General features: G+C 56.9%; 45 protein-coding genes and 1 pseudogene (1 of these 46 running past the window's edge). 25 read left to right on the top strand and 21 right to left on the bottom strand.

Annotated features, from left to right (window positions below):
* Positions 1-52 precede the first annotated feature (52 nt).
* The 10 genes and pseudogenes from GS620_RS20705 to GS620_RS20660 all read left to right on the top strand — a co-directional run bounded on the left by GS620_RS20705 (position 53) and on the right by GS620_RS20660 (position 10,681).
* A complete protein-coding gene (locus GS620_RS20705; protein ID WP_371807921.1) occupies positions 53-1,471 on the top strand; it encodes a mannose-1-phosphate guanylyltransferase/mannose-6-phosphate isomerase in 1,419 nt (472 codons plus the stop codon).
* A 52-nt stretch (positions 1,472-1,523) separates the two neighbouring features.
* Positions 1,524-2,831, top strand: coding sequence for a glycosyltransferase family 1 protein (locus tag GS620_RS20700; RefSeq protein WP_171617599.1), 1,308 nt, complete (start codon positions 1,524-1,526; stop codon positions 2,829-2,831).
* Positions 2,819-2,941, top strand: a pseudogene (locus GS620_RS20695) (transposase); the annotation flags it as partial. The gene GS620_RS20700 and the pseudogene GS620_RS20695, both read left to right, overlap by 13 nt.
* 163 nt (positions 2,942-3,104) lie before the next feature.
* Complete coding sequence (locus GS620_RS20690) at positions 3,105-3,929, top strand: glycosyltransferase (protein ID WP_171617598.1); 825 nt, start codon at positions 3,105-3,107, stop codon at positions 3,927-3,929.
* A 257-nt stretch (positions 3,930-4,186) separates the two neighbouring features.
* Complete coding sequence (gene gmd / locus GS620_RS20685; protein WP_367397138.1) at positions 4,187-5,224, top strand: GDP-mannose 4,6-dehydratase; 1,038 nt, start codon at positions 4,187-4,189, stop codon at positions 5,222-5,224.
* Complete coding sequence (locus GS620_RS20680) at positions 5,224-6,117, top strand: NAD-dependent epimerase/dehydratase family protein (RefSeq protein ID WP_171120436.1); 894 nt, start codon at positions 5,224-5,226, stop codon at positions 6,115-6,117. Before gmd ends, GS620_RS20680 begins: the two co-directional genes overlap by 1 nt.
* A 184-nt stretch (positions 6,118-6,301) precedes the next feature.
* On the top strand, positions 6,302-7,363 hold the full coding sequence (locus GS620_RS20675; RefSeq protein ID WP_171617597.1) for an FkbM family methyltransferase: 1,062 nt from the start codon (positions 6,302-6,304) through the stop codon (positions 7,361-7,363).
* 190 nt (positions 7,364-7,553) lie between these two features.
* Complete coding sequence (locus GS620_RS20670) at positions 7,554-7,745, top strand: hypothetical protein (RefSeq protein WP_171120440.1); 192 nt, start codon at positions 7,554-7,556, stop codon at positions 7,743-7,745.
* A 70-nt stretch (positions 7,746-7,815) separates the two neighbouring features.
* Positions 7,816-9,003, top strand: coding sequence for a glycosyltransferase family 4 protein (locus GS620_RS20665; protein ID WP_171617596.1), 1,188 nt, complete (start codon positions 7,816-7,818; stop codon positions 9,001-9,003).
* A gap of 214 nt (positions 9,004-9,217) precedes the next feature.
* On the top strand, positions 9,218-10,681 hold the full coding sequence (locus GS620_RS20660; protein WP_171617595.1) for a glycosyltransferase family 39 protein: 1,464 nt from the start codon (positions 9,218-9,220) through the stop codon (positions 10,679-10,681).
* A gap of 10 nt (positions 10,682-10,691) precedes the next feature.
* Here GS620_RS20660 and GS620_RS20655 read toward each other — a convergent pair whose 3' ends face one another.
* The 6 genes from GS620_RS20655 to GS620_RS20630 form a co-directional block, all read right to left on the bottom strand.
* Positions 10,692-11,690, bottom strand: coding sequence for a glycosyltransferase family 2 protein (locus GS620_RS20655; RefSeq protein ID WP_171617594.1), 999 nt, complete (start codon positions 11,688-11,690; stop codon positions 10,692-10,694).
* Positions 11,691-11,742: 52 nt separating this feature from the next.
* Positions 11,743-13,362, bottom strand: coding sequence for a glycosyltransferase family 39 protein (locus tag GS620_RS20650; RefSeq protein WP_171617593.1), 1,620 nt, complete (start codon positions 13,360-13,362; stop codon positions 11,743-11,745).
* A gap of 244 nt (positions 13,363-13,606) precedes the next feature.
* Entirely contained in the window at positions 13,607-15,457 is a 1,851-nt protein-coding gene (locus tag GS620_RS20645) for a glucosyltransferase domain-containing protein (RefSeq protein WP_171617592.1), read from the bottom strand.
* Positions 15,458-15,505: 48 nt separating this feature from the next.
* Positions 15,506-16,333: a class I SAM-dependent methyltransferase gene (locus tag GS620_RS20640; RefSeq protein ID WP_216597978.1), complete on the bottom strand. Its 828-nt coding sequence runs from the start codon at positions 16,331-16,333 to the stop codon at positions 15,506-15,508.
* A gap of 167 nt (positions 16,334-16,500) precedes the next feature.
* A complete protein-coding gene (locus GS620_RS20635; RefSeq protein WP_171120457.1) occupies positions 16,501-17,214 on the bottom strand; it encodes a bifunctional 2-polyprenyl-6-hydroxyphenol methylase/3-demethylubiquinol 3-O-methyltransferase UbiG in 714 nt (237 codons plus the stop codon).
* A 269-nt stretch (positions 17,215-17,483) separates the two neighbouring features.
* Positions 17,484-19,538: a right-handed parallel beta-helix repeat-containing protein gene (locus GS620_RS20630; protein ID WP_171617591.1), complete on the bottom strand. Its 2,055-nt coding sequence runs from the start codon at positions 19,536-19,538 to the stop codon at positions 17,484-17,486.
* Between the two features lie 506 nt (positions 19,539-20,044).
* Here GS620_RS20630 and GS620_RS20625 point away from each other — a divergent pair.
* Both GS620_RS20625 and GS620_RS20620 read left to right on the top strand, forming a co-directional pair.
* Positions 20,045-21,274, top strand: a complete 1,230-nt coding sequence (locus GS620_RS20625; RefSeq protein WP_216597977.1) for a right-handed parallel beta-helix repeat-containing protein — start codon at positions 20,045-20,047, stop codon at positions 21,272-21,274.
* Positions 21,275-21,389: 115 nt separating this feature from the next.
* Positions 21,390-22,748 (top strand): O-antigen ligase, encoded by a 1,359-nt coding sequence (locus GS620_RS20620; RefSeq protein ID WP_171617589.1) that lies wholly within the window; start codon positions 21,390-21,392, stop codon positions 22,746-22,748.
* Here the strand turns inward: GS620_RS20620 and GS620_RS20615 are convergent.
* Genes GS620_RS20615 through GS620_RS20600 form a run of 4 tightly spaced genes read right to left on the bottom strand, consistent with a single transcriptional unit; the run spans position 22,745 to position 26,631 of the window.
* Positions 22,745-23,425, bottom strand: coding sequence for a polysaccharide deacetylase family protein (locus GS620_RS20615; RefSeq protein ID WP_171617588.1), 681 nt, complete (start codon positions 23,423-23,425; stop codon positions 22,745-22,747). The genes GS620_RS20620 and GS620_RS20615 overlap by 4 nt on opposite strands.
* A complete protein-coding gene (locus tag GS620_RS20610; protein ID WP_171172425.1) occupies positions 23,422-24,465 on the bottom strand; it encodes a GNAT family N-acetyltransferase in 1,044 nt (347 codons plus the stop codon). Before GS620_RS20610 ends, GS620_RS20615 begins: the two co-directional genes overlap by 4 nt.
* Before the next feature lie 7 nt (positions 24,466-24,472).
* Positions 24,473-25,675: a GNAT family N-acetyltransferase gene (locus GS620_RS22345; protein ID WP_171617587.1), complete on the bottom strand. Its 1,203-nt coding sequence runs from the start codon at positions 25,673-25,675 to the stop codon at positions 24,473-24,475.
* Positions 25,672-26,631, bottom strand: coding sequence for a glycosyltransferase family 2 protein (locus GS620_RS20600; RefSeq protein ID WP_171617586.1), 960 nt, complete (start codon positions 26,629-26,631; stop codon positions 25,672-25,674). Before GS620_RS20600 ends, GS620_RS22345 begins: the two co-directional genes overlap by 4 nt.
* Positions 26,632-26,787: 156 nt before the next feature.
* On the opposite strand from GS620_RS20600, the gene GS620_RS20595 reads away from it, so the two are divergent.
* Genes GS620_RS20595 through GS620_RS20585 form a run of 3 tightly spaced genes read left to right on the top strand, consistent with a single transcriptional unit; the run spans position 26,788 to position 29,723 of the window.
* Complete coding sequence (locus GS620_RS20595; RefSeq protein ID WP_371809833.1) at positions 26,788-27,885, top strand: lipid II:glycine glycyltransferase FemX; 1,098 nt, start codon at positions 26,788-26,790, stop codon at positions 27,883-27,885.
* Between the two features lie 27 nt (positions 27,886-27,912).
* Complete coding sequence (locus tag GS620_RS20590) at positions 27,913-28,545, top strand: GNAT family N-acetyltransferase (protein WP_171172432.1); 633 nt, start codon at positions 27,913-27,915, stop codon at positions 28,543-28,545.
* 14 nt (positions 28,546-28,559) lie between these two features.
* A complete protein-coding gene (locus GS620_RS20585) occupies positions 28,560-29,723 on the top strand; it encodes a DegT/DnrJ/EryC1/StrS family aminotransferase (RefSeq protein WP_171120480.1) in 1,164 nt (387 codons plus the stop codon).
* 7 nt (positions 29,724-29,730) lie between these two features.
* On the opposite strand, the gene GS620_RS20580 is transcribed toward GS620_RS20585, so the two are convergent.
* Positions 29,731-31,278, bottom strand: a complete 1,548-nt coding sequence (locus GS620_RS20580; RefSeq protein WP_171120482.1) for an oligosaccharide flippase family protein — start codon at positions 31,276-31,278, stop codon at positions 29,731-29,733.
* A 375-nt stretch (positions 31,279-31,653) separates the two neighbouring features.
* On the opposite strand from GS620_RS20580, the gene GS620_RS20575 reads away from it, so the two are divergent.
* On the top strand, positions 31,654-32,916 hold the full coding sequence (locus tag GS620_RS20575; protein WP_171120493.1) for a nucleotide sugar dehydrogenase: 1,263 nt from the start codon (positions 31,654-31,656) through the stop codon (positions 32,914-32,916).
* Positions 32,903-34,159: a glycosyltransferase family 4 protein gene (locus tag GS620_RS20570; RefSeq protein WP_253284008.1), complete on the top strand. Its 1,257-nt coding sequence runs from the start codon at positions 32,903-32,905 to the stop codon at positions 34,157-34,159. The genes GS620_RS20575 and GS620_RS20570 overlap by 14 nt, the downstream gene beginning before the upstream one ends.
* A gap of 6 nt (positions 34,160-34,165) precedes the next feature.
* Here GS620_RS20570 and GS620_RS20565 read toward each other — a convergent pair whose 3' ends face one another.
* From GS620_RS20565 to GS620_RS20535, 7 genes are all read right to left on the bottom strand, one after another.
* Positions 34,166-35,266, bottom strand: a complete 1,101-nt coding sequence (locus tag GS620_RS20565; RefSeq protein WP_171617584.1) for an acyltransferase — start codon at positions 35,264-35,266, stop codon at positions 34,166-34,168.
* A gap of 44 nt (positions 35,267-35,310) precedes the next feature.
* A complete protein-coding gene (locus GS620_RS20560) occupies positions 35,311-36,858 on the bottom strand; it encodes a hypothetical protein (protein ID WP_171617583.1) in 1,548 nt (515 codons plus the stop codon).
* A 178-nt stretch (positions 36,859-37,036) separates the two neighbouring features.
* The gene (gene xrtD / locus GS620_RS20555; RefSeq protein ID WP_253284007.1) at positions 37,037-38,587 is read right to left on the bottom strand and encodes a VPLPA-CTERM-specific exosortase XrtD; all 1,551 of its coding nucleotides are present in this window, start codon (positions 38,585-38,587) and stop codon (positions 37,037-37,039) included.
* Between the two features lie 201 nt (positions 38,588-38,788).
* Positions 38,789-40,222 carry a hypothetical protein gene (locus GS620_RS20550; protein WP_171233832.1) on the bottom strand — a complete coding sequence of 478 codons (1,434 nt, stop codon included), beginning with the start codon at positions 40,220-40,222 and terminating at the stop codon, positions 38,789-38,791.
* A gap of 156 nt (positions 40,223-40,378) precedes the next feature.
* Complete coding sequence (locus GS620_RS20545) at positions 40,379-40,990, bottom strand: polysaccharide biosynthesis/export family protein (RefSeq protein WP_170346999.1); 612 nt, start codon at positions 40,988-40,990, stop codon at positions 40,379-40,381.
* 122 nt (positions 40,991-41,112) lie between these two features.
* Positions 41,113-43,566 (bottom strand): tetratricopeptide repeat protein, encoded by a 2,454-nt coding sequence (locus tag GS620_RS20540; protein WP_171617581.1) that lies wholly within the window; start codon positions 43,564-43,566, stop codon positions 41,113-41,115.
* 69 nt (positions 43,567-43,635) lie between these two features.
* Positions 43,636-44,304 carry a sugar transferase gene (locus tag GS620_RS20535; RefSeq protein ID WP_371809832.1) on the bottom strand — a complete coding sequence of 223 codons (669 nt, stop codon included), beginning with the start codon at positions 44,302-44,304 and terminating at the stop codon, positions 43,636-43,638.
* A gap of 676 nt (positions 44,305-44,980) precedes the next feature.
* Here GS620_RS20535 and GS620_RS20530 point away from each other — a divergent pair.
* The 4 genes from GS620_RS20530 to GS620_RS20515 are packed head-to-tail and all read left to right on the top strand — an operon-like array spanning position 44,981 to position 49,105.
* A complete protein-coding gene (locus GS620_RS20530) occupies positions 44,981-45,838 on the top strand; it encodes an ExeA family protein (RefSeq protein WP_171331830.1) in 858 nt (285 codons plus the stop codon).
* A gap of 1 nt (position 45,839) precedes the next feature.
* Positions 45,840-47,381 carry a lipopolysaccharide biosynthesis gene (locus GS620_RS20525; RefSeq protein ID WP_171120508.1) on the top strand — a complete coding sequence of 514 codons (1,542 nt, stop codon included), beginning with the start codon at positions 45,840-45,842 and terminating at the stop codon, positions 47,379-47,381.
* A 31-nt stretch (positions 47,382-47,412) separates the two neighbouring features.
* Entirely contained in the window at positions 47,413-48,240 is an 828-nt protein-coding gene (locus GS620_RS20520; RefSeq protein ID WP_171233829.1) for a CpsD/CapB family tyrosine-protein kinase, read from the top strand.
* Positions 48,221-49,105 carry a glycosyltransferase family 2 protein gene (locus GS620_RS20515; protein WP_171120513.1) on the top strand — a complete coding sequence of 295 codons (885 nt, stop codon included), beginning with the start codon at positions 48,221-48,223 and terminating at the stop codon, positions 49,103-49,105. The genes GS620_RS20520 and GS620_RS20515 overlap by 20 nt, the downstream gene beginning before the upstream one ends.
* A gap of 59 nt (positions 49,106-49,164) precedes the next feature.
* Here GS620_RS20515 and GS620_RS20510 read toward each other — a convergent pair whose 3' ends face one another.
* A complete protein-coding gene (locus GS620_RS20510; protein WP_171617580.1) occupies positions 49,165-49,731 on the bottom strand; it encodes a VPLPA-CTERM sorting domain-containing protein in 567 nt (188 codons plus the stop codon).
* A 632-nt stretch (positions 49,732-50,363) separates the two neighbouring features.
* On the opposite strand from GS620_RS20510, the gene GS620_RS20505 reads away from it, so the two are divergent.
* The 3 genes from GS620_RS20505 to GS620_RS20495 all read left to right on the top strand — a co-directional run bounded on the left by GS620_RS20505 (position 50,364) and on the right by GS620_RS20495 (position 53,784).
* Positions 50,364-51,074: a methyltransferase domain-containing protein gene (locus GS620_RS20505; protein ID WP_171233828.1), complete on the top strand. Its 711-nt coding sequence runs from the start codon at positions 50,364-50,366 to the stop codon at positions 51,072-51,074.
* Between the two features lie 200 nt (positions 51,075-51,274).
* Positions 51,275-52,762 carry a hypothetical protein gene (locus GS620_RS22340; RefSeq protein ID WP_171617579.1) on the top strand — a complete coding sequence of 496 codons (1,488 nt, stop codon included), beginning with the start codon at positions 51,275-51,277 and terminating at the stop codon, positions 52,760-52,762.
* Entirely contained in the window at positions 52,759-53,784 is a 1,026-nt protein-coding gene (locus GS620_RS20495) for a glycosyltransferase (protein ID WP_171617578.1), read from the top strand. The genes GS620_RS22340 and GS620_RS20495 overlap by 4 nt, the downstream gene beginning before the upstream one ends.
* A gap of 38 nt (positions 53,785-53,822) precedes the next feature.
* On the opposite strand, the gene GS620_RS20490 is transcribed toward GS620_RS20495, so the two are convergent.
* Both GS620_RS20490 and GS620_RS20485 read right to left on the bottom strand, forming a co-directional pair.
* Positions 53,823-55,208, bottom strand: coding sequence for a sensor histidine kinase (locus GS620_RS20490; protein WP_171617577.1), 1,386 nt, complete (start codon positions 55,206-55,208; stop codon positions 53,823-53,825).
* A complete protein-coding gene (locus GS620_RS20485; RefSeq protein WP_171617576.1) occupies positions 55,198-55,863 on the bottom strand; it encodes a response regulator transcription factor in 666 nt (221 codons plus the stop codon). The genes GS620_RS20490 and GS620_RS20485 overlap by 11 nt, the downstream gene beginning before the upstream one ends.
* Before the next feature lie 157 nt (positions 55,864-56,020).
* Here GS620_RS20485 and asnB point away from each other — a divergent pair, with 157 nt between their 5' ends.
* Positions 56,021-56,320: the beginning of an asparagine synthase (glutamine-hydrolyzing) gene (gene asnB / locus GS620_RS20480; RefSeq protein WP_171120412.1), read on the top strand. The gene runs 1,647 nt beyond the window's last position; 300 of the gene's 1,947 nt are visible here — the first part of the coding sequence; it begins with the start codon at positions 56,021-56,023; its stop codon lies off the right edge, out of view.

The raw sequence follows: 56,320 nt of genomic DNA, 5'->3' as shown, positions 1-56,320 counted from the left end.
GGTGTTAAGTTGAGAGTAGAAACCTCTATTTACTGGCAAAGGTTGTTTGATCGTGTCCATCACTCCTGTTCTTCTCTGCGGCGGTTCCGGCACCCGCCTTTGGCCGCTGTCCCGGAAATCCTACCCAAAGCAGTTTGCCGCCATTACCGGGGAAGAGACCCTGTTTCAGGCCTCGGCCCGGCGCCTGTCCGGAGAGGGGTATGGCGTGCCCTTGGTGGTGACCGCGTCTGATTTCCGGTTCATCGTGACTGAACAGTTGCTGGCAGCGGGTATTGATCCAGGTGCCATTCTGATCGAGCCGGAAGGGCGCAATACCGCGCCTGCGGTTCTGGCTGCGGCCCTGCATGTGGCGGCATCCGACCCCGAGGCCCTGTTGCTGGTCGCACCATCCGATCATGTCGTGCCTGATGCAGATGCGTTCCGCGCCGCTGTGGCCGCAGGCGTGCCCGCGGCCCAGGCCGGGCAATTGGTGACCTTTGGAATCATGCCGGACCGCCCTGAGACCGGATATGGGTATCTCAAGCTGGCGGGGGCGCCTGACGGCACCGCGCCCGTCAAGCTCGACAGTTTTGTCGAGAAACCGGATGTGGATACGGCAACGGCGATGTTGGCCGATGGCAAACATCTGTGGAATGGCGGTATCTTTCTGTTCCGGGCCAATGATGTCATCGCCGCCTTTGAAACCCACGCGCCGGCGCTGATGGCCCCGGTCAAGGCAGCTTGCGAGGCAGCCACGACGGATCTTGGTTTCCTGCGGCTGGACCCTGAGGCCTGGGGGCAGGTCGAGGATATCTCGATCGACTATGCCGTGATGGAGAAAGCCGACAACCTGAGCGTCGTGCCGTTTTCCGCTGGCTGGTCTGATTTGGGTGATTGGGACTCGGTCTGGCGTGAAGCGGGCCCCGATGAAAACGGGGTTGTGGCGGCGGGCAGCGTTACGGCTATTGACTGCAGCGACACGCTTTTGCGTTCAGAGGCGGGCAATCTGGAAGTGGTGGGTATCGGCCTGAAGGACGTCATCACCGTGGCAATGCCTGACGCGGTTCTGGTGGCGGATAAATCCCGCGCGCAGGACGTGAAGAAAGCCGTCGAAGCGCTTAAGGCCAAGGGCGCAAACCAGGCCACTATATTTCCCAAGGATTTCCGTCCGTGGGGCTGGTATGAAAGTCTGGTTATTGGTGGACGCTTCCAGGTCAAACGCATCCATGTCCACCCCGGCGCGGCCCTGTCCCTGCAAAGCCATCACCACCGTTCCGAACACTGGATCGTGGTCGAGGGCACTGCGAAGGTCACGGTCGACGGCGACGTCAAACTGGTCACCGAAAATCAGTCTGTATACATCCCGCTTGGCGCTGTGCACCGCATGGAAAACCCCGGCAAAGTGCCAATGGTTCTGATCGAGGTACAAACTGGAAGTTATCTGGGCGAAGATGACATCATCCGCTATGAGGATGTTTATTCCCGGGTCTAGGGCGCTCCGGGAAGACTGCCTCAACTGAACGGATGATCAAACGGAAACGGGAATGGTGAAAGAGCTTAATGCAGCCGAAAAGCAGCAGGTTGTCTATGACCTGACTGAGGTTCTTTTGGCCTCAACCGGTAAGCTGCGCTACTACGGGATTGCCAGGGTCGTTGCCGAGATCGGCGCTGAACTGAAAAAGCAGGGCACGGCCGTCAGGTTCGCCGTTTTTTCACAAGGCCATGATGAGCTGTTTGAAATCTTCCCAAGTCTGCGGGCAGATGGCGGGGTGGACTTGAACGTTCCCAGCGGAATCCGGCAAGTGCGTGTGCGCAGTCACCACTATACCAAATCCGTGTTGCGGGATCTGGCGCTTGCAGCTGTCCGGCCGCTGGTCATGCGCAGAAACCGCAAGGCCTGGGAAGCGATCGCACCGGGCATGACGCCCATAGACATGTCCGGCAAAACCCTGGTGAGCTGCGGGCGACCCAAGCTGATCGTCGAGATTCTGTGCGCACTGGATCGCAAGGGCGTGTCTTGCGACATCATTCCCATGCTGCATGACATGATCCCCTTGCACGATTTTGAACACCGGCTGGCAAGCTTTCCGCGCAACTTCATCGGGGACAACCAACTGCTGGTTTCGCGGTCCAAAGCCTTGTTGGCCAATTCCGAGTTCACGCGGCAGGAGATTCTGGATTTTTCCCAAAAAGATATCCTGCCTGAAGCGCCAGAAACCTTTGCTGTGCCTCTTGTGCATGAATGTCCGGAAGGAACCGAACAGGCTGAGCAGGACGCCCCTGAGCAGCCCTATATTCTGACCGTTGGATCAATGCTGGGCCGCAAGAACCTGGATGTGGTCTTCGAGGCGATGCGCTTTCTGAAACGGGATGGAAAAGACGTTCCCACGCTGGTTGTGGCCGGGGCGTTGCGCCACAAGACCACGGCCTATCTGCAATCGGATGAATGCAGCACAATCCGCGATCATGTGGTTTTTCGCGAAAACCCCAACCAGACGGATTTGGTAAATCTATATAAAAATGCACTGGCGCTTATCATGCCCAGCCGAATGGAAGGTTGGGGTTTGCCCGCAGGCGAAGCTTTGTGGTTCGGCACGCCAGCGCTCTGCTCTACCGCGGCCGCTCTGAAAGAAGTGTGCGGAGACCTTGGCGTTTATTTCGACCCGGATCGGGCCGATCAGCTTGCAGATCACATCACAAGGTTGCTGACGGATCCGGATTTCACCGAACAACTGCGCACGCGCATTACCGCACATAAACCGCAGCTTCGCACCTGGACGGACGTTGCCGTGGACTTGCGCGGGGTGTTGCAAAAACTGGGTTACTGGAACCGCCCGGGGCGGAGTGCCTGAACGCCCACTGGTTCATGAGCCTTGCGGATGCTCGGGAAAAGTTGGAGGATTGGCGTAGGCACTACAACGAGGACAGACCCCACAGCGCTATTGGATACAACGTCCCGATTGCCTGCATTATCCCGATGGCGTTACCAGCCCGTCATCATGAGACAGCCGGAAAATTCCAGCTCCCGGCGGTCCAAGGTTGGGGAGCAGAGCAACCAAACCCAAGGGCTCTCCGCCAGGTGGAGGAAACTTGGGGCTCAGGTCACGCAGCTTACAGCTGGAAGCATGCCTTACATATTCTATGACTGGCTTTTGACCTCTCGGGAATATACGAGCCGCTATATGACTATTTCCGAAGCCACCCGGCGCGATCTTTTACGCTTTTTTCAGGCGCATGACATCCGGCACAACGCAACAGCTATTCCTTTGGCGCAGGCGGGACTGTCCAAAACCGAACCCGCAGAGATCGAGGTGCAACAGCAAGGCCCCGTGTCTTCCCGGATTTCGTTTGACGCATACCCTCAGCTTGAAGATGCTCGCCACCTCAATGCCCATTTGCGGAAAATTGTTGGTGAACCCTACGCCCTTTGTGTTGGCACGGTGGAACTGCGCAAGAATATCTGGCGCACGGCGATGGCATGGAAATATCTGGTTGATCAGGGTCATACGGACCTGCCAAAGCTGATATTTGCCGGTCGCAGGGGCTGGGTGACGACAGAGTTTGATCTTCTGATGAAGGGGACGGGCGATGTGTACGGTTATGTCAGCGAAGTTAAGGGCCCAACGGACGAAGAGCTTCACGTTCTCTACAAGAATTGCCAGTTTGTATTGATGCCCAGTGTCTACGAAGGTTGGGGCCTGCCTGTGGGCGAGGCGTTGGCTTACGGAAAGTCCGCAGTTGTCGCCGAGAACAGCTCGCTTGTCGAAGTTGGAATGGATCTGGTTGAATATTGTGATGCAATGAGTGTCAAAAGCATTGCCGAAGCTGTCCTGAGACTCAATGATCCCTCTCACCGGGCAACCCTGGAAGACAAAATCAAAGTCGCGGATCTGCGCAGCTGGTCTGATGTGGCTCAGGATATGGGGCAGGCTATGTACGCACCCAGATAATTCAACGCATATTGGAGAGTTTCAGGCGTTTGAGCCGGTCAGCCCTTGATCGAAAAGTTCGCCCCCCGGTTCAAAGTCCGGCTCAGAACGGTTTCCCTCCGATGCAAAATTTTGAAGGTCGCTTGTTCCGCAACGGGAGTTAAGCGAAATCACACCGCAGCGGCCATGTAGACATGGCGAAGTTGACAAAAAAGAGTATTGCTCATGTCGAGGTGTCTCATCCGATGGGCAATCGACAAAACAGAAAGGGATTAGGAGTGACAAAAACTGCGATCGTTACAGGTATCACCGGGCAGGATGGTGCCTATCTCGCACAGCTGTTGCTGGACAAAGGATACAAGGTCGTTGGCACCTTTCGCCGGGTTGTTTCCACGAATTTTTGGCGCATTGAAGATCTGGGAATTCGCAATCACCCCAATTTGGTTCTGTCCGAGCTTGATCTGACGGACATGGGGACGATGATCCGGCTTATTCAGCAGGTAGAGCCGGACGAAATCTATAACTTGGCCGCTCAAAGTTTTGTGGGCGTTTCGTTCGAACAACCGCACACGACGGCGCAGATTACCGGCATCGGTGCCCTGCATCTGCTCGAAGCCATCAGGATTGTGAACCCCAAGATCCGGTTCTATCAGGCGTCCACTTCCGAAATGTTCGGCAAGGTTCAGGAAGTGCCACAGCGCGAGACGACCCCGTTCTGGCCGCGCAGCCCGTATGGTGTTGCCAAGCTTTATGCGCACTGGATGACGATAAACTACCGCGAAAGCTATGGTATCTTTGGCAGCTCGGGCATTCTCTTCAACCACGAGAGCCCTCTGCGGGGGTTGGAATTTGTGACCCGCAAGATCACCGACGCAGTCGCCAAAATCAAATTGGGCCAGCTTGACTGCCTTGAGCTGGGCAATCTCGACGCGAAACGCGACTGGGGTTTTGCCCGGGATTACGTGGACGGCATGTGGCGTATGCTGCAAGCCGATGAACCCGACACGTTTGTGCTGGCAACCGGTCGTACCGAGACCGTACGGGATTTTGTCTCCATGGCATTCAAGAGTGCGGGAATCGAGCTGCGTTTCGAAGGCGAGGGCGAGAAGGAAGTGGCCGTCGACGCCGAAAGCAACCGTGTTCTCGTGCAGATCAGCCCCAAATTCTACCGGCCTGCCGAAGTGGATTTGTTGATTGGTGACGCAAGCAAGGCAAAACAAGAGCTTGGCTGGGAAGCCTCGACGTCCCTGGAGGACCTTTGCCAGATGATGGTTGAGGCAGATTTGGCGCGTAACGAGAAGGGCGTGTCCTTCTGATGTCTGCGCTCCGAGTTTTGATTACCGGACGCCACGGGTTTACCGGACGCTACGCCGCGAAAGAGCTTGCAAGGGCGGGATGGGATGTTTGGGGGACTGGGGCTCATCCGGCCCCTGAACCCGATCCCAATTACCTGGAAGCGGATTTAACCGATGCTCGCAGCCTTGAGCGGGTTATCACCAATGTTGCGCCGGACGCAGTGCTGCATTTGGCGGGGGTCGCTTTTGTGGCGCATGGGACAGCAGAGAGCTTCTATCAGGTCAACCTGATGGGGACGCGGTGCTTGCTTGAAACGCTGGCCAACACCGGGCACGGAAGCAAGGCCGTTGTTCTGGCCAGCAGCGCAAATATCTATGGCAACGCCACAGAGGCGTCCATCCGGGAAATCACTCGTCCGGCGCCGGTTAATGATTACGCGGTTTCAAAACTTGCCATGGAGCACATGGCCCGGCTGTTTGACGACCGCCTTCCTATCGTGATCGCGCGGCCATTCAATTATACGGGCAACGGGCAGGACCCCAAATTCCTCGTACCGAAGATCGTTTCACATTTTCGTCAAAAGAAGCCGCAGCTGGAGCTGGGTAATCTGGACGTCGCGCGGGATTTTTCGGATGTGCGCGACGTGGCGCGGATATACAGGTTGCTGCTTGAAACCGCGCCTCGGGGTGAAACCGTGAATGTCTGCTCGGGCAAGGCGACGGCGCTGGGAGAGATCTTGGATATGTGCCGGACCATCACCGGCCATGAGATCGAAGTGGTGTCCAACCCTGCTTTTGCGCGTGCTCAGGAAATAAAAATTCTGATGGGCGATCCAACACATCTGGAAAGTCTGATCCCGGTGGGCGTTCGCCACAAGCTGGAAGAGACGCTGCAATGGATGCTGAATACGTGATCCGTGATACCACCCTGAGTCAAATGAGGCCGGGCGCGGATATTCACCGGGCGTTGGCCATCCAAGACAAGGCTGTCGTTGCAGTGGGCAAAAGGGCTGGATGAAGATGTGCCGCTGAGTGCGAAAGTATCAGCGGTGCGCGGCAAAACCGATGAACTGCAAAAAAGAACTGAAGGCACTGTGAATGCAATCTGAGCGCAACATTCTGGAACGCCTGCTGTTCCGACCCTCAAACGGACGTCCAATACGTGCTTTGCGGAGGGTACTGTTTCACACCAATGGGAAACCGCGTGGGGTGTTTCGAAACTGGATTCTTGAGAGCGACGGATCCCCGAAGCACCCGTTCCGGCAGTGGATGAACAGCCCGGATTATCTGATGTTGCCCTGGCCTGCGAGCCAACATCCCGGCGCGTCGCCTGAACCGGCAACAGTGGCCAGCAACGAGACATCCTCTCTTTCGGAAGGCACAGACATCTCTGCACCATTCGAGCCCTTCGTGCAGAGCTCGGATCTTGTCATATCCCGTGGCGCGGCGGGAGGGTATTGGATCACGCACCGCAGTGATGCCGTAATTGGCTGGTCTATGCGTCAGGAAGGCCGTTTCCAGGAACAGGCCATCGACGATGTGATTCAAATGCTCAGGGAAAACGGACATGATGTTGCAACATCATGTTTCGTGGATATCGGCGCGAATATCGGATCCCATTCGATGCATGCGGCGCGACGCGGCTTTGACCGGGTTATTGCCTTCGAACCTGATCCGCAAAATTTTCGCCTTTTGCGCGCGAACGCGCTGCTGCATGACGTAGAGCATAAAGTAACCTGCCATCAGATGGCTGTGTCGAACCGGAACGGAACGATGCAGATGGAACTTTCTCCGTCCAATTTCGGAGATCACCGTCTGCGCGTTTCCGACGACACAGCCGCAAACCTGCATGACGAAGGTGACTGGAACCTTCAGGATGTGCCGGTTCGTACCTTTGACAGCCTGGTACAAGACGGCCTGCTGCCCGAAAACGGGCCAGACCTGATCTGGGTCGACACGCAGGGGCATGAAGGTCACGTGCTGAGCTGTGCACAGAGCCTGACCAGAATGCGTTGTCCGGTTGTGCTGGAGTTTTGGCCCTATGGTCTTGAGCGTTCAGGTGGCTACAAAATGCTGCGGGACGCTCGCGTTACGCGACGACGTGCAGATCATCGACCTTGGTGCCTCCGGCCCGGGACGCTTGGCTCATCGTTCTCTTGAAGCGCTTGATCAGATGTATGACGATTTGCGGCAAAGTGAATCCAAATCCGGATCTCCACATACTGACCTTCTGCTCATGCCAATCCACTCAAGCTCCTGATTGATCTTGCTGCTGTTTTCAGTCCAGCGAATACGAGTTCATTGAGTGGCTCGTCTCGCAGGGCAGGGCACTTGAAGTGGTCTGGCTTATATGACGGCACCTAAACCCCCTGAAAGGCGGGAAATCCGGGCGCTGCTGCATTCATTCCCCTTTATCGACGTCCCCAATGCCGACGATACCTTTGACGTATTGCGCACCTGCCATATGATGGCTGTGTTTCAACATGGCTCGGCCTCGTACCATATCAGATCAACGGTGCTGAACCTGCAATCGATTTGGTAAAACCTTTCCGGGTGGCGGGTTTGTATGACGTCCGCATGTGCCCCGGACAAGGGGGTAAGGGGTTTCGTCCATGGCCTATGTTTCAGGGCAACCAGAGCAGGATCTGGATATTGCAACCGGACGTTCCACCCGGCCGCTACGCGTTCTGCAATTGGGGCCAGCATTCGAACGAGGTGGAATTCAGCGCCATATTCTCGACCTGACAGATCATCTGCGGGATCGGGGGCATCATGTCGAACTGGGCGGATCGCCGGGCCCATGGGGCCGGGAAGGGCGTGATGTCGGGTTTCATGCGTTGGACCTGAAACGTGTATCGGAAGATGAGCGTCTCAGCATGACGAGACGGCTTGGAGCCGCCATGGGGTGCGCGCAAAAACTGCGAAAGATCGTAGCCCGCGGCCGTTTCGACCTTGTTCATTCCCACGAAACCGCCCCTGCACTTGTCGCCCGGCTGGCGCTTGCCGGTCAGCCGACCCGTCGCCTTTTCACCTTCCATGGTTCGACGCCCGAACGGTATGGCGGGGTGGCGCGCAGTGCTCAGTTCGCGGCGCATGTCACCGCCTGTCCCAGCCGTAAAACCCTTGATGAACTGATTGCGCGTGGTCTGCCACGGGCGCGCACCGCCCAGCTTGGGCTTGGTGTGCCGCCGCCACCGGATCAGGATCCCGCCGCAGTTCTGGCGCTGAGACAGGAGCTTTTGCGCGATGGGGAAGGCGTGCTGATTTTCAGTCCGGCCCGGTTGGATCCGCAAAAAGGTATCGACGTGATGATCGATGTTTTGGCCCGGCTGGTGAAGGTCCGGCGCGATATCGTGATCGCATTGGCTGGCCACGGTCCTCTGGCGGACGTGCTTTCGGACTGGATTGCTTCGGCCGGGGTTGGTGACAACATCCGGGTTCTGGGGCCGATCGATACCGTCCCCCTGCATATGGCCGCCGCGGATTTCATGCTGCTCACGTCCCGGTGGGAGGCTCTGCCGATTTCAATCGTCGAGGCCTTTCACGCCGGTTTGCCCGTGATAGCGACCGATTGCGGCGGTGTGAGTGAGCTTGTGTCGGACCGGGTTGGGCGGCTTTGCCCTGTCGGTGATGTCGAAGGGCTGACCGCTGCCGTTCTGGAACTGGCAGGGGACGAGGGGCTGCGTAAAACCTTGGGGGCCAACGCCCGCGCATTGGCACGTGAGGACCGTTTCGACCCAACCCATGTGCATGAACGGATCGAACAGATTTATCGGCAGATGCTGGATGGGGTGGCCTGACAGAGCGCAGGAAGTGGAAACAATAAGGGGATGTTTTGTATATTATCGAGTATTTGGGTTGCTTTGAGGTGAAACCGCCTGCATCCGAGCCTTGTATCAGTATGCGCCCCGGATACGGTGGGATGCGAAAGAAGGACCGGCACCTGCATGCGCCGTGTCCAGGCCGACGATTTTGCCGGGTGCCTGACCTGAACCGAGTGGACTGGAGAAGCCCATGAAACAGCCTTCCCCCGCGCTTGACCGCAACGATCTGGCAATACTCCTGTTCATTCTTCTTCTTGCCGCAGTCCTCAGAAGCGCCGGGCTGAACGCGCCCTTGTGGTATGACGAAATCCGGACCGTCGATACGCATGTCAGCCTTCCGTGGAATGAGATGATGCGCGAATATTCGATGAACCATCATTACTTTTTCAGCATGAAGGCAAAGCTGGTTTCCCAGATCTTCGGAGATCAGGCCTGGGCATACCGGTTTCCGGCCGTCCTGTTTGGCGTCGGTCTAGTCGGGGTAATCTGGTGGCTGGCAAAAGAGGTTGCAGACAGTACGATTGCGCATGTTTCTGCCTTGCTGGTGGCCTTGTCCTATCATCAGGTCTGGTTCTCTCAGAACGCGCGCGGATATACCGAGCTTGCATTCTGGAGCACGCTTGGCTTCATTTTCTTTCTGCGGGGGATGCGCCAGCCAGCGACCGGCACCTGGGTTGCATTCGGCTTTACCGCCGCGGCCGCTGTTTTCACCCATCTGACCGGTGCATTTTTCTTTGTTGCACTGGGTCTCATCTGGCTGCTTTCCCTTGTGACCGGGTTCGGCCGGGGCACTTTGACCCGCGAATGGGTGCTGCATCCGCTGGCGGGTGTTGCGGTTGCGCTGGTTCTGGTCCTGTTCGCGTATCTGCCGATCTTGCCAAGCATAGCGGGCACGGTGAGCGAGGTTTCGGCGACATCCGCCGTGGACCCCATGCAGGAATACCAGAACCCGCTCTGGACAATTGTCGAAGGTTTGCGGACCGCGGTTGGGGATACCGGCCCGCTGATGTTGTTCATCGCGATCGGTGGGCTGGCCGTCATCGTCTTCGGTGCCGTGGGGGCGCATGCGACGCAGCCGTTGTTTTTCCCGTCCATCGCCATGCATATCGCCGTGACGCTGCTGCTTCTGCTGTCGCTTGAGATGCGGATCTGGCCGAGGTTCTTTTTCGTCGATATCGGGCTGATCATTATTCTGGCCGTTGTGGGGTGTCGATACGGTGCTGATGCGGTGGCACGGTGGGCTCAACAGCCCCGGTTTGGATCGCCGCTCTTTGCGTTGGGCGTTCTGGCGATGATCGTGGTGTCCGTGTTCTTGGTGCAGCGGAACTATTCTGCTCCGAAACAGGATCTGGCGGGGGCTTTTGCGCTTGTTGAAGAAACCCGCAGCCCGTCAGAACGGGTATATGCGATCAACCCGGGCGGCCCCCTTTTCGAAGACCACTTCGACGCCGACTGGGGAACCATCGGGGATGCGCAGGACTATTCCGAGGCCATGGCCCAACCTGGCCCTGTGGCGCTGGTTGTTCTGTTCCCAGACCGGATGTTCCGTGCCATTCCTGATCTGCAACGTGATGCGGAAGGGCGGCTGGAACGCGTGCATGAGTTTGCCGGGACACTGGGGGACGGGCAGGTTCTTGTCTACCGGCGCAGATGAGGCCGAGCGATCAGGATGAATGACCGTCCAGTGGCTCAAACCCCAGGCTGCTTTCGACAATGTAAAGCGGGCGTTTCTGAGCCTCTGCATAAAGTCGCCCCAGATATTCCCCGATGACGCCCAGCACGACAAGTTGCAGGCCACCGATCAACAGCACTGCAACCATCAATGAGGCATAGCCGGGTACATCCACCCCGTAGACAAGGGTGCGTGAGATCAGGAAAACACCATAGATGATCGCGGCCAACGCAGTCAGCATGCCGACATAGCCCGCAATCCTGAGAGGCACGGTGCTGAACCCGGTAATACCGTCCAGCGCAAAGTTCCAAAGGCGCCAGTAGTTGAATTTGGTCTGCCCCGCCGCACGCTCGGGGCGGTCATACGCCACCTCGGTGTGCCGAAACCCGACCCAGGCAAAAAGGCCCTTCATAAAGCGGTTGTGCTCGCGCAGCTGCCCTACAGCCTGAACCACGCGCCGGTCCATAAGGCGGAAATCGCCGGTATTGGCGGGTATCGGTACCCCCGAAAGCCGGTTGATGACCTGATAGAACTTCCGCGCTGTCCAGCGTTTCATCGCGGTATCGCTGTCGCGGTGGCGCCGGACGGCATAGACGACATCGAACCCTTCGCGCCATTTTTCCAGAAATGTCTTGATCAGTTCGGGCGGATCCTGCAAATCCGCGTCTATCGGAACAACGGCTTCACCCGTAGCTGCATCCAGCCCCGCCGTCAATGCGATTTCCTTGCCGAAATTACGTGAAAAGTTCAGCACCTTGATACGATCATCGCGCTCATGCGCCGCAGCCAGAATCCTGGCGGTTGCGTCTGTGCTGCCGTCGTTCACGCAGATGATCTCGTAGCTTTCCCCAAGCTGATCGAGGAATTGCCCCAAACGTTCGAACAGGGCCGGCAGAACCTCTTCTTCATTGAACATGGGCACGATGATGCTGAGCGTCGGAGCGCTTTGGTCCAAGGCTTTTTCCCGGGATGGAGTTGTGGGGGTACTCATGTTCAACGTCACCATGACGCGGGCCTTTTTCCGTTCATTTGGGCACAGGTGATCATGGTTTTCCCTCAGGCTCAAAAAGTTCCGCCCGGGCGCGCAACTTTTCAATTTCCAGTGTCTTATCATAGTCACTCAATGCCTCACGCCGTGCATCGGTGATGACAAAAGCTTCTTCATGGGGCCAGGTGATCAGCCAGACGCGGGATGTGGGGTTGGCTTGCAAAGATGCATCATATTCCGAGACGACGAAATTCGCGTCATTGATGTAATAGAACAGCGGTGTATCGACCCAATCCCGGTTCCTCAGAAAAACAAGATCGCCGGATTGCATTTCAGATAACACGGCTTGCGCAATGCCCTGATAATCGTTCGGCGCGCCGGGCTTTCGGCTGGCGTAGAGTATGCTGGCAGCAAAGACGAGCAGGCACAGCCCTGTCGTTGCCAGCCTGAGGCGAATGTTCTGAAACAGCCAGACTGCCCCTGCTGCGCAGAGGATCAGCAGGTAAGGTACAAAAACCAGAAAAGCCTGCGGGGCAAGGACGGATACGAAATGAGATGCCGCAAAAAGGATCAACGGTGCGGCAACCGCCAGAAGCCACAAAAGCAGCGCCCGTTCCTGAGGGTGATGCAGGGTGTGCGATGGCAGACGGGGGACAAACCTGCCCCAGACCGCGCCCAGTGCAGAGATGAGCAATGCCAGAAACGGCAAGATGGACATTGCCATCAAGGCTTCGTTCCGGCGATGTGCGATTGAGGCGAGCCAGAATATGAAACCGGCTGAGCAGACAGCCAGCAGGCGCGGAATCCAGACGGAAATCCGAGGGGTCGTGGCGAAAATCGGTGCTTCACGCTTCGGGGCTTTCAGGCTGGCCGTCAGCAGCAGCAGGGCAAAGGCCAGCAGCAACCAGACCCAGACCTGCCCGATCTGTAGCTGCGGAATTGTGAATTCGTCTTTGGCGAACAGAAATCCGAAAGAGAAGTATTCGATCAGAAAGTCCGGGGATGGATCAAGCGCTGCGCCCTTGCGCGCGCGATAGACTGCATGCACCAGCGCAGGGGCGGCTAGGATGAAGGCAAGGGATTGTATCTGAAACAGCCGGGCCCCCTGCCACAGGCCGATCCTATGTGAAGAGCGGTTCGATACCGGTTCGGGCCGAGGCAGAACCAATGCTGTCCACAGCAGATGGATCATGATCAGGGGCCAGAAAAACTCGACTGTCAGCACTCCGGCCACAACTGAGGCGACATAAGCAAACTCAAGCCAGGGCCGTGGTCTGGGTGTTCTCATCAGGCAGAGCAAAAGCCAGGTCGCCAGCAGAGAGAGGAAGGCACCGGCGACATACATACGTGCCGTTTGGCTCCAGAAGATGTGGAAGCCATGAAGCGACAGCAGCAATGCGGACAGACAGCCGATGGACGATCCGAATATGCTGCGTGCAATCAGAAAAATCAGCGGGATCGACCCCATGGCAAACAGGATGCCCGGAAACCGCAACGCGAAATGCGAAGTCCCGAATGTCTTGGTCCAGCCCAGCATGGCCGTATACCACCCCACGGGGTGCGGTTCGTCGTGAAAATGCCACCAGAGAGTTTCGGTAAGATCATGGCGGGGCGGTGGCTCGGAAATACCCGGGACCAGCTCGATACCAGGGACATAGATTTCCGGATGAGACATGCTGCGTTGCTCAATCCCCCAGAGCCGCAGCAGGACAACACATGCAAGAGCAACACCAAGGGCGCACAGGACAGCATATGTGCGATATTCACGCCTGATTGAAAAAACGCTTTTCTCATCTGATGATGCCATTGCAAAATAGCCACTCTGAAACACAATTACTCGGAACGGTAATCCGGGAATGATACTACAGGATGTGGCTCAGGTCACTCTGGCGCGCCGTGTGGCCTGGCGCAGGCACGCCTTATTCTGCGCTGTCGAATGGATATCGTGCCGCGCCGAGCGTCAGCTTTTCGGACCAGGTGACTGCACCATCCCCGCCAACCATCGACACGTCGATCACATCGGGCACCTCACCATTCCAGCCTGCGGTATAGAAGCACCCGCCATGTATGGTGTGGCCACGGCTCTGAACGTCGTAAAAAGCGCTGCGGATGGTTGGCGTCGCGGTGTGTATTACGTCAATTCTGTCCCCCCGAACGGGGGGCGCACAGATTTCCGAGAACCGCAGAACCGCTGTTTGTGTGACGCAGACACGGCCGATTTCGGGCCTGTCACTGTCGGCGCACATGAGGCTGCCGGAAAAGCCGGGGCTTTGCGACAGACAGACATAGGCGGCACCTTGATACAAATAGACGGAATTCTCGGCCGGGAAGGCCTCGCAGGCCAGCGGTCCTTCATACAGCCCGCCCTCGGCGTACCAATCTAGATCGAACATGTCCTTGAAGATGCCCGGGCGGGAGTTGCCAGCGTGAAATACGGTCCAGCCAATCATGTCCCCCCAAGCCAGATCGGGGTAATCTGTATGGCCGACGATGCGGAATGGCGCGCCGTCATACCCTTCCAGTTCCGCGAGCCGTATCATGATTTTCTCGGCAAGCGCCTCATCACGGTCTCCCATTTCGGACTGATCGCTCCAGACGAAAGGCGCCATGAAGGCGTATGTGAGCGCAACGATCAGGGGCAGGCCCAGAATGACCGGTGCCGTGAACCCTCTTGCCCGTATTTCGGCATCAACAGCCAGATAGAACACCGCAGCCAGCAAGCCGACATATGCGACGGCCCGAGACGGCAGCCATGGTCCGTCATAGGCGAACCAGATCAGAAGAGGTAACAGGAGAATCCCGATCATGCCCACCAGGATACGCAGGACGTTCATCCAGTTGCGCGGAGGGCGCGCAAGGACATAAATACTCAACCCGACGCTCAGCAAAACCCCTATTCCGATATAGGCTGAGTTCAGAGTCTTGACCGCAAAGGGTATTCTCTGAAGCGATCCCCGCCAGATCTGGCCAAGCAATCTCACGCTGTTTTCAAGCTTGTCCTGCAACTCGTGCGCCGAGGCCATGGCGACACGGTTGGTTGTGGGGACATGGTCATGCAGCTGGGCAGCCAGATGGGCCTGCGCAACATAGGCCAGAAGGCCAAGACATGATCCAATTGCCGACAGCAGGATGAATGTGCCCACATCTGTGGTCTTGTATCGGTCGGTTCGGATCATCGAGACAAACAGGATCACGGCACCAAACGGGACAAAAGGCTGATAGAGTGCTGCACAAAGCGCGATGCATTGCGCGCCGATCAAAAGCCAGATCACCCGAGAGCCAAACGCATGAAGGATGCCGCGTTCAAAACACTTGAAACCGGCAACGGAAAGCAGCAACGCCAGCGGGAACGCGAAAACGTGGCTCGAAAAGGTAAGGGCGTTGATCATGTAGATGTGATGAACGCCAAGCGTGAAAATCAAAAAGGTCGCGAAGGGCTGGGTGTCACGATCGCTGGACTGCCGCGCCAGAACCCATGACAGCAGAAGAAAGGCGCCTGCCGCCAGACCAGTCTGCAAAACGGGCAGAAAACGTTCCTGGAGAACATGGACATACAGCACCTCCATCGCCCAGCGACCTTCCTCGGTCGTCCAGTTGAGAGGGAGCCCGCCTTCGGGCGCGCCGTGGACCTGACGCCAGTCATCCGGGTTTCTGCCATCCCTGATCAGGCCCGGTGCGGTTGTGAGTGCATAAATGAGCAGGCTGGCGGAAATCGCATGCGGCCAGCGGAACCTGGTCGAGAGGATATGTGCGGGTCGTGCAATGCTCATGCTATACATGTCCCACAAGAAACGTGCACACAGCTGTCTCTGACCCGGTCAAAAATACTCTTTCAACCTGCGGGCGCGCTTCATGTTGGATGGCAGCGACACGATGTTTCGTACCAGCCTGGCTGCGGCACGCATCCCCGGAATGGCCTTGAGCGCCGAGAGCCCTTTGGATGTTTTCAGAAGAGCTTCGTAGGTCTGATTGTCCGCATGCCTGAAGTCTTTGGCATGCAGGTCCTCGCCAGCGTTTTCTGTGGGCGCCGATGCGACCGAGGTCGCCTTGCGGTTCACGTCAAAGACGACAAAAGACTCAAAGAAGCTAATCCCCCAGGCACGCTTTTCCGAGGTGTCAGGCGTCAGCCGCGAGAACCGATGGTTGATACGGTCCACCATGTTCATGGCATATTTGATGAAGGAACGGTGCCTGAGGCCGAACCCTTCCATGTAAGAGGTATGCGTGTCTTCGACCACAAGCATCCCGCCATCCTTGATGTGTGGCAACAGGCATTCCGTCGTAATGATCTGTTGTTCATAGGTGTGGCCGCCATCATCCAGAACGATGTCGATGTCACCGACTTCCCTTACGATTTTTTCAAGGAAATCCGGGTCGCTCTGGCTGCCGATGAAAATCTCGAACCCTTCCTGTTCCCAGCGCTTTGCATCGGGGTTCAGTTCAACGCCGATGATGCGGGCCTGAGGGCCAAAGAACTCCCGCCACATGAAAAGAGATCCACCACCCAGAACGCCGATCTCAACAAACGTGATATCCTTTCCGATGTAAGGAGAAAAAAGTTTGTCATACACATCGAAGTAAGTGGAATGCTTACTGCTTTTGTATGGGCTGTTCATATAGGCCTGATAACTTTTCGACTCTAACATCTCTACGTCCTCGGATCTCAACTTGTCATGCGCTCCACCTGTCGAAGCGGGTATTCATAAACTGGGGCGTCAATTCCATTACTTTGGCTGTTTTGTGGCTCCGCTCTTTCCACAGCCTCCGGTCTTGCTGGTTTCCTGTCAAACGCCGTGGGCCCGGTCTGGGGCACTTACTTGCGCGTTATGATGATGGCATAGGAAGAATAAACCGCCCATTCGTGCCGGGCGCACAGGCGCGCCAGCCCGTTATCCAGCTGCCGCAGGCCGAAAATCTTATCATAGTAATGGTGCCCGTAATATTCGTGTACTTCGATGCTCGAAAACCCGACATCCGCCAGCGCCTTTCGCATGTACGGGGTCGAGCCGCGACACAGTGAGTAATAGGCGGGGAATTTGCCGGTATTCTGGCCATCAAAGCGCCGGGGCTGCAACAGTTGAACCGCCTTGCGTGTCAGTTGTTCGGGAAACAGCCAGTTGATCAGGAACGGCGAGGCGAAAATGGTCGGCACCAAGTGAACAGCAACGCCACCATCCGCCAGAAGGTGATGCATGTTTTTGTGGAACTGCTTGCCGTCGGGCATATGCTCGCCACAAAACTTGGACATGATCAGATCGAACCTCTGATCCACATGGCTGACATCGCCGCAGGCGTTGATCTGAAGGGTGTCGAACTCATCGGAAACATGGGAAAGTTCTTCGGCACTTATGTCACTGATCGTGAAGGATGTGACATGATCGGGCAGTGTCTTGTCGCCGGTCGATCGGCTGGTCGTGCCACCGATTTCCATGATCCGGGCCGGTTTTTCATCTGTTATGATGTTCCAGACCGTATCCAGATAATCCTGTCTGCAATCCGTGTGCCAGCGTATTTCTGACTGTACCATTTACTCTCCCAAAAAACCCGTAACCTTGCGCGGCATTTGAAACGGGGCCAATCGCGATAAAAAGACTTTTTGCAATACGCCTATTAAGGCAGTGACATGGCTGTTTGACCAATCTTTAGATGAATGCTGGCAGCATTCAAAGAACGTATGCACCCAAGTTTACATGACTGGCAATGCCAGGGGGCGGAATAGATATGGGCGGGTCCGAATTTTCGGTACCCGCCCATGCAGTGGTAATCAATAGGCTGTATTTTCAGCGATCTTTGCCGTTACGCGAACAAATCAGAATACGGCTCGACAAACGGGGCTTCTTCGCCGATCGCAAAGGTGTCAACGCTGTCACCAACGTACCAGTCTCTTTCCTGTCCGCCGGCGAAATCGAAATCCGTATTGGTTTCGTCCAGGACAACGGCACCATCGACCATAATCTGAAGGCGGTCGGTGTCCTGATCAACCATCAGGGTGACCTGATGTGTTTCACCGTCGTTCAGGTCGACATCCTTGATCTTGAAGCCTTTACGGAACCCGTCATCATTGTTGTCGACTTTTGCGACCAGATGCCCTTTCTTATTCAGCTTCAGGCCGAAATTCGAGTGGTTCCATACAAGCCGTTCAGCACCCGTTTCACCTTCGTCACGGGTTATGTCGACCGAGAAGCTAACCTGCGACGCGTCAGAAATTCCGTCCAGGGTTCCGATGTTCCCCCGGCTATTCTGATTGGATATGTCGATCATCGACAACTCGCTTTGCCAGCCGCCACCATGGGCAGGTTCAGAGCCGGTGTCAGGCTGCTCGGCGCTTGTATCGCCTTCGGCCTGCGTCTCATCGGCCGGAACATGGGTTTTACCAACGTAAGAAACCTCGTCCAGGCGTCCGATAGTCTCCGGGCTGTCCTGATGGGTTATGTCGATCATCAGTTCGCCCTGCGGGTCGGCACCAAGAACAGGCTCGGACTCGGCGTCGGGCTGCTCGGACCCGGTATCGGTCTGCTCGGACCCAGTGTCGGGCTGCTCGGACCCGGTATCGGGCTGCTCGGACCCGGTATCGGGCTGCTCGGACCCGGTATCGGGTTGCCCGGACCCGGTATCGGGTTGCCCGGACCCGCTGTCCGGTGGTGTGGGGTTGGTGTTGGGTTGTGATCCCCCGGGGGTAACCTGCTGCGGGGGGGTGGATCCCGTGGCACCGTGCGAGACGGCAGAGCCGGCGTTCAGTGTGTCAGCCAGGCTGCCCGGGACGACGACATATTGGTTGTAGCCATTCCCCTGTGCCGTTGCCTGATAGGTGAAGTTCTGATCGTACTCACTGGGCTGAATCAGGGCGTTGTTGGCTACGTTCCAGTCAGCCTGCCCGTTATACCCCACGATCTGAGACGTAATGTTCTGATCGATGGTGACGTTTTTGGAACCGGCGGAAACGTTGATCGCCGGGATCTCGATCCCGCCTGTCAGCGTCTTTTCGTCTACGTGCAGGACCGAATTTTTGGTGATCGTCAGCCCATCCACACCATAAAGAGAGATCCCGTGGAAGTGACCGTTGTAGATCGTGTTCCCTTCGATCAACACGTTGTGGTGGATCACGCTGGGATCGTCGATGTTCTTGCCGTCACCGCCAGCCCAGATGGTCTGAGTGAAATCCCCGTTGGCCATGTCAAAGAGGTTGTTGCGGATGGTGATGTTGTCGCTGCCGCTGCCATAGGCGCGCTGAATCTGGATCATGTCACGGTGATCGCCCGAACCAGCCGCGCCGCCGAAATCGTGCAGGTGGTTGTTCTCAACCAGGATGTTGTCGACATTGTCAAAAACCAGACCATCGGAGCGGATCGTGTGGATGTCGTTGCCGGTGACATTGATCCCGTCGGAATTCACCGCAATGACAGCTTTCCACCATTGTGAGAATTCGGTGTTGTTGATGTTGATATTGGTCGAGCCTGCGATGTTCAGACCTGTGCCATAGCCGGTACCGTCCGCCGATGTTCCGGTGCCGCTGGCAACATCGCCGTCGAAGATCGAGTTGTTGAACGTAATGTTCTGGCTGTCGTAGACGCCGAACTTGCTTTGAAAGTGGTGGTCGCCACCACTGAAGCTGTAGTCAAACTTGATGTTGTCGAACGTGATGTTCGACGATTGCTTGAGGTGCACATCCGAGAAGCTGGCTTTCGCATTCGGATCCGCGGACTGGATCGTCACGTTCGATGCGAAATTGGTATTGTGGAGGTTCAGTGACCCGTAGTCACCTGCAGTAAGGAGGATCGTCTCACCACCGCTGGCCTGTGACAGAGCCTGGTTCAGCTCTGCGGCGGAAGTTACAATGATAGTCGTCGACATCTTTCACCTGTGTTTCCAAATGCGCTTATCCCAAAGCGCTGAAGATCCCGCTCACCCAAGGGGTATGGAACAGTCGCACAAGGGCGACAGATTGGCCGGAATATGGCTATGTTTGGAAACTGTTGCCTGTATGAGGACAATTTTGCCCTTTTGCAGTCATTTCCGAGTGAACTCGATACTCGATACCGGGAATTGTTCCACTTCCCTTAGCGGTTGCCTAGGGTTTGGCGAATTGATTCCTCCAGGGCAACAATAGCCACAAAATAGCCATCATTCAGGCGTGTCCTTGCGTATGGGCGATAGGCATCGGCAATGAATTGCCCGGTGCCGTAAGGGAAACCTGGGCGTTGCAAGGGCCATTCGGACGTGCCATGGCGCCAGACGGGCAAGCAGGCGCGATAGACAGTGGAACCCGCCTTGCCTACACTTTCCTGCAAGTGTGGTTATCAGAAAGGTGCGTTATGGCCGGGTCCCGGATTCTCGTCTTGGCAGGGGCGCTACTGCTCATGTTGGGTTTTGATGTGGCGGCCCAGACCCCCTGTCAGGGGCGAGACGTGCGAACGCACCTTCCCGCAACTCAGACCAAGGGGCAGCCGGTCGCAAATGCCGCCGATCTTGGCGCAGCCCTGCAAAATGCCCAGGGCGGGGAAATCTTTCTTCTGGCGCCGGGGAATTATGGAACCCTTAGGATGAACACAGCATACCGGTCACCCGTGGTGATCCGGTCCGCCGATCCTGCTGCGCCGGCCTGTTTTACCCGTCTGGTTCTGGAAGGAGCCAGGAATGTGCATCTGGATGGTGTCTATTTCGATTACACCTACAATGCGGGCGACCCGCATTTCATTGCCTATTTCGTCATCCTGAACAGTACGGACATTGTGATATCGAATTCCGTGTTCGACGGTGGGACTGCAAGGGGAACAGGGTCCGAGGCGGACGGGTACAGTATCGGGATCGGCCTGAAAATCGAGCGGGGCGGGAACCTGACCCTTTCAGGCAACGAGTTTCGCAGATGGTGGACAGCAGTTCTGTCCGTGCAATCGCGGCAGTTTGTCTTTACGGGCAACAACATTCACACGATCCGGTCCGATGGGGTTGATGTGGATGCTGCGGATGGCCTGAGAATCGAGCGGAACCGATTTCACGATTTCGGCGGTGCGGCTGGATCCCAGGATCACCGCGACATGATCCAGATTATGCGGGTATCGCCCCGGGGATCTTCGGACATCGTCATCCGTGACAATATATTCGACATGGCCGGTGGTGATTTCACCCAGACCATCTGGGCTGGCGGAGACGGCAAGGACCTCGGCAACCCAGTCATGCGACACCGCAATGTGCTGGTTGAAAACAACATGATCTACAATGGTCATATTCACGGCATTTCGATCCATGGCTCGGACAATATCTCGATCAGAAAGAACTCGGTGATCCATGTGCCCGGCGGTCATTCGGTTCCGGTCATCAACATTTCTCCGGATTCGACCTCGGTGGTCATTGAGCAGAATGCGGTGGCCAATATCATCGGGCACGAGAACCAGCGCGATTGGGTTGTGCTCAACAATGCGTTGATTCAGGATCAGACCCCCTCTCAGGGTGGGTATTATGACAGCCAGTTCATCTATTACGCGCAAGGCAGGAAAGACGGATACAACGAATACGGCGTACGCCCCGGCAGCCAGCTTGATCGCCTGAATGCGGGGTCCAGCCTGTCGCAATCCTACCCCTCGCGATGAGGACATTGCAGGCAATGTTGTGGAAAAGTGATTGGCTTCGGGCGCACGGCCAGAATACTGACAATATGTTAGTGCAATCTGTAATGTGTTATCCGTTTGAAGGCAGGAATTTTAGATGACAGCCGTTTTGTCAGCGAAAGCCAGCGCCCCGGCGACAAAGCCGATCGTTCTTGCCTTGCTCATTTTCTCCTTTGCGATGCCGTTCTATTTCCACCTGGGGGGGCTCAAGCTCAGCGGGTATCGGGTGATCCTGCTGCTGTTCATGTTTCCTGCGATTATCGGATGGCTGAGCGGCAAGGCTGGAAAGATCAGGCCGATTGATATTTTGGTGATATCATTCAGCTTCTGGTCGGCCCTGTCTTTTTCCGTCAATCACGGTTTGGCGTCGATGTGGCAGTTCATCGGGATGTTCATGATCGAAACCCTGGCGCCCTATTTCATTGCCCGCACCTATATCCGCAACCTGGAATCGTTTCGGTATTTCGTGAAATGCCTGTTCCTGCTCATCCTTATTCTGCTGCCCTTTGCCCTGTTCGAATCCTTTACGGGCAAGACCCCGCTGTTGAACCTGTTCAGCAAGGTTCTAAGCGTCTATCAGAAATGGATTTTCGAACCTCGGCTTGGATTGCTGCGGGCGCAGACAACGATGCCGCATCCCATCCTGTTCGGCGTGTTCTGTGCGCCGGCCTTCGCGCTGACCTGGTATGTGCTGGGATGGCATAAATCGTTCTTCAAGAAGGTTGGCCTGACCTCGGTAGTAGGGGGAGCGGTGTTCTTTTCCCTTTCATCGGGTGCGTTTCTGAATGTCGTCATTCAGTTGGCGCTCATGGGATGGAATTGGGTTTTTCAGTTCCTCAAAAGCAAATGGAAAGTTCTGCTGAGCATATTTGGCATCCTGTATTTCATTGCCGAGATCGGTTCGAACCGGAGTATGTTCCAGATCTTTGCAACCCATTTCACGCTGACCCCCGGCACGGCATGGGCGCGAATCCACACATTCAACTTTGCGTCTGACGATATTTTACGGAACCCGATATTCGGGATCGGCCTGCATGACTGGACCCGCCCCCACTGGATGGTGCTGCTGAGCAGCGTCGACAATTTCTGGCTCGTGGTCACGTTGCGGCACGGCTTTCCAGCCTTGTTTCTGCTGGTGGGGGCCGTCATCGTCACGTTCTTTCAACTGGGCAGCAGAAATTTGACCGGGGCAACGGCAGATGCGCGCCTTGGATACCTGATTTCGCTGCTGGGCCTTTGCGTGTCGGCCGTCACCGTCCACCTTTGGGATGCCACGTTCTGTTTTTTGATGTTTCTGCTGGGGGCAGGGGTTTGGTTTCTGGATGCAGATGACGGGTCCGGTCAGGATGGGGACCAGGCCCAGGCCGAGGAAGGAGGGCGAAAGATGCGGTATACCCGGTTTCCCAGGGCCCTGCCCGGAGAACTGTCTATCGGGCGCGTTGCACGCACCCGCTAGCCGGTCGTCGTCCAGCGCCGTCTGGCCATTCCCAATGCACGCCGAAGGCGGCGTAAGGGCGCGACCCTGCCAGACAGGACCGCTTGTATCTGGTGATCAGTCATATCCTCGCGCAAGGATGTTCGGGGGCGCAGGAAAGCGTTCTTTTGCCAGGTTCCGCCATCGCTTGACCAGGCGGCCGTGTATCCGGCCATGCGCAGGGCGCGCAGTACACGAGCATCATACCGTCCAAAGGGTATGCCTGCCTCGGTTACCGGGAGTGCGCATATCATTTCCAACTGCGCGCGGGATTCGCTGAGTTCCCGGACCAGTGCGGCGTCATCCAGTGTCGGCCAGGCAAGATGGTCAATCCCATGGCTGCCGATTGTCATATCCGCATCCTGCAAGCGATGCAGATGGTCTGCATCCAGTGATCCGGCCTGTCCGATCCGCCCGGTCAGGACAAAGAACCGTGCCCGAAGCCCCCGGGCCGACAGCGCTGGCAGGGCGATGTCATGATCCGAAAGATTGCTGTCATCGAAGGTGATGGTGAACCGGTTCGGATCAGGGTCTGCGGCGATCCGGTCCAGAACCCGTTCGAATTGCTCAACCGAAAGCCAATAGGGGGCCTCGCCCGGTTCCAGAGGGCGTTTTGGTGTTCCGATGCCGTGAAAGTTGATACCGATGGGCTTTGTCATGAGCGCAGTTTCTTCAGGCGGGCGTGAATGGTTTCGGCGATGCTGATCAGGGCAGAGCTTGCGCCGGCAGGGCGGAACTCGTACGGGCCCGCTGCGCGCAGCTCTGTGCCGCCCGTGCGCAGCTTGTAACGTGTGACGGAAGGGTTGGCTTCAGGATCTATCCCGCCCAGGTCGAAATACTTCAGGCCCAGGTCGCGACAGCGCAGCATGGAATGCCACATCAGATAATGCCCGGCATTCAGGCGCCGCCCGGTGTCCAGAGTGGCCCCGAACAGATAGACGGCATTGGACCCAGCCCGTCCCAGCGTCATCGCGGCAATGTCGGTCCCGTCCTTGCGGGCAAACAGAACCTCATGGGCAAAATCAGCCCCCTCAAGGGCATAGTAGAATTCTGGCGGGATATCCGGCCGAAAGCCTTTGGCTGCCTGAACCTCGGTGTACATTGGATGAAACCGGTCGGCTGCCTGTGCAATCGGCACGATATCCAGATCAAGACCGGCTTTCAGCGCATTACGCAGGGGGTTGCGCCATTTTCCGTGCAGAGCACGCATCAGCGTGTCTTCGTCCTGGGTACAATCCACGACCACGGTTCGATAGGTCGGGGATCGATCGGTGGGCAAAAACGCTTCGCTACGGGCCAGCTGATCCAGCAATGCAACATCATGCCAGGGTGTGGCCGGAAACCGCAGGCGCAGGATATGCCCGCTCTCCTGAGCATACGTACGCAGTGCGGCCAGCACGGCACGCAGTGTTGCAGCGTCGGGATCAGGCCGATCGACATGCTGCACCAGCGGTCCGGCGGCAAGCCATGCAATGCCACGCCGCAGGCCGGGAACATGTTTGATGCGCAGACATGCGGCGGCAACAGGCTGCCCGTCCGGGGTGGTGAGCATCAGGAACTGTACGTCTGCCCCGATCCGGCGGGCCGCCGCGCGGGCATAGGTCAGGCTGTGTTCAAGGGTCAGGTCGCGGAACGACGCGCTGAGGGCGGGCCACTTTTCTTCAGGCAGAACCCGTGCGGAGAGCTGATATGCGATCATATCCGCCTCATATTCTTGTTTTGATCCAGCTGGACCACAGCGATTTGTTTTTCAGCGGGATCACGGCCCTCAGCCGGGGTGCAACCCGCCCGAACCAGAGCCTGTAATAGACCAGGTGCAACACACGCGCCCAACCAAGGCAGAGCTTCAGCAAGACAGGGGATATTCCTGATCGCCTTGAGACGATCAGGCGATGAGTGGGCACCGATTCACCGCCATAGACCAGCTTGTAACCATATGCGCCAACCCCGGCTTCGATCCGCGTCACGCCTGCGGCGATCAGCTGTTCGATCATCTGAACCAGGCCGATTTTCCCAAGGCTGAGGCGTTCCAGTTCCGGGTCGGTCGATCTGGCGGGCAACCGCCAATGGCAGGTCTGCCCCTTGACCAGGCAGAATTGGGTGGCAAGGGGGCCGTCCTGGCCCTGCTGTTCGACAAACCAGGTTTCCTGCCCCTGCTGGGTGGCGTCTGCCAGATCGCAGTAGAAGGCGGCGCTGCCAGGCCAGTCCACGAAATGGCCTCCTTTTCCAACCTCCTGCCATTGCCGGTTGTGGAAGTCGACGAAATCCCCGAATTGATGCGCATCAGGATGGAGCATCCGTGTTGTCAGGCCGTGGTCATTCTGTAGGTGTTTCAGATCCCGCCGATACTGCCCCCGCCGTTTCTTGGACAGGTTGGCAAGATAGCCCTCAAACGTATCGGGCAGTTCAAAAACCGTATGGGTGCCAGCCGGCGTGTCGGTCAGCGCCAGCCCCGGTGCCACTCCATTGCGGATGGCTGCCAGCATGGTGCCGTGTTCCGAGGCGGGGGTGAAGCTGACCAGATGCGCCCGGCCATCGCCGAGAAGGCCGTTCAGGGCCTCGGCGCAGCTGTTCTTTAGCGCGGTTTCCGTGGCGGCCAGCTGGAAAATCACCGTGTTGGGATCGGTTGCGGCCAATTTGGCGATACGGACCCTCACAGGCCCCAGCCAAACCGGATAGATCATGAACGGCAGCAAAGCGACCAGCTGCCCCTGGGCGTCATATGCCACAAGGGTCCGGAGCGTTTTACCGCGCCCGAAATGAGCCCACCAGGTCAGCACCCAGACCGGAGCGGCATAGATGTCCGCGCCGGTCTGTCGGGCCAGTGCGGCCCACGCATCGGTCATGCGTTCAAGGCCCTTGACCCCATCAACCCATTTGAATGTCAGCCGGACGTCTGTGTCGGTCACTCTGTCGGCTCCTGGCTAGTCAGGTGATAGCGCAGCGAGGCCCGGGCCAGACGCCGCCGCGCGGCAGCTTCTTCCCGCTGATTTGCGACCGACATGACAAAGCGCAATACGGATGACCCCACAAATACCATCCGGCCGCGGAACAGGCCCCAAAGGCCATAATGTTTGCGCAGATAGATCATCTTGCTTTTCTGCATCTGTACGTACATGCGCGAGCGGATCTGGGCGGTGCTTTTGCCGCCTCCCTCAAGGTGCAGGATGCGCGCTGTGGGGGTGAACACGCATTTCCAGCCTGCATCGCGGATGCGACGGCACCAGTCGGCCTCTTCCGAGTAGACGAAGAATGCCTCGTCCAGAAGACCCACGGCCTCGAAGACACGACGGGGCACAAGCATGAACATGCCCGAGACGACGTCGACCTCGCGTTGCGAACGCCGATCCCAGTCTCCGTACTCGGCGCGGGCCAGAAGCGGATTGCGCCGAGACAGGCGGTGCAGCCCAAACTCGATCAGCGCCAGGTTTCCCGGACCCGGGTCGGCAAAACAGGTGCGCTGAATGGTGGTTTCATCTTCCAGGACCTGACATCCAGCGCAGCCGACATCCGGGTGCTGATCCAGCCAGTCCAGCATGGTATCGATCGCACCATCCAGAATGATGGTATCGGGATTGAGCAACAGCAGATTGTCACCCCGTGCGATTTCCAACCCCTGATTGTTGGCGGCGGCAAATCCCCGGTTCGTGCCATTGGCGATCAACCGAACATCAGGGAACTCGTCACGGACAAGATCGACGGATCCGTCGCTTGATGCATTGTCGACGACGATGACCTCATGCGGCTTCCGGGTCTGTCGGGAAATGGATATCAGGCAGTCCCGAAGAATGTCCCGGGTATTCCAGTTCACGATGACAATGGAAACAGCGCACTCGCTCTGCGTGCCGTGTGACGGTGAAGTCATGAAACCCTGTTCTCGTTACTCGCTTACATTTTCAAATTGTTTAGCCATTGTTCTGATCTATGAATACACTCAACGTCATTAAGCGACGGCTATTGTTAAATAGTAGCTGTGAAATTCAGAGCGAATAAACCGGTATATTGAGGTATTAGTTTGGCTGTGCAGGAACTTGAAGGGCAAGATAGTGTTGCGATTGAATGCACTGAAACCCTGACCGCAGACCGGAATGCCGAATGGATGACGTTTCTGAATGCGGCCCGGCATCAGCATCCGCGGCAATCTTCGTTGTTTACGAATTCGGAACAAAGGTTGAATCGCAAGGTGATTTATGCCTCGGCGCGCCGGGAGGGTGCGCTTGTGGGTGTCGGCCTGATCTCGCTTGAACCGCACCCATATCTGCCCGGTGCCTGGTCCCGGGCCCATTGCCTGAGCGGCCCGGTTTGCGACGATGCCACCGACATGGTGGCGTTTCTGAACGGGCTGTACAGGCAGCCTGAGCTTTCAAGGGTTGGCAGCCTGACTGTCACCCCGTTCTGGACCGAAGAAGAGGCCGACACACTGGATGCCGCGCTGGCTCATGCGGGTTGGCGCGTGGCCGAGGAAGATCAGTTTCGTGAAACCGGATGGGTCGACATATCGGTCACGAGCGAAGAGATCATGGCGGCGTTTTCCAAAAGCGCCCGTCGCGAGGTCAGGCGCGCCGAACGGCAGGGCGTGACGTTCCGAAGCGCGCGAACCCCGGAAGAGTTTCGCATTTTTCTCGAGAGCATGAACCGGTTGCGCGTTTCGCGCAGGCTGCCCGAGCTGAGCCTTCCCGCCTATGAAGCGATGTTTGAAGATGTATTGCGGCCCGATGAGATTGGCACCGTGATCATGGCCTGGCAGCAAGAGGCCTTTCTTGCCGGGCTTTTGGTGTATCGCAGCAGGGACATTGTGCACGGCCGGCATTTCACCACCGAGCCGGATCATCTGCGGGCGGCGGGCAATCTGCGTATCGCCCCGGCCTTGTGGTTGGAGGCCATGAGATGGGCCAAGGGCAAGGGCTGTAGCACCTTGGATGTCGAGGGCTATCACGTACCGGTTTCGGGCGAGAAGAAGTTCAACATTCACAAGTACAAGTCAGAATTCAATCCGCGCGTCGTGCAGCGGATTTCAGCACGTGAAAAGGTGTTGAACCGGTCTGTGTACCTGACGGGAAATGCGCGTGATCTGATCCGGGGGCAGTTGAAAAAGCTCAAGAGGGCAGCGGCGGGTTAGGTCCCTGAACGATTGGTAAGGCGAAGTATGAATCTGGCCAAGAAAGGCAAATTGCAACTGATCCGGGGGGCCGCGCGACGTGGGCCGGTTGTTCTTGTCCGGCAGCTTTGGCTGGCCCTGATGGACAGCTTTGTGCGCAAACGCCATCTGGTATTCCGGCTGGGCGCGACCAGTTGTGCTGCCCAATCACAAGCCGGGCAGGACGCGCAACAGGTGCGGGAAATCCGATCACGCGAAGACCTTACCAGTGTCGAACTGGCCAGCCTGATGGACCCTGAGGCGGCGCATGACTGGGGAATGCTGGAATGGCTGGACGCCGGGTGGCAGCTTTGGGTGCTGACGGAAGAGGGGCGCATCCAGGCGGTGGCCTGGGTTAGGGATGCCGCGCATAGCCGCGATTTCTTTGTGCCCCTCACCGACACAGAAGAGCTGTTCTGGCATGTTTATGTCCTGCCAGAATACCGCGGCAGAAATTTGCAGGGCCGGCTTTGGGACACGATTGTTGCCAACAAAATATCCGCGGGAATCGACGGGTTTTATACCAATTGCCGGGATTACAATTTACCTTCTAGGCTCAATATCCTGAAAACGGGGTTTTCACCGGTTGGGCACTGCAATGAATACCGCCTGACACATCATCGGACTTGGCGGCAGTACTGAAATGCGGGGGTGGCATGAGCAGCGACACACATGAGACCGCGCTTTATTGCGGCGACCCGCCCATGCAGTTTGCCAATCTGTTTCGCCGGGACCCGGCAGGCGGATATACGGCCCTGTTTCGGAAACGCCCGGTTTTCTGGAGTTTCAATACCCGCGTGGCGATCCGGGCGGCCTGTGATCTTTTGGCCTTGCAGCCAGGGGACGAGGTTTTGGTGCCAGCCTATAATTGCGGCTCAGAGGTTGACCCGCTGATTGACGCGGGTCTTTCGGTCCGGCTGTATCCTGTCTCGGACAATTTACTGGCTGATCCGGATCGCATTGCACCGCTTATCACGGAGCGCACGCGGGCGATTTACGTGACGCATTACTTCGGCGTGATCCAACCCTCACTGACCGGGCTGCGGGCGCTGTGTGACCGGCACGGGTTGCGGTTGATCGAAGATTGTGCGCTGAGCCTGCTGAGTGGTCAGACCCCCGCCGAAGGCCGGGTGGGTGACGTTTCGGTCTTCTGTTTTTACAAGTTTGTTCCGGTTTTGGGCGGCGGCGCCTTGGTGATCAACGCGCCGGATCTGCATGCTGAGCATCCGTTTACACGCCCGCCCCCCCGCAAGATGGTCACCAAGATGCTGCTGCGGGCCGGGCTGGGCAATGTGCTTGGTACAGCGCGCCTGAAAGGGCTGGTGCAGGCGTTGCGGGGCGGCGAACAAATCCCCGTGGACATGTGCCCTGAGAGAGAACTGGAAGATATTCCAAGCCATTACTACTTTGATCCGGCTCTGCGCAGCACCCGTATGAGCGCGTTTGCGGCCCGCCCCTTGCGGGCGTTTTCCGTATCCGAGGCCATCGCAACGCGCCGGGAAAACTGGGAAAGGTACCGTGAACTTCTGACTGATGCCGCGGGTGTGCGCATGCTTGTGCCCGAGCTGACGGTCGACACCTGCCCGCTGAACATGCCGGTGTTGGTGGAGGAGCGCGACCGTGTCGTGCAGGCTTTGCAACACGGCGGGATCGGGGCAACACCTTGGTGGGCGGGATTCAACCGTAATCTCGACTGGACCGGACAGGCCGAAGCGATGGCGCTTAAGAATGACGCCGTGTCACTGCCGCTGCACCAGTATCTTTCCGAGGCGCATGTCGATTACATCGTCTCGGAACTGAAGCGGGCATTGCAGGGGTGAGTGTGACTCAGGACACCCTGGCGACAATCCTGTTGCGCAGTTTCGATGCGAGTTCGAGCGTCAGGCTTTCAAATCCCTTTGGGCGCCCTGACAGCTGCCAAAGCAACAGGTGGGTCGCGATATAGGTGAACACGCCGACGATGACCTTGACGGCAAAGCGGATGCGCAGCAGGGGCAGGTCTTCGGCTGAATCGTAAGCCCAGCCGATTGCGTCGCCACTGCCATAGGCGCTGCTGACGATGAGAACCGCGGTGACCATTGCGATGGCCGCGGCGAATGTGCGCCAGGCCATGAGAATGGGTGTAAGAAGCCCCCCGGTTCCAAAATCCTTGGCCATGACCAGCGCCAGCCCAATCGCGAACAGGCTGGCTGCGCCGGATCCGAGGATCGCGCCCACAAATCCATAGTTGGATCCCAGCAGCACCAGTATGGTTGTTACGACCAGCAGGATACTGTTGCGCAGGAACAGCCGTTTCGTGTCGCCCTGCACATAGCTTGCCGAACGGACATTGGCCTGTAGCGTTTCAATGGCCTTGAGCGGGGCGAGCACCCAGATGACCTGAGAGGCTGCCAGCCATTCATATCCGGCCACCACGACGATCAGGTGATTTGCAACCAGCGCCATTCCGACACTGACGGGAATGATGATGCCCAGCAGAATGGCATTGGCCTGTTCAAAGGCTTCGCGGTCGTTGCCCTGAGTTCTGGAGATGCTGGCGAGCCCGGGATAGATCACCCGCTCAAGTGGCCCGATGACCTGGCTGGTGAACAGTGACACAAGGCGAAAGCCGATTCTGAAAATACCCGCATCCGCCAGCCCCAACGTGGCTCCGATAATGATTTGCGGCATGTTGGTCGTCAGGAATTGCGTGATCTGTGCGCCCAGTGACCATGATGATACGTCGATACAGTCATGCCAGCATCTGAGCGTCAGCCGGGGCCGCATCGGCGCGACGGAAAAGGACCAGATGACGCGTGCGACCTGGGTCAGGAAATTGGCTGCCACAATGGCCCAGAAATCGCGCCAGAACCAGGCAAGGCATACTGCGAACAACGTATATGTGATGCGGCTGATGGCTTCTTCACCAGCCACGAATCCAAACCTGAGATCCCTTTCCAGCAAGGGAAACCGTGTGCTTTTGAGTGAACTGACGATGGCGATCAGACATAAGGCGGGTATCAGCTCGGTCAGGGCAGGCAAGCCCAGAAACCCCATCAGGGGTGCACTGATCCAGATCAGACCAGCGGCGGAAGTACCCAGCAGCAGCTGCATCGTGAAAACTGTATTGAGGTGCGCTTCGGTTACCTCGGGTTGCCGGATCAGGGTCATGGAAATCGCCCGCTGCGCGATTTCAAGCAAGGCCACTGCGATGACGAAATAGGCGATTACACCGAAATCCGTCGGGGTCAGCAGGCGGGCAGTGACGATAAGTGTCAGCAGGCCAAGAATCTGGCTGAAAACACCCGACGCAAACAGTGCTGCGGCCCCGACGACAAGGGGTGAGCCGCGCGGGACTGCGGCACCGGTCGGTTCGGATTTAGGCGAAGGCTTCAACAGCTTTGTCTTTCCACATTCAAAACAAACAACAGAATAACGGGTTAGTGTTTCCTTTTTATCTCCTCTCCCAAGTATTCCAACCGGATAGAGAAGTGCCGTTCTGGCAATTGGGCGGGGTCGCTGTTACTCAAGGAAAACCGCACTTTTTTATGTCGAAATCACATGATTTTCTTTCAATGTCAGAAGGTTGTTTCATACTCGGTGATACCTGCGGGTCTAGTGTCCGAAAGTTATCTGCTGTTTCAAGGAGAATTTCTGGCCCAGTGTCTCAGATCAGGCTCCTCATGGGCAAGCACGTCAAGTATGTGATGCCTGATATGTGTCCGGTGGCGGCCAGTGCCCAGAAGCCGGGGTTCAAAACGGTGTAATGGTATGAAGATTGCGATTTTTGGTCTGGGTTATGTTGGGTTCACGGCAGCATGCTGTCTGACCCGTGAGGGGCATGAGGTGATCGGCGTCGATGTGAATGCCGACAAGGTCTCGGAAATCAATGCCGGGCAGCCTCCGATCAAGGAACCCAAGGTGGCCGAGCTGCTGACCGAGGCACTTGCAAAGAACCTGATCCGCGCAACGGTTGAAATCCCCGACCTGTCGGATGTGGATCTGGCCATCGTTTGCGTCGGCACGCCCAGTTCCACTGACGGCTCGCACAACATGAATTTTGTGGCCGAGGTGACGCGGCAGATTGCCAAGGCCATTTCGCCCGACCGCGCGCGACCGCTGACCGTGGCGTACCGATCCACCTTCCGGCCGGGCACGGTGCGGCAGCTGATCGAGCCGATCTTTCAAAGCTATCTGGGCGATCGGACGGGTCAGGCGGTCGAGATCGTCTATAACCCCGAATTCCTGCGCGAGGCTTCGGCGGTGGATGATTTCTTCAACCCGCCCAAGATCGTTGTCGGCACGGCAGACGGAGATCGCTCGGCGGTGATGGACGAAATGCACGAAGGGCTGGATGCGCCGGTGTTCTACACCGCCTTTGAAGAGGCCGAGATCACCAAATTCGTCGACAACACCTGGCACGCGACCAAGGTGGCCTTTGCCAATGAGGTAGGCCGCATCTGTCACAGCATGGGCGTGTCGGCCAAAACCATGCACGAGATTTTCGTCTCGGACACCAAGCTGAACATCTCGGCCTATTACACCCGTCCGGGGGGCGCGTTCGGGGGCTCGTGCCTGCCCAAGGATGTGCGTGCGTTGCAGCATATTGCCGGTGAGGTGGGGGCGCATACCCATCTGATCGACAGCCTGTTGCAGACCAATCAGGCGCATAAAACCTATCAGGCGCAGGATATCATGGCGCGGCTGCCCGAAGGGGGCCGGGTGCTGATGGCCGGGCTGGCCTTCAAGGCCGGAACCGATGATCTGCGGGAAAGCCCCAATGTCGATATCGCCCGGCGGCTGTTGCAGGCGGGCTATCAGCTGTCGGTCTATGATCCTGCGATCAAACCGGCCGATCTGCGGGGGCAGAACCTTGGTTATGCCTTTACCCACCTGCCCAACGTGGGCAGCCTGCTGGTGGACCGCGCCACGGCCGAGGCCGGGCCCTGGGATCTGGTGGTCGGTTCAAACCGGATCGTGAATGATCTGAACCTGGGTGATGCAGAGGTGGTAAGAACCTATGAATATGACTAGCCCTGTGCCCGCCGTTCAGCCGATTTCGTTCGAAGAGCTGCGCCAGAGCCAGCCCCTGAAGGGCCTCAAGGTTCTGATCGTGGTGGAAAACCTGCCCGTCCCCTTTGACCGCCGCGTCTGGATGGAGGCGCGCACGCTGGCCGCGGCCGGCGCGTTGGTCTCGGTCATCTGCCCCACCGGCAAGGGCCATGAGGAACGCGTGTGGGAAGATGAAGGCATCAAGGTCTATCGCCACCCGCTGCCGCTGGATGCCAGCGGGGCGCTGGGGTATCTGCTGGAATATGGCGCGGCGCTGTTCTGGGAAAGCTGGCTGTCGCTGAAGATCAAATTCACCCGCGGCTTTCACGTCATCCATGGCTGCAACCCGCCCGATCTGATCTTTCTGGTGGCGCTGCCCTTCAAGCTGTTTGGCGTGCGCTATCTGTTCGATCACCACGACATCAACCCCGAGCTTTACGAGGCCAAGTTCGACAAGCGCGGCTTTTTCTGGAAGCTGATGAAGACGTTCGAGCGGCTGACCTTCGCCTCGGCCCGGGTGTCGATTGCCACCAATGAAAGCTATCGCAAGATCGCCATCGAACGCGGCGGCATGGCGCCCGAGGATGTGTTTATCGTCCGGTCCGGCCCTGATCTGAGTCGGCTGCAGCACCTGCCGCCGAACCCGGCCTGGCGCAACGGGCGGAAATACATGGTGGGTTATGTCGGCGTCATGGGTGATCAGGAAGGGATCGACCTGCTGCTGGAATCCGTGGCGCATCTGGTCAAGGTTCAGGGCCGCGACGATATCCAGTTCTGCCTTGTGGGCGGGGGTCCCAGCCTGGACAAGCTGCGCGAACAATCTGCTGAAATGGGCCTGTCGGACTATGTCACCTTCACCGGCCGTGCCCCGGATCGGGATCTGTTCGAGATCCTGTCAACCGCCGATGTCTGCGTGAACCCGGATCGGGTGAACGAGATGAACGACAAATCCACCATGAACAAGATCCTCGAATACATGGCCTTCGAAAAACCCATCGTTCAGTTCGACGTGACCGAAGGGCGGTTCTCGGCGCAGGAGGCCTCGCTTTACGCCAAGGCCAACGATCCGGTGGATATGGCCGACAAGATCACCGACTTGCTGGCCGATGACGAACGTCGTGCCGCCATGGGCCGCTATGGCCGCGCCCGGGTCGAGGCGGAAATGGCCTGGCCCCATCAGGTGCCTGCACTGATCGCGGCGTATCAGCGGATCTGGAAGGGGTAAGATCTGCTATTCAGCAGCCTGTTTGGTCTTCAGGGGCTTTTGAGCCTTCCGGTGCCGCAATTGCATGGCTGGGGCCTCAACATAATGCCATGACAGCATCGCGCAGATCATCGTTAGTGGAAATGATATGGCCATGTTGACGATGGGGGTGGTGACCCCGGCCTGCGCCACCAACTGCTGGATGGGAAAGGCATAAATGTAGACCCCGTAGGAATAGTCGCCCAGCTTGTTGTAATGCAGCAGCAGAGGCGTTTTCGCGTAACCCAAGAAAAACACCACATAAGACAGGCAGACGGCAAAGACCGGCAGAAACAGCGGCGTGAACCAGGCCACAATGGACAGCGCCGTTGCCGTGATGAAGAGGATCGGGGACAGCGGGATGTGCTGGCGCCAGATATAAAAGACCATCCCCGTGAGAAAGGGGAGTCCAAGCCGGGTGAGCTGCTCGATGCGCGGGTTCAGATCGGTCACCATGGCCACCGCATAGACGACCAGGAACAGCAGGGTAACAACCGCAAAGATTTTTTTCCGACCCAGAATGCCGAGGATGCCGCAGATCAATACACCGATATAGCAGGTGACCTCGTAAGACAGCGACCAGAGTGAGCCGTTGACTGCCGGGCCGTACGGGTTGGATTCGAACACGCCGGGCAACACGTATTGAATCTTGAACAGCAACATGTTGCGCACAAAAAATTCCCCGGCCTGCGCCCAGAAAACGGATGCAGGGGCCTGTGTCAGTATGAACCCGGCAACCAGAAGGGTAATCCCTGTCACGACCGCAAGTGCCGGAAACAGACGCAGCGCGCGGGCGATCAGAAATGAACTGGCAGACCGTTTTCTATCGAAGCTGCGTGTGATGAAGAATCCTGAAATGGCGAAGAAGATCCATACGCACACCATGCCCAGGGACAGCCCGTGAAGAGCAGTTTCAAACGGTTGACCAACCGCGCCACCCCAACTGAGCGGATAGGCGTGCGATACAAGCACGCCGCTGGCGGCAAGAATCCGGATCAGGTTGAAATTGTTGTCCCGCCCGTCTGCCCGGTCCGCGATATAGCAGCGCGCAGGATCGCCCGAGGCAGCATGCGCATCCTGGTCTTTCATCCGCGAGTCCTCTGGGTTGGTGGCATAAACATATGGGTCCGCAATTATTTGGAAGTTATCCTTTGATACAATATCCACGGTTCAGTTGCTGCAAGTATCTCGAAACCCTGAACCTGTGGCGGAAACGATTCCGTGGAACATGTCACGATTGTATCGGCTTTGGCGTTCGACAATGCATTCAAGGCCGATGGCAGCGTGTGATTGGCCTCCAACACAATTTTCTGAACTGTGCTTTGCACATGGGTGAGCGCTCCGGTGATGCGCAGCGGTTGTTGGGTGGGGTTGGCAAAGGTTGGAACGGCGGTGCCGTTGAAAATCATGAGAAAGGACAGGGGCCTGCAACTGGGCTTGAAGACCCATGCGTCCCGGGCGTCTTCAATATAAACCCCGGCCCCCAAGGTACGCGTATCGTGGCGGCTCAGCGCATCAAGATATGCGCTGTAGATCTTGCCATCCTGATACCATCCAACGGTCAGCATCAGGTTCCGCACCAGAAGCAGCCCGGCGATCGACGCAACGGCAGCCCGGCGTGAAATAGGTTTAGCGTCGGGGTTCAGGGACAGGCTTGCCGCCAAAAGCGCCAACATCAAAAGCGGAATACGTTCGCTCAGATGTCCGACACCGAACAGGTTCGGGGGTATGATCAGGATCAGCACCCCGCACAACGCTGCGGCAAGTTTCATACGCCTGTCGATCTGCAATATCCCGGCCAAAAGGCCACCGATCAGAAGGCCCCATAAAACCAGGCCAAAGCCCCAGTCGAAATTGCGCCATGTCGAGTCGGCAACACGCAGAATGCCATCCATTCTCAGATAGGCTTCGGTGCCCAGCCGACGCCATAAGGTGCCTTGCTCGGCATGAGCCAGAAGGTTGGTCACTGGCGTGATGACTCCGCCTCCTGCAGTTTTTGTCTGGATGAACAATAAAGCCGGCGCAACGGCGATCAGGGCCAGTCGGGCGGCCCTGCGGATCAGTACACGGGGGCCCATGTTGCCCGATGATAGGGCGAGGGACAGCTCGACCATACTCAGTAGCAGGCCCCACAACGCAAAGGCCAGCCCGTGAATGAAAAACAGGATCAGCCCCAGACAGGCCGTGACAGCCAGTTGCCGGACGGGGTGGTTCTGTGCCGCAATCCAATAGCCGGTTGCGCCCAGCAGAACCCCCAATCCAAGCAGAAAATTCGAAAACCCCCAGATCAGGATGTGGTTATACGCGACCAGACCGGCCAGCAGCACGCTGAGCACCGGGAGGTGACCGTGCAGAACACGTGACAGATACAGAATACCCACGAACGGGGCCGCAATGATCAGACCGGCGATTAGCTTGGCACCCAAAAGCGGGGGCAGCACTTTCATGACACCCGTGCCCAGAACATCCAGCCCGAGATTGGGCAGCAGTTGCCAGGCGGCTTCGTAGTTTTCCTGCAATACGTCAAAATCCGGCAGTTTGGCCAGAATGTAGTAGCGTGCGATATGGGCATAGAAATCCGTCAGCGGAAGAATTGGCGTCACGCAGAGCGGAACAAGGCTGACCAAGAGGGTCAGCGCCAGAACTGGACGCAAAGAACGGCTTTGAGGAGCAATATTCATTTCTGCCGCGGGCACATTTCTAACCATACACTTAAAAACTAAAAACCTGATCCCTTACTGTCAGAAGCACGTCATCATGCATTTTTTGTCGTGCCGCAATCATTTGAATCGGCGTGCCATGTTTTACGACACACGGTGTTGCGGGGAATGCTCTGATTGCGTGTTGTCCGGTCCCTCCTCAAAACGGTACAAAACGCGGCAGACGGTTCAGGCTTGGTTCCATGAACCTCTGCAACCTTGCATCCGCATCCGCTTCGGTTTCACCGGGCAGGATGGGGGTCACAAACCGGACCAGAGCGCCATCGGTGCGCCCCATGGTGAAGCCGTCCTGAATGACGCTCATCTTGGCGCGGAAATCATTGACCATACGCTTGCCGCGCTGCTCGAACCAGTAATAGACCAGCTGTTTTGACAGCTCTTTCTGGATCACGGCGCGGTTGACCGTAAAGCTGCCATAAGGCGTGTTGCCCGGGTTGATCTCATAAGGTTCAAGGCTGAAGATTTCCCAGCCGCCCACCGGCAGGCACACTTCGGGCGAATGGATGCCGTCGCCGTCGGTCTGCTTGTCGTAAAAGGCCACGAACATGTTCACGAAGTCGCCCGATCCGGTATTGATATAGGTGGCATTGAGGTAATCGCTGGCCCCCAGAACCTGTTCAACCTGTGGATCCAACGTGGTGGGCGACCCGGACCAGGGGCCAAGCTGCCGTGGATAGAGAACAAACGGGTCACGTTCCACAGGCCGCACTTCGGAAGCGGGCCGCAGGGTCCAGGCGGTTGAAACCGCAAGCGTCAGAAGGGCCGCAACCGCCAGCGCCACCGATGCGCGAATGCCAAAGATACGCAAGGCAACAGAACCCAGCCCCTGGGTATCCAGATCAATGGTCTCGGCAAAGGGTTGCGGATTCGGCGCCAGGCGCTGCAAGCCGATGGCCATCAGGAACAGAATGGCGACGCAGAGCAGGAAGATGATCCAGCCTTCAAAGAAATGCATGAAGCCTTCAGCCTGCTCTATGCCGTGCTGATTGACCAGCACGCCGATCACGCCAATGCGGATCGAGTTCATCAGCACGGTCAGAGGGGCGGCCGAAACCAGCAAAACCACCTTGTGCCAGATCGGGCCACGGTAAAGCAGGGCAAAGAGATACGAGAAGCTCAGGATCGGGAACAGATAGCGCAGCCCGGAACAGGCCTCGGCCACCTGAAGTTTGTAGACCCCCAGATCGATGATGTTGCCTTCGATGAAAACCGAAACACCGGCCATCTGCACGAACCAGACGCCCAGCTCGGATGAAATCCATTGCAGGAAGATCGTGAGCTTCCAATAGACGAATTGCGGCAGGGGCAGCATGAACACCAGGTGCAGTACAGGCAGCTGGTGGTATTTGCCCCGCTGCCAGCCGAACACGGTCAGCATGACGCCACCGGTCCAGATGATCATGGCATAGGTGACGATATCGGGGATGCGGGCCAGATTTCCCAGAATGGCGATGATCAGGGCCACGGCGATCACGGCAACACCCGGCCATCGATCGTGCACAACCGGATTGGGCGGCGGCATGTCCCTAAGTTCACGCAGGAACAGATACAGCGAAATGATCGGGATCAGCGGACCATGGCTGTATTCGGGGGTGCTCCAGGCGGCGCCCAGAGACACGATCCCGATCCAGAAGACGGGTATCGATCCAAGCAGCAGCAGGACAAACCAGAACAGCCCGACGGTGTTCATGACCGGCAAGCCTCTTCTGGCCGCTTCAAGGATATTACTGCGGCTGTTTTTCGAATCGAGGTGATGCATCACGGTCCATCATGCACAATAAGGTGCGGCCTGAAATTATGACGGCTCAAGCTCCCGCTATTTTGATCCGTTTTCGGGACATTGGGCGCGGGATGTCCTGATTGTCGATATCGTGAACCGCGTGAATGAACGTCAGGGTTTGAGAGAAAAGCGCCGGCCCAAAGTCAGAAAGACCGAGTTTGAAGTTGCCTTAAAGCCGTTCTGATCGTCCATTTCATATTGGTACCCCACGTTTACGGCCCAGTCTTTCGTGACCGCCCGTGTATAGGACGCACTGAACGTACCGCGCTGGCGCGGGTTGGGTTGACCGGTTCCCTCGTCTTCCTGGTCGATGTAATCGATACTGAAAGACAGCCCCGATACCGGGTTGATGAAATAGTCATATGTCAGAAACACCAGTGTTTCGCGTGTTTCTATGCTCTGCGTACTGGTGCCGACCCGGCGCTGCACCGTTGCCCCGATCCGGGAACTGGCCAGCTGATAGCTGTAGTCGAGCTGCCCGATCGGTGTGACTTCGTCGAATGGTCCTCTGGTCAGGCCCACGTTGAAGCTCAACACGCCGTTGGCGCGCTGAAAACTGCGGCCGGCCGTTGCGTTTATCCGTGACCCATTAACCCCGAATGTCTGGTCAATCTGAAAATCCGCCGAGCCGTCTGGCAGGGTTTTGCTCCATGCGAAATCCCAGACGAAATCCTCGGTTACGGTGTTGGTATTGGTTGTGCGCTGCGTGTCATCCACCTGACTGTAACCGATATTCGCACTGACGGTGGTGACAGGGGATACGTCATAGGTTCCGCCAACTGTCACAACCGTTGTTTGCTCATCGGTTCGCACGTTGTCTTCTGCAGAGAAATCAGTGTAGCCGAGACGCAAGTTGGCCTGAAAAACCGGTGACACCCGCAATGTCGTGATCGCGGTGTAATTGCTTGACTTGTTGTCGAACAGGTTCGGATCGATTGTGTTTGTATAAGTGCGTTCGCTATAGCTGTAGATGAATTGGAACCCGATTGGATCATTCAGGCCGGTTTGCCAATTCAGGTTGCCCAAGGAGTTGACCTGATCCCCGATGGTTCCGGTCACATCGGCGGCATCAATTCTGCCATCCAGATTGGTGTCGGTCAGTGAACGATTAAAAGCCAGATCCTGTTCGCGGTAATCCAATAGCAGGTCAAGCTGGCTGTTCTGGCGCGACCGCTGATACGACAGGCGGGCAGACGGGTCCGCAAAGCTGGAATCCGTCCCGATAATCGGCTCATTGGCGATCCGGTACAGTCCGGAAAGGTCAAGAGCCAATCTCGAATCCGAGGTCTGCTTCAGAATACCCAATGCCAGCGTATTCTCCCACCAGGTCGTGGACCCAAGCGAAGGATCGGTCAGGCGAAGATTGCTGTCATGTCTGAGCGACGAGAGATAATCCAGGGTCACACTCAGGCCGGTCCCGGTCCCAATCTGCTGACCGGTCGGCAGGCCGACCCTTCGGGCCGGGTTTCGCTGTGCCCGTTGTGCGATCAGTTGCTGGCTGGGTGTTTGCTGCACAACCGTCGGTGCGACGGTTGTCTGCTGCACGGATGTTTGCTGTGTCGAGGTTTGTGTTTGCTGCGCAGTCGTTTGCTGTGTCGAGGCCTGCTGCCCGACAGCTGGTGTAAACGAACTTATGACAGCGATCCCGCCCCCCAGAATGGTGGACAGCCTGCTCCTGGATTTCCCCACCTGTATCAGCCCCTATTCGAACAAGCGGCGTGCTGGTACGACAACAACGTCTCCGGGTCTAAGCACTGTATTGCCTTGGATGCCACCGCCCGAGCCTTTGTAGTTATAGGTGTATTTTCTCATCACGCCTGTTTTACTGTCAGCCCGGCGCAATTCGATGCGCTTGCGAGCCGCGAAATTGGTCAGGCCACCGGCCTGAGCCAAAACCTGGAGAATTGTTGTGCCTTCGGTTGCCAGATGCTTGCCGGGCACATTGACCTCACCCATGATGAAAACATCGATGGTTGGTCCGGATGCGGCCTGTCCGCCCAGAAGCGGCGGCGGAGCCAGCGACGCCACTGAAATAAAGACTGTCGGCGGCGTATTGAAATTCGAGGCCAACGCCGATGAGAGCGACGCGCTTAATCCGCTGGTCGACTGACCGGCCGCACGGATCGAGCCGGCAAGCGGAAAGTTGATGGACCCGTCCGGCAGAACCAGAATGGTCCGATTCAGGGTGGGGTCTTCGAGAACTTCAACCTGCAGCGCATCACCCGGTTGGATTTGATAGGATTGCGCCCATGATGCGGTGGCCACGATCATGGTAATGACAAGTGCGGTCAAGGACCCGATGACTGTACGCATATTCAAATCTCTCACTTTTTCCTACTTATGCCTTCCCACAAGCTGCAAAACAATCAGCAGGGAGTCTGATACATACAAGATGCGGCAGAAATGCAGCGGCGGCGCGCGTGCACTCTGTGCGCTTACTGACCTGCGTTATTCATCGCGACCAGCCGTTCGATCTCGGCCTCTATGGATGAGGCAATCTCAGCCGAGGCTGCCCCGGTCGCTTCCGCTGCACGAAAACTGCGCAAAGCTTCTTCGTTCCGGTCCAGAGCGGCGTATGTTTTGCCCAGATGGTACAAGACCAGAGGATGCCCAGAGAAAACCTGTGCCGCAGATTCCAGGTACTGGACGGCCTCTTCATAATTGCCGACCTGATACGCCACCCATCCATAGGTATCTTGAAAGGCGGGTTCTTGCGTGCCCCGCAAGCGCTGCGCCAGAACATGCGCTCGTTGCAGGCTTTCGGCATCGCTGCGCTGGGTTGTCAGCAGGCTGGCAAGGTTGTTGGCAACCAAAATCGACTGGCCACTGAGGGGGTAGAGCTTTTCGTAAACGGCAATGGCCTGCTCCATATCACCGGCCTGTTCGTGAAACGCTGCCTGCACAAATAGCAGATCGGGATTTTCGGGCAGGGCAATCAGTGCCTCGGCCAGGACATCCTGGGCTTTTTCGATATTGCCACGCTCGGTTTCCAGCATGTGAAGCGCGACCCATGCCCGTGTTATGTCGGGGTGCTCATCGATGATCGCGCGATAAATCTGTTCGGCCTTGTCAAGTTCCCCTTCTTCCGCCAGCGCACGTGCCTTTACAAAGCGCAATGGCAGGGAATCCGGGGTTTCCGTAAGTTTCTGATCGATCCGGGCAAAGGCTTCTTCGTGTTTGTCCTGAGCCAGCATCAGTCGGATAACCGCGATATCAGCGGGCAAGCCGAATTGGGGATCTGCGGCCAATTCGTTGAGAAATTCCATCAGGTCGTCAGAGCGGTTCTGGGAGGCCAGCATGTATGCCCTGAGCTCGTTCGAAAGGCGTTGCGCGTTGGGGTCTGTCAGCGCTTCGAGCGACTTCAGAACAGCTTCAAGGCGGTCCCAATCCTGCTGACGCATATAGGTTTGGGCAAGCAGAGACAGCAGGTCCGGATTTTGCGGGCTTTTGCGCAAGGCATCCAGCAACACGCTCTGGGCAATTTCCAAGTCATTTTTTGACAGCAGATATTGACCATAGCGCGCAGCCTCGGTTCCTGCGTTCTGGGACATCTCCGCAGCCAGGGCAAGCATTTCGCCCATCAGTTCGCGATCGCCGTTGCGCTCGTGAGCATTGGCCATAAGGGTCATCAATTGCGGATCGCGGGGGGTCTGGCTCAGGGCTTCGCGCAGCAGGATAATCGCATCACCGGTCTGATTATCCTCAATCAACCAGGCAGCCTTGAACTTGAGCGCCCCCACCTGTTTCGGATCTTCTTCAAGAATCTTTTCGACCAAAGCGCGAGCTTCTTCAGATTCCCCCTCGCTGAACAGCATCCGGGCAAATTCTACTTCATTTTCCCGGGTTTGTGCGGTTCGCTCTGCATCTGCCAGAAGATTGCGCATTTCAGAAAGCGCGGTTTGCGTGTCCCCGCTGTGAAATTTCAAAGTGGCCCGCCATGCGCGGAGCTTTGCGGCGTTTGTACTATCCTGCGCGATGATTGCATCAATTTCGTTGATGGCGGCTTGGGGGCCGCGATGGTCGTTCAGGAATGCAATAAGGCGTTGAGTTGGCATGTGATCTTCGGCCTGAGGGTCGATCTTCCCGCGCAGAATATCCTCAGCCGCATCCAGCTCGTTCCAGTCGATGTAATGCTGAACCAGCATCGCCTCGACGCCCTCATCCTCGGGGTAAAGCTGAAGCATGCCTTTGAGCTGCAACGCTATCTCTTCGTGTTTGTTCTGAGCCTGTAGGGCACGCAGTCGGATCGCGTACAAATTGTCCTGCTTCGGCACTACGGCCAGTGCGGCATCAATCTCGTTGACCGCATCATCCCAGAGTTCGTTGCGGACAAGCCAGTCGATCACGATTTTCCGCGCGCTCATCAGATCGGGTTTTTGGTCGATCATTTCGCGTGCGGTCCGAATGATGGAATCCGTTCTGGCCACATCCCCGTTACGGATCGAGTCGGTATAGGCCAGGCTGTTATTGATGGACTCGACCTCTATATTGTCGGGTTCCAGTTCGGCGGCTATCGCACCATGGCGTCCGACAGCGTCCCAGTTGCCCAAGTCAAACGCCATCTCGGCCAGTGCGAAGTGGCTTTCGAAATTGTCCGGGTATTGTTCGACCAACAACAGGTACTGGCCGAATGCGACTGGGATGTTCTCTCGATCACGCTCAAGCCGGGCATAGGTCAGGCGCGCCTCCTTGTGCTGGCCGTTCAGTTTGAAGACGTTGCGGAATTCGACCAGAGCGCGCTCGACGTCGCCCTCTTCCAGCAAGGCCAGCCCGGCCTGATAATGTTTCTCGGCCCGCTCTTCAGCGGTGTCACAGGCACTCAGGAACAGGAACGCAGCACACAGAAGCGATGCAAGACGTGGGAGATGGGAAAAGACGGACTGGTTCATGGGTAGGTTTCCACACGATCTGGGCGCAACAAGGATACAGCCATCCCAAAAGGCTACAAAATGACCGTTTCAGCAACCGGTCCCGCGCAGAACCGCAAAAATTGTCCGAAACAGGATATGCATGTCCGTCTTGAGCGACATATCCTTCCAGTATTCCACATCATGCTGCGCGCGCTCGGCGAATGTCGAGTTATTCCGGTTGGAGACCTGCCATGAGCCGGTAATCCCAGGGCGCATTCTGTAGTACATGTTGTTTGGATAAAGCTCTTTCTGGCAAACCATCATGGGGCGGGGGCCAACCACGGACATTTCGCCAACGAAAACATTCCAGAATTGCGGCAACTCATCCATCGAGGATTTGCGCAGGAATGTCCCGAACTTGATGATGCGCGGATCATTCCGCAGTTTCTGGTCGCGATTCCATTCCTCACGGGCTTCAGGGTTTTCTTTCAGATGTTCTTGCAGCACATTTTCGGCGTCATGCACCATTGTGCGTAGCTTGATCATCTTGAACGCCTTGCCGTTCTTGCCCAGCCGTTCCTGCCGATAAAACGGAGTCACGCCCTGGAATGCCAAAAATGCGGCCAGCATAAGAACAAAAGGCACAACGAAAGGTGCTGCGAGCAAAGCGAACGCAATGTCAAAAAGACGCTTGCCCACACTTCTGTACACCCCTCGACACGGCAACGGAGCGGGTACAACAGAAATACCGGAGTAGCCCGCGCCAGCGTTGGCCACTTCTTTCGAATGACTTGTCACTATTTAAACCCCCAACACACACAATTACTCACGAACCACTCACCAAACTTACGAACCGAACACGCTCGACCTCAACCACATATATTTAAAATCTTATATTTTTATACCACTTCGACCCTGCACTTACTCACTTGCGAGGCCGCTTTCCCGTATCCAACTGTTAACAAATTCCACCTGCCTTGCAAAACATTAATGCTGGCGAACGTGTTCTCTGGTCGCTGAATACAGGTGCTTTTTTACAGTATCGTGAAGATGCGATCAGCTGATTGGCCGCAAATTCATGAACTTTCGTTTCCCCATGGGACACAATGAGCGAAAATTTCACCCTTTAGGTTTGATTTCCGCCCTTAGAATCTTTTTTAATGTGTGATCACATCAGGTTCTGGCCGCCTCTTTTTTGGTCAACCTAATAAGGACGCAACGGAAACAATCGCACCGATCACTTCAGATTGAGAAAGCGGGAAGGTCAATTCACCGCGTGTGCAGTTTAGTGGTGCCTGCTATCTTGATTTTGTGACAAACTAGTACCCAAGTACTTTTTGTTTATGTGATGTGTTCGTTGTGTAAGGGATTTCTGGTGGTTCAGAGTATGAGTTTGGATAATCTCCGGGGGGCCAGTACGAGGTTTGACAAGGCAGAAGGCAACCGAGGTGCAATGGCGTCCAGCGACGGGTTTTATCTAGATTATTTCGGGCTTGACCGACGGCCCTTCACGCTGCTTCCGGATCCCGGATTCATGTACTGGTCGCCGCTGCACAAGCGCGGTTACTCGGTCCTGCAATTCGGCATCATGAGCTGTGCGCCCATCACCGTGCTAACCGGGGAAATCGGGGCCGGGAAAACCACCCTGATACAGCACCTCCTCAGCGAGATGGAGCAGTCGATCACGGTTGGGCTGATTTCGAATGCGCAGGGCGGTCGCGGAGAGCTGCTGCAATGGGTCCTGCACGCGCTGGGTCTGCCGATCGAGGCGGATGCAAGCTATGTACAGATATTCCGGGCGCTGCAGGATTTCCTGGTCGCGGAATATGCCGAGGGCCGGCGGGTGGTTCTGATCTTTGACGAAGCGCAGAACCTGACCGTCGAAGGGTTGGAAGAAATCCGGATGCTGACCAATATCAACTCGAATACGGATGAGCTGATTCAGCTTGTTCTGGTTGGTCAGCCTGAATTGCGCGACATGGTTCTTGATCCCAAGATGCGCCAGCTGACACAGCGCGTTGCCGCAAGTTTTCATCTTGAACGGATGGATGAGTCTTCGGTCAAAGCCTATATCAGACATAGGATGAAAACGGCTGGCGGTTCAGGCGATGAATTCACCGAAGAGGCCTGCAAGCAGATTTTCGCACAAACGCGCGGTGTTCCGCGACTTGTAAATCAGTTCTGCGACTTTGCTCTGCTTTATGCCTGGACGAATGAGGCCGAGAAAGTGGATGAAGAGGTTGTGGAGCAAGTGGTCAAAGATGGCGTGTTCTTTGGCGGAAACTCACTCGAGAAGGAGCTGACAGTCTGATATGGGCCCGGTTCGCTATTACTTTTCCATTTTCCTGAGGCGGTTTCCGTATTTTCTGATCGTCGCGCTCATTGTCTCTGTGGCATCGATCATCATAGCACGGGCGCTGCCCCCGACCTACCTGTCTCAGATGCGCCTGATCGTGGAATCGCCCCAGATTCCAGGCAGCCTGGCCGCGAGTACTGTGACCACACCTGCAGCAGAGCAACTGCAGATCATCGAACAGCGCCTGCTGACCCGGCCGGTCCTTCTTGATATCGCCCATGAATTTGAGGTTCTGCCTGATCAGGACGAGGCAACCCCCGATCAGATCGTCAACGCCATGCGCAAGAGCACCTCGATCTGGATCACCGGGGGTCTCAATCAGGCCAATCTGATGACAATCACCTTCGAGGCGCGCAGTGGCCAGATTGCGGCAGGTGTGTTGAACAGATACCTGACGGAAATCCAGAAGCTGGATGTCACCTATCGCAAGGAACGGGCCACAGATACCCTGGCTTTCTTCGAGCTCGAAGTAGAACGGCTGAGCGACGAGTTGAGCCGGCGCAGTGCCCGTATCCTTGAGTTCAAGAATGAAAACTCCAGCGCCTTGCCCGACAGCCTACAATTTCGGCTGGCGCAGCAGGGAGCATTGCAGACCAATCTTGAACAAACAGACCAACAGATCTTTTCGCTCAAAGCGCAGCGCGAAAAGCTGGTGAATATCTTCAGTTCAACCGGTCAGGTTGTCGGGGTCTCCCAGCAGAACCTGTCCCCTGCGCAACAACAGCTGAGCCAGTTGCGGAATCAACTGGATAATCAGCGTGTGATTTATTCCGAAAACAACCCTCAGATTAAGCTGTTGCAAGCCCGGATCGAAAAGCTCGAGGAAGTGGTTGCCGCCGAACAGGCAACAAACCCAGCCCCGGTTGATGTACAAACAGGCAACTCGGCCCTTGATCTGCAACTGGCCCAGGTCGACTCGCAGATTTCGGCGTTAGAGGATCAGAAACGGGTTATGGAAGACCGTCTTAACGCTCTGACGTTGACCATCGATCAGACGCCGGCCAATGCCATCACACTGTCTGAACTGCAGCGCGAACATGACAACATCCAAACCCAGTACAATGCCGCAGTCAGCCGTCTGGCCGCAGCCTCGACCGGGGAACGGATTGAGGTCACGTCCCAAGGGCAACGTATTTCCGTCATTGAGCATCCCTCTACGCCAAGCGAGCCTTCGAAACCCAACCGCCTGATGATTGCCGGAGGGGGATCGGCCTTTGGTATCCTGCTGGGGCTGGGGCTGGTGGTTTTGCTGGAGGTCCTGAATCGGTCCGTGCGTCGGCCCGAAGACCTGATCAACAAGCTTGAGGTCTGGCCGATCGCCACTATTCCCTATGCTCCATCACGCGGTGAAGTGTTGATGCAGCGCGCGGTATGGGGTGGGATCATACTGGCTATTCTAATCGGAGTGCCAGCCGGGGTCTGGGCGGTGCATACCTATTACCTACCCCTCGATCTTATTACCGAGAGAGTGATGGATAAACTGGAGACATACTGGTGAGTATTGTTTCGATTGATTTGGTGAATGTGTGATGGACCGTCTTCAGAAAGCGATTCAAAAGGCGCGCGAGGAACGGCAGAGCCGCGAAAGCCCGCCGCCGGTCATGGAACAACCGCCCCGTCACGCCCCGTCAGAAGACGCTTGTGACGCCCGGTGGCAAAGCGTGCCCGAGATACAGATCGACCCAAAGCTCGCAGTGCGCAACCGGCTTGCATCGCTTGCTGGCGGCGGAGACGCCACCCCCTATGACATGTTGCGGACCAAGATGCTGCAACAGATCTTGTCCAACAAATGGCGCAGGGTGGCATTGACCTCCCCGTACAGCGGGTGCGGCAAAAGCACGACGACGGCCAACCTGGCGTTCAGCCTGGGGCGGCAGGAAGATCTGCGGACGATCGTGATCGATTTCGACATGCGGCGCAGGGGGCTGGCCGAGATTCTGAAGCAAACCGGCAACCACAGCATGGCCGACGTCATTCAGGGGTCGGTGCCGTTTCATGAACATGCGCTGCGGTATGGCAAGAACGTGATCTTCGGGCTGAATTACACGCCCACGCGCAATCCGGCGGAGATCTTGCAAAGCCGACGGGCAATCGAATTTCTCGAACAGCTCGAGGCGGATTACAAACCCGACGTCATTCTGTTCGACACGCCCCCCCTGATGATGAGCGATGACAGCCACGGCTTTCTCAGGAACGTCGATTGTGCCCTGCTTCTGGCAGCCGCCGAAGAAACCAGCATCGACCATATCGACGTTTCCGAACAGCAACTGGCGGAACTGACCAGCGTCATGGGGATCGTGTTGAACAAATGCCGATACATCAGCGGAACGTTTGGCAATGAGTACGGATCCTACTGATACGGCCCCGGCCGATGCAGTGATCATTCCCCATTACAACGATTTGCCCCGGCTGGAACGATGTCTTCTTGCCCTGAGAGAGAATGATCTGACGGCAACTGAAATCGTTGTCGTTGACAACAACTCTCCGGTGTCGCTGGATACGATGCGCCAGGCCTTTCCCGAGGTGCATTTCGTAGTGGAAACCCAAAAGGGCGCGGCCCATGCCCGCAATCGCGGAGTTGCAGAAACCAGAGCGCCCCGACTGTTTTTCATTGACGCCGATTGCGTACCTGCGCCGGACTGGTTGAGCGTCGGGCGTCAGGTCGCGGATCAGGCCGATCTGATTGGTGGCCGGGTAGATGTCTTTGACGAAACCCCACCCCCGCGCAGCGGCGCAGAAGCGTTCGAGGCTGTTTTTGCATTCAACTTCCGCAGGTATATCGAGGTTCAGGGGTTTTCCGGCGCCGGCAACCTGCTGACCCGACGCGATGTGTTCGATGCGATCGGCGGGTTCATCAACGGTGTCTCGGAAGATCGGGAATGGACCATGCGCGCGGTCGCCCGCGGGTATAGCCTGATCTACCGGGACAACTTTCGTGTCAGCCATCCGTCCCGGCAGAACTGGCCCGCGCTCAAGGCCAAGTGGCGGCGCACGACACAAGAGGCATATCTGCTGCATGGCACCAACGCCGCCGCGCGCATGCGGTGGGCGATCCGTGGGTTGGCCATGCCAGCCAGTGCAATTGTGCACACCCCGAAAATCCTCAGAAGCGACAAGCTGTCCTCGGCGGGCGAAACCAGTCGGGCGGTCATCACATTGTTCCGGCTCAGATGTCAGCGGATGATCTGGATGTTGCGCCAGGCGGCAGGTGGCAACATCTGATCAAAAGAAAAGGGACCGCGAAACGGCCCCTTGTCCTGTTTGTCAGGTTTGTGTGTCGCTTAGGCGGCCTTGCGGCGACGCGTCAGAGCCAGACCACCAAGCGCGGTCAGAAGCAGCAGACCACCGGCGGGCAGCGGAACTGGTGCGACGTCGAAATCAAACGTAACCGGCACCGGATTGCCATTGGCATCGGTCGCCCCTTGAGAGTTGGCCCAGCTAAACACCAAATTCTGGCTCAAGGTGTTCGGGCTGACGCTGCTGAACAGCGTGCTGAGTGTCGTCTGAACACCACCCAGAACCGACGTCTGTGCCAGCACGTTGGCCGGATTCAAGGCGTCGACCCAGCTCACTGTCAGACCTGTGAACGTGCTCAGCAGATTGATGGTGATCGAAGCGTTCGCAACACCAAAAAGAGGATCAATGGGCGACTGGAAGTTGATCATGTAAACCCCGGGCCCACCCATCGTGGAAACCGTACCGGAGAAGAGCGTGTCGGAGGTGATGTCATATCCACCCCCCGGCAGAGGACCACCACCCGCTGACACCGAGGTCAGAGCGCTGGCCGATCCGGCCATCATCACAGCAGTAGCAAGCCCCGCCGCCATCATTTTAAAAGTTCTAAACATACAAAGTCCCACCTTTGATTTTTATACACACAACCCGCTCGAAATCTCGGCAGGGCACCTACTGCAATCATTAATAATTCATTTCTATTTGATTGCGAAGGATTTTTCTCAGAATTGTGGCTTTTTATGGGCACAAACGCCCATTGGCCGGCACAATGGATGTCTGAGTTACCGTTTGTTTCCCCATCGTGAACCAGAATCACCCGAATAAGGCGAATCTGCGTCTGGAGAACATACCGACTTTCCGGCGATTCCGAGCGTTTTCACACTGCACCAAGCATAATCCGAACCGGTTCGGGCGATGCAGAACCAACCCCGATCACTCTGTCATAAAATGCAACCGGCACGCCTTTTCACATGACGGGCGCCCCCGTTCTGCGCAAGGCAAGAAACAATACAAACCATTTCAGCGCACTGTCTACTTTCTGCCCGGCACAAGGGCCCTGCGGATCGCGACAGAAGGGAAAAAGGCCACAAACCCGGGTTCCGCCATATTTATTCTTCGACGGTCCGAAAGTTTCGTGTAGCTTTGGGTTGTTATTGTACCAAGTTCAGGCACGCATTTTCAATCGGAAGTCGTTGTTTAGCCGTTTGTCTATTGTGCCTGCCTATTTAGCGAGGAGACATTGCGCATGGGTGTTGGCCAGAACATAGCCGCTGAGAATGCGAATTGGACCTTTGGGGGCAGTGTTCCCGATACGTTTGTCGACCACATCAAATTGTCTGTTCCTCTTTATGAAATGGGTCACGGCCTGATCTGTCAGGTTTCCGATTTCTTCGTCCGCAATGACAGTCTCTGCTATGAAATCGGCACATCGACCGGGGAGTTGATCCGCAAACTGGCAGAACATAATGCGGGAAAGCCTGACGCACGCTGGATCGGGATCGATGTCGAACCTGAAATGGTGAAGGTCGCCGAAGCTCATTGCGCGGATGTCCCGAACATTTCCATTCTTCATGACGATGCCCGTCATATGGAGATGGAAAAGGCGGACATGATCGTCAGCTATTATACAATGCAGTTCATCCCGCCCCGGTACCGGCAGGAACTGTTCACCAAGATCTACAACACCCTGAACTGGGGCGGTGCGTTTGTCATGTTCGAAAAAGTCCGGGGGCCGGATGCGCGGTTCCAGGATCTTGTGACTCAGCTCTACAACGAATTCAAAATTAGTAACGGATTCTCAAGCGAGGAAATCGTCGAAAAGGCGCGCAGCCTGAAAAGCGTGCTGGAGCCGTTTTCCACCCAGGGCAATCTGGATCTGCTGGGCCGGGCCGGTTTCAAGGATGTGATGAGTATTCAGAAGTATATTTGTTTTGAAGGTTTTCTTGCTATCAAATGATTGCTTAACGCCATGCCGGCAGAGACCGGAGTGGGATAACACCGCTTATGGCCCGATTGATGGAGGCTGCCGAGGACGCTGATGAACGCGCCTGATTTTGATCCCTGTGAAATGGCACTGGAAGACGGACTGAATGCAATAGTTGCTTGCTTTCAGCACACCGTACTTGCGGCGAAGCTGGTCGCCGAACGGATATGACCGTGTCGGCTCTTTCGGATAAGCCATCTTGGACGGTCGGGGCTTTCCTCCTGTTGATCGCGGCGCTGTTGGTCTGCCTGTCCGTTCTCATAATCAATGGCGGGCCGCTTTATTACTTCGATACCGGCAGTTATATCCGGCAGGGAAATGTGGCCTTGAGCAGTTTCCTTCCGCCGACAGCTGATAGCGTTGCGGCAGGTGTAACCCACAACGCCGATGAGGATAACACCGCAACCGGATCACGGTCACTGATCTATGGCCTCATCATGGCTGCGCTTGTTCGGGTCGATGCCCTGTCCACCCTTCCGGTATTGCATCTGGCTGCTACGCTGCTGGCTGTCTGGATGCTGGCGCGAACGGCTGGCCGGTCTCTGGGCGGTATGCAGAACACAATCACGATGACTGCGGTGCCTTTGTTGTTGGCGGCCAGTACCTCTTTGCCGTTTTATATTGCCTACATGATGCCGGATATTTTTGCCCCGATGTTGCTGATCGTGATTGCCTTGCTGACGGCTTTTGGGCGGATAATGCAGACCTGGGAACTTTTGTTGATATCCGCTCTGGCCCTGTTCAGCGCCCTTCTGCACCCGTCTCATCTGGCGGTTGCGGCGTTAATGATACCCTTTGTCGCTTTGGCCGCGCTCTGGGGGAAAAGACCACGGCGCTGGCGCGCGACAATCTTGATGATGATGGTTCTGGCGCTGGCACTGGCCGAGCGCAAGGCCTTTCAGGTCACCGTGGAAATCGCCACCAACAAAGAGGTCGTCTATACGCCGCATATCACTGCGCGGCTCATCGTTGACGGGCCGGGCATGGATTATCTGGACGAGGTCTGTCCGAATGCCGAAGTGCCCACCTGCGCACTACACGAAGCGCTGTCGTGGTCAGATGATCCCTACAGGCTGACACCCTCCCATATCATTTTCGAACGCTCCCCCAACCTGGGTTCATTCCGGCTCATGTCACCCGAAGATCAGAAACGGGTTGCCCTGTCCCAACGGGAATTCGCCAAGGCGGTTTTCCTGTCCCGGCCTCTTTCCACCTCGTTGGCACTGGCCCGGAACGGCTATCAGCAGGTATTGCGCTATAGCATTGCCATGACGATCCCAACGGATGTGGAGCTGGAAAACGCCCGCTGGTTGGCCAGAATGGAAGATATCCGGCCCGATATGTTCCAAGGCGGTTCATTGTCTCAGGACAGGGGCTGGATAGAAACGGCCGATATCGTGCACGGCGTGATCTATGCCGTCTCTTTTGCCTTTATCGTTTTCATTCTGCTGCGGCCGGGTAGTGTGTCGCGTGACATGAAGCTGTTTGCGCTGTTCATCCTGATCGGAATAGCGGTCAACGCTCTGGTCTGCGGAGGAGTATCACAACCCGCGGATCGTTACGGCGCGCGCGTGATGTGGTTGTTGCCCTTTACAGCCGCCTTTCTTTTCCTTGTTCAGCGCTCAGGCGCTTCGCGTATCATTGCCGGAGATCCTTCGTGAGTTCAGATCACCCCCTTTCCATCAGCGTGGTCATGCCGGCCTACAATGCCGAACATCTGCTGCCGCGCGTTTTGCCGCCATTGATTGAAATGCTGAATACCGGTCAGGTGCAGCAGGTTCTGGTGGTGGATGACCAATCCCCCGACGGCACCGCGGCGCTGGCACGGGAAATGGGCGCAACCGTGTTGACCACGCCCGTCAATGGCGGCCCCGGAGCGGCCCGCAACCTGGCCGCCCAGCAGGCCACGGGCGATATCCTGTGGTTCGTGGATTCCGATGTCATCGCCTGGCCGGACGGCCCGGATCACATTCGCCGGGCGATGTCCGAAGACAATGTGGGCGCCGTGTTCGGATCCTATGATGACGCCCCGGACGGGCAGGCCTGGTTTTCACGCTACAAGAACCTTCTGCACCGCTATCACCATCAACGCGCCCGCCGCGAGGCGCGCACCTTCTGGGCCGGGTGTGGCGCCATCCGGCGCGACGTGTTTCTTGAAGTCGGTGGCTTTGATGTCAAAACCTATGAGGTGCCTTCGATCGAGGATATCGAACTGGGTTACCGGATCGCGGCCACCGGCAGACGTATCCTGGTCGAGCCGCTTTTGCAGGGCAAACATCTGAAGGTCTGGACCATCCGCAACAGCCTGAGCACGGATATCTTCTGCCGCGCCTTGCCCTGGGCCCGGCTGATGATCTCGCGCGAGGGGTTGACCGATGACTTGAACACCTCGATGGCCGAGCGGGCACGGGCCGCAATCGCCGGGCTGTTGCTGCTGTCGCTTCTGGCCCTGCCGTTCTGGCCGGGAAGCTGGCCTTTGCCTTTTGTGTTACTGGCCGCGGCCTTTGTCGCCAATCTGGATCTGGTGCGCGCCATGTCCGGGCATGGCGGGCCGTGGTTTGCGTTCAAATGTCTGCTCTACCACCAGGTCTATTACGTCTATTCGGCCACCATCTATGTCTGGTGCCTGTTCGAATATCACATGCTGGGCAGACGGCATAACTTGTCGGTCAGGCGAAGTTAACCTGTCCGGTTTCACCCATCGGAAACCGGGCAAACCGATCAGTTTGCTCTGCGCAAGTTTCCTTTGAGGGACCGCGTTCTGGGCTTTCTGGCAGCTTCAATTTGGCCCGGCAGCGTTACCGAAACGCGCGCACCACCCAGAGAGGATGTTCCGATACTGACGGATCCGCCGTAAAGTTCAGCGATATCCTGCACGATCAAAAGCCCCAGCCCATGCCCCTCGGTCTCATCTGTATTGTCTTTCTGAGCCGACCCCTCTGATCTACCCGCCCCCATCCCGGGGCCATCATCCTCGATACTCAACGTGATCATGCCCGGTTCGGGTGCCGTCACTGATATGCGCACATGGCTCTTGGCCCAGAGACAGGCGTTTTCAAGCAGATTGCCCAGGATCTCCTGAATGTCGGCCTCCTCGCCCCAAAAGGTGGTTCCGGCGTCTATGGCGTTTTCGATATGCGGCATCCTGTTTCGGAGTGTGATGCCAAGTGCAAACGATACATCTTCGGCGCAGGCATGCACCGGAGAGGATTTTCCATAGGGGCGTTCGGTACGCGCGCGGCTGAGGTTGCGTTTGATGACACCGGTCATACGCCCCACAAAATCCGTTATCTGATCTCCTTTATCTCCCTCAAGCTCTTCGGCAACGCGCGCCAATGCCGCCAGCGGTGTTTTCAGGCCATGCGCCAGCTCTGCGTTTTTTCGACGGTGTTTTTCGATGATCGTGCCGTTGCGCCAGTGCAGCTCGCGCAGTTCCTCAACCACGGGAACCAGATCGGGGGGCCATTTCTGATCGTCTATGATGGTGTCGTTTTTACGCATGACCTTCACGGAATTGCTGAGCCGCTTGAGCGGCATCAGCCCCCTGTTCACGGTGATGTAGACCGAAACCGAAACCATTATGGCAAGACCAATGAAAATCAATGCAATCAGCTTTGCAGCCCGGTTGGTCTCTTCCGTGACATGCATCAGCGGGGCCGCAATCCGGAAGGTCAATGTCTCATCCGGTTCCATCCCGGGAAACACGGCCCGTCTTCCACGCAGAACATCTCCGCCCGGGATTACGAAATTCCCCCCGGCTTCCGGGACGTCCAGAACCCAGCTTTCCGCAGTAACAGGGCCAAGTGACGGGGATTGCAGCAGGATTTCGTCAGACCCGTCGCGCGTCAATTGCCAGAACCATTGCTCATTGGTCAGGTCATAAAAGCTCGGGCCAACGCTCTCGAGCAGTTCAGCCTGTGCCCCGTCATAGGCGACCCGCCGGGCTTCGATCAACAAATCCTGCCCAAGCAGCAAATCCATTTCGCTGATTTCATGAGCCCGGTAGACCTGAATGCAGATCATGGCCCCGATACCCAGTATGGCGCAGCAGATCGCTATCGTGGCAATCGAAACGCGACGGGGGATCGTGGCCCAATTATGCGTCATCTACCGGAATCCGATACCCATGCCCCCGCACGGTTTCCACCATTCCCGCCGAAGTTTTCCGACGCAAACGTGAGACAAGAACATCGATGACGTTCGATTGCAGATCCATATCCTCGGCATAGATATGTTCGATCAGATCTGCCCGGCTGACGACAGATCCCGCATGCCGGGCGAGATGCTCCAGCGCCCGGAACTCGAAAGCGGTCAGCGATACGCTGCGCCCTTTGAAAAAGGCGGCTTTTTCATCCGGCAGAACCGAAAGATCTCCGACATCGATCGAGGGCGTACCACGCCCGCTTGCACGGCGCACCAAGGCCTCGAGCCGCGCCAGAAGCTCTTCGGAATGAAACGGCTTTGACAGATAATCATCAGCCCCGCTGCGCAGCCCGGAAACGATATCGTTCCAGCTGTCACGCGCCGACAGGATCAGAACCGGTGCTGCAACCTTGCGGCTGCGCCATTCCCGCAGGATCGACAACCCGTCCAGCCCCGGCAGCCCCAGGTCCAGCACGATCGCGTCCCAATCCTCGGTCTCTCCCAGAAACAGCGCATCATTGCCGTTTCCTGACAGTCTTACGATATCACCCCGGGCGCGCAGCAAACATTCAAGATCACCGCGCAGCGTATCGTCATCTTCCGCAACCAGTACCTTCATAACCCCTCATACGGGACAAACGGCCCAAACGTGAACATAGCATGACAAGACCCGACATGCGGCGTTCACCCCACCTTTTATATATTTGACCTGATCGGTTGTCGAAAGCGATCCGTTTCAGAACCCAAAATTTAGTTTTAGCGATTTGAGGTGCCGGATGTGCGGTCTGTTTGGAATTTTCCCAGAGGATACAACCTCATCCCCTGATGTCACACGGCTTCGTCAAAGCGGTTTCGCCATTCGGCACCGCGGCCCCGATGCCGGCAATATTCTGAGCGAGCCCGGTCTTGGCCTGGCCCATCAACGCCTGTCTCTGGTTGATACCGACACCCGGTCGGATCAGCCATTTACGGACCCAAGCGGCCGCTACATCCTTGTCTACAATGGCGAAGTCTATAACTTCAGAACCCTGCGCGCTGAACTTGAGGCACTGGGCATCCCGTTCCGCACCACCTCG

It is taken from the genome of Ruegeria sp. HKCCD6428 (assembly GCF_013110595.1).
Classification (GTDB): Bacteria; Pseudomonadota; Alphaproteobacteria; order Rhodobacterales; family Rhodobacteraceae; genus Ruegeria.
Note: the sequence above shows the minus strand (reverse complement) of the source record. Positions and strands in the feature narration are given on the sequence as shown.

Bases quoted from the DNA above. Each gene is read 5' to 3' on its own strand.
- GS620_RS20665 (WP_171617596.1), top strand. From the start codon at position 7,816: ATGGCCTATGTTTCAGGGCAACCAGAGCAGGATCTGGATATTGCAACC.
- GS620_RS20540 (WP_171617581.1), bottom strand. From the start codon at position 43,566: ATGAACCAGTCCGTCTTTTCCCATCTCCCACGTCTTGCATCGCTTCTG.
- GS620_RS20680 (WP_171120436.1), top strand. From the start codon at position 5,224: ATGTCTGCGCTCCGAGTTTTGATTACCGGACGCCACGGGTTTACCGGA.
- GS620_RS20490 (WP_171617577.1), bottom strand. From the start codon at position 55,208: ATGACGCATAATTGGGCCACGATCCCCCGTCGCGTTTCGATTGCCACG.
- GS620_RS20485 (WP_171617576.1), bottom strand. From the start codon at position 55,863: ATGAAGGTACTGGTTGCGGAAGATGACGATACGCTGCGCGGTGATCTT.
- GS620_RS20675 (WP_171617597.1), top strand. From the start codon at position 6,302: ATGCAATCTGAGCGCAACATTCTGGAACGCCTGCTGTTCCGACCCTCA.
- GS620_RS20640 (WP_216597978.1), bottom strand. From the start codon at position 16,333: ATGTTAGAGTCGAAAAGTTATCAGGCCTATATGAACAGCCCATACAAA.
- GS620_RS20610 (WP_171172425.1), bottom strand. From the start codon at position 24,465: ATGATCGCATATCAGCTCTCCGCACGGGTTCTGCCTGAAGAAAAGTGG.
- GS620_RS20655 (WP_171617594.1), bottom strand. From the start codon at position 11,690: ATGAGTACCCCCACAACTCCATCCCGGGAAAAAGCCTTGGACCAAAGC.
- GS620_RS20520 (WP_171233829.1), top strand. From the start codon at position 47,413: ATGGACCGTCTTCAGAAAGCGATTCAAAAGGCGCGCGAGGAACGGCAG.
- GS620_RS20510 (WP_171617580.1), bottom strand. From the start codon at position 49,731: ATGTTTAGAACTTTTAAAATGATGGCGGCGGGGCTTGCTACTGCTGTG.
- GS620_RS20560 (WP_171617583.1), bottom strand. From the start codon at position 36,858: ATGAATATTGCTCCTCAAAGCCGTTCTTTGCGTCCAGTTCTGGCGCTG.
- GS620_RS20645 (WP_171617592.1), bottom strand. From the start codon at position 15,457: ATGAGCATTGCACGACCCGCACATATCCTCTCGACCAGGTTCCGCTGG.
- GS620_RS20545 (WP_170346999.1), bottom strand. From the start codon at position 40,990: ATGCGTACAGTCATCGGGTCCTTGACCGCACTTGTCATTACCATGATC.
- GS620_RS20615 (WP_171617588.1), bottom strand. From the start codon at position 23,425: ATGACAAAGCCCATCGGTATCAACTTTCACGGCATCGGAACACCAAAA.
- GS620_RS20620 (WP_171617589.1), top strand. From the start codon at position 21,390: ATGACAGCCGTTTTGTCAGCGAAAGCCAGCGCCCCGGCGACAAAGCCG.
- GS620_RS20525 (WP_171120508.1), top strand. From the start codon at position 45,840: ATGGGCCCGGTTCGCTATTACTTTTCCATTTTCCTGAGGCGGTTTCCG.
- GS620_RS20700 (WP_171617599.1), top strand. From the start codon at position 1,524: ATGGTGAAAGAGCTTAATGCAGCCGAAAAGCAGCAGGTTGTCTATGAC.
- GS620_RS20575 (WP_171120493.1), top strand. From the start codon at position 31,654: ATGAAGATTGCGATTTTTGGTCTGGGTTATGTTGGGTTCACGGCAGCA.
- GS620_RS20630 (WP_171617591.1), bottom strand. From the start codon at position 19,538: ATGTCGACGACTATCATTGTAACTTCCGCCGCAGAGCTGAACCAGGCT.
- GS620_RS20670 (WP_171120440.1), top strand. From the start codon at position 7,554: ATGACGGCACCTAAACCCCCTGAAAGGCGGGAAATCCGGGCGCTGCTG.
- xrtD (WP_253284007.1), bottom strand. From the start codon at position 38,587: ATGAACACCGTCGGGCTGTTCTGGTTTGTCCTGCTGCTGCTTGGATCG.
- GS620_RS20530 (WP_171331830.1), top strand. From the start codon at position 44,981: ATGGCGTCCAGCGACGGGTTTTATCTAGATTATTTCGGGCTTGACCGA.
- GS620_RS20660 (WP_171617595.1), top strand. From the start codon at position 9,218: ATGAAACAGCCTTCCCCCGCGCTTGACCGCAACGATCTGGCAATACTC.
- GS620_RS20515 (WP_171120513.1), top strand. From the start codon at position 48,221: ATGAGTACGGATCCTACTGATACGGCCCCGGCCGATGCAGTGATCATT.
- GS620_RS20600 (WP_171617586.1), bottom strand. From the start codon at position 26,631: ATGACTTCACCGTCACACGGCACGCAGAGCGAGTGCGCTGTTTCCATT.
- GS620_RS20585 (WP_171120480.1), top strand. From the start codon at position 28,560: ATGAGCAGCGACACACATGAGACCGCGCTTTATTGCGGCGACCCGCCC.
- GS620_RS20590 (WP_171172432.1), top strand. From the start codon at position 27,913: ATGAATCTGGCCAAGAAAGGCAAATTGCAACTGATCCGGGGGGCCGCG.
- GS620_RS20565 (WP_171617584.1), bottom strand. From the start codon at position 35,266: ATGAAAGACCAGGATGCGCATGCTGCCTCGGGCGATCCTGCGCGCTGC.
- GS620_RS20650 (WP_171617593.1), bottom strand. From the start codon at position 13,362: ATGTCTCATCCGGAAATCTATGTCCCTGGTATCGAGCTGGTCCCGGGT.
- GS620_RS20505 (WP_171233828.1), top strand. From the start codon at position 50,364: ATGGGTGTTGGCCAGAACATAGCCGCTGAGAATGCGAATTGGACCTTT.
- GS620_RS20635 (WP_171120457.1), bottom strand. From the start codon at position 17,214: ATGGTACAGTCAGAAATACGCTGGCACACGGATTGCAGACAGGATTAT.
- GS620_RS20625 (WP_216597977.1), top strand. From the start codon at position 20,045: ATGTTGGGTTTTGATGTGGCGGCCCAGACCCCCTGTCAGGGGCGAGAC.
- GS620_RS20570 (WP_253284008.1), top strand. From the start codon at position 32,903: ATGAATATGACTAGCCCTGTGCCCGCCGTTCAGCCGATTTCGTTCGAA.
- GS620_RS20690 (WP_171617598.1), top strand. From the start codon at position 3,105: ATGCCTTACATATTCTATGACTGGCTTTTGACCTCTCGGGAATATACG.